The organism is Nocardia sp. NPDC004260 (assembly GCF_053603155.1).
Window position 1 is genome coordinate 1 of record NZ_JBSGEZ010000030.1, and the last position, 56,911, is coordinate 56,911.

The following is a 56,911-nucleotide window of genomic DNA, read 5'->3' on the forward strand; positions in this document are numbered from 1 at the left end:
CGGCGGCCACTCGGACGCGAGCCGGGCCGCCGCGTTCGCGACGAAGTCGCCAGCGGCGGTCGCTCGGACGCGAGCCACAAGGGGGCCGCGAACACGCCGCGACGAAGTCGCGGCCAGACCAACAGAGCGCTGAAATTAAACACTGTCGGGGGGAGGGACCATACTGCTTAGCGTGGATTCGGACATCGGTGAGCGGGATGGTCGCAAGCGCAACGGAACGGCCGTGGATCGGGCCACCGACGTGCCTGCCGCCTTCATCGATGCCAGGGCGCTGATCGGCTGCCGCCATCGCCTGCGTATGGACGCCGTGCACCCCGAGGCATTGGCGGGGATCGTCGAGGACGCGGGCGTACGCCAGCGCCGGGACGCCGCCGTCGCACACCGCGCCCGAGTGCGCGACGCGCTGGTCGGCGCGGACCCCGATGCCTGGGTGGTGATCGATCCCGGACTGCGCGCCGCCGAGCGCGCCGAAGCGACCATGCGCGCGTGTGAAATCGGGGCACGGCACATCTGGGGCGGACTGCTACCGCAGGAGCCGGACACCGGCAGGCGCGGAGGTTCGGAGATCCTGCTGCGCGACGCCGAACGCGGCGGCTACATCCCGATCATCGTGGTGAACCACAAGGTGACCGACCCGCGTCAACCCGAGCGCGCCGACTTCCATCCCACCACTTCGGACCTGTATCACTGGGACCCGCGACCGGATCCGCACCGCAAGCTACGCCAGCAGCCGCGCGACCAACAGCGGCTCGCCCACCTGCACCGGATGCTGCAACGGCACGGCCTGGCCAGCCCCGCGCTGGTCGGCGGCGTCATCGGCTTCGATTTCGATCGCATCCTGGTGCACGACCTGGCGCCGCTGCTGGCCGATTACGACCGCCGCTACGCCGATCGGATCGCGGTGGTGCGCGGCGAACTGCCCACCATCCCCTCGAAGGTGCCCGAGTGCAGGCAGTGCCCGTGGTGGACGCGAGGAGTCGATGGCCCGAGCTGCGAGGGCTGGCTGATCGAGCATCGTGACGTCAGCCTGGTGGCGCCCGGCTCCCGCGCCGAGGTGCTGCGCAGGCACAACGTCGAGACCATCGATGAACTCGCCGCGTGGGTGGGCGAGGAGCCCGAGGATTGGCAGCACGGCCCGTTCGACGAGGCCGTGGTCACCGCGCGGGCGTGGATCGTCGGCGCCCCGCTGGTGCGGAGGGTCGAGAACGTGCTCGTGCGGCGGGCGGATGTGGAGGTCGACGTCGATCTGGAGAGCTTCCAGGAGTACGGCGCGTACCTGTGGGGAACGCTGCTGAACGGCGTGTACCGCCCGTTCGTCACCTGGGACCCGTTGCCCACCGAGGACGAGGGCCGCTCTTTCGGCGAGTTCTGGACCTGGCTGATGACGGTGCGCGCCGAGGCGGCCGCGACGGGCAGAACGTTTGCCGCGTACTGCTATTCGCGTACGGCGGAAGACAAGTGGCTGTACGAATCGGCGCGCCGGTTCGCGGGCCGCCCCGGCGTGCCGACGGTGGAGCAGGTGCGCGCGTTCGTGGACGGACCGCAATGGGTGGACATGTTCCAAGCCGTCTCCGACCAGTTCATCTGCCCGAACGGCAAGGGGCTGAAGAAGATCGCGCCGGTCGCCGGGTTCTCATGGCGTGATCCCGAGGCGAGCGGCGAGGCGTCGATGAGCTGGTACCGGCTCGCGGTCGGCTACGACGGCGCCACGCCCGACGCGACCCAGCGCACCCGTTTGCTGGAGTACAACGAGGACGACGTCCGCGCCACCCAGGTGCTGCGTGAATGGATGACCACCCGCGCCGACGCGGAGGTTGCCGGTCTCGCCGATTTCCGGCAGGTTCCCGATGCGCGGTCGCCCGGGACCGTCGCGGGTTACGCGTCGGCCCCACCTTCGGCTCCGTAGTCCGCGCACGGCGGTACCATCGCGACGTGACAGAGCACGTCGAACAACTCGAGTTCCAGGCAGAGACCCATCAGCTGCTCGAGCTGATGATCCATTCCGTCTACTCCAACAAGGACACCTTCCTGCGGGAGCTGATCTCGAACTCCTCCGACGCGCTGGACAAGCTGCGGCTGGAGTCCTTCCGTGACAAGGATCTGCACGTCGACACCTCCGACTTGCACATCGAGCTGGAGGTCGACAAGGACGAGCGGATCCTGACCGTCCGGGACAACGGCATCGGCATGTCGCGCGCCGAGGTCGTCGATCTGATCGGCACCCTCGCCAAGTCCGGTACCGCCGAGCTGCGCAGGAAGCTGAACGAGGCCAAGTCCGAGGCCGCCGCCGAGGAGCTGATCGGCCAGTTCGGCATCGGTTTCTATTCGACCTTCATGGTGGCCGACAAGGTCACCCTGACCACCCGCCGCGCGGGCGAGGCCACCGCCACCCGGTGGGAGTCGAACGCGGGCAGCTCCACTTACACGATCTCCGAACTCGACGAGGCCCCGCAGGGCACGTCGGTCGCACTCCACCTCAAGCCGGTGGACGAGGAGGATCACCTCTTCGACTACACGCTGGAGTGGAAGCTGCGCGAGATCGTCAAGAAGTACTCCGACTTCATCTCCTGGCCGATCCGCATGCAGGTGGAGCGGACCGTCACCGAGGGCGAAGGCGAGAGCGCCGAGGAGAAGACGATCCTCGAGGACCAGACGCTCAACTCCATGAAGGCGCTGTGGACGCGCCCCAAGAGCGAGGTCTCCGACGAGGAGTACAAGGAGTTCTACAAGCACGTCAGCCACGGCTGGGACGATCCGCTGGAGATCATCCCGCTGAAGGCCGAGGGCACGTTCGAGTACCAGGCGCTGCTGTTCATCCCCTCGCACGCGCCGTTCGACCTGTTCACCCGCGAGCACAAGCGCGGCGTCCAGCTCTACGTCAAACGGGTGTTCATCATGGACAACTGCGAAGAGCTGATGCCGGAGTACCTGCGCTTCGTCAAGGGCGTGGTGGACGCGCAGGATCTGTCGCTCAACGTCTCCCGGGAGATCCTCCAGCAGGACCGGCAGATCCAGATGATCCGCAAGCGTCTGGTGAAGAAGGTGCTGTCCACGGTCAAGGATCTGCAGGGCGCCGAGGACCAGGCCGGCTACCAGACCTTCTGGAAGGAGTTCGGCCGCGTCCTGAAGGAGGGCCTGCTCTCGGACTTCGACAACCGCGACACCATCCTCCAGGTCTCCTCGTTCGCCTCGACGAACTCCGAGACCGAGCTGACCACGCTGGCCCAGTACGTGGAGCGGATGCCCGAGGGGCAGGACACCATCTACTACATGACCGGCGAGACCCGTCAGCAGGTCGAGAGCTCCCCGCATCTGGAGGCGTTCAAGGCCAAGGGCCGCGAGGTGCTGATCCTGACCGACCCGGTCGACGAGATGTGGGTCGGTTCCGTACCCGAATTCGACGGCAAGGCGTTCCAGTCCATCGCCAAGGGCGAGGTCGATCTGGAGACCGAGGAGGAGAAGAAGGCCTCCGAGGCGCTGCGCGAGCAGCAGGACAAGGACTTCGCCGATGTCCTCACGTGGCTGGGCAAGACGCTGGAGGAGAACGTCAAGGAGGTGCGCCTGACCAACCGACTCACCACCTCTCCGGCTTGCCTGGTCGGTGACGTGTTCGACTTCACGCCGATGCTGGAGCGGATGTATCGCGCCTCGGGCCAGGCGCTGCCGGAGAGCAAGCGGATTCTGGAACTCAACCCGACCCACCCGCTGGTCACCGGCCTGCGCGACGCGTACGCGGCCGAGCGGGAGAAGGCCGACGCCGGCACGGCGACCGAGCTGTCGGAAACCGCCGAACTGCTGTTCGGCACGGCGGTGCTCGCCGAGGGCGGTGAACTCAAGGATCCGGCGCACTTCGCCCACATCCTCACCGATCGGCTCACTCGCACTCTCTGAACCATCCGCGACCGGAGGACCAGCGATGTCCTCCGGTCGCGGCCGGTGCGGTCGGCGGTGTTTCGGCCATTTCTCGGTTACGGTGACGGGCGGAATGGCATATTCGCAGGACTGGGGAGTTCGCCCCCGGGTGGCGCGGTTAGATGTGGATGCCTGAAAGGATCGTCACGACATGTCCGCAAACCCGCTTGCCGTCGCCGAGCCGTGGGATCTCGTCGCCGACGGATATGACGAGTTCGCACCCGCGATAATGCAACCGTTCTCGGCGCGGGCGCTCGAGTTCGCCTCGCTCTCGGCGGAATCGCGCATCGTGGATGTCGCGGCGGGGCCGGGCACGCTCAGCCTGCTGGCCGCGGGTCACGTGGCGCAGGTCGATGCCATCGATTTCGCGGAGTCGATGATCGCGCGCTTGGCGAAGAACGCCGCTGCCGCCGGGCTGGTGAATATCCGGGCGCAAGTGGGTGACGGACAAGAACTGCCGTACGAATCCGACCATTTCGACGCCGGGTTCTCCATGTTCGGACTGATGTTCTTCCCGGACCGCGCTCGTGGGTTCGCCGAGCTGTTCCGGGTTTTGCGGCCGGGCGGGACGGCGGTGGTGTCGAGCTGGGCGCCGATCGCGGACTCGCCGCTGATGCGGATGATGTTCGGTGCCTTGACCGCGGCCGACCCGGACATCCAGGAGCCGCAACCGAACTTCCTGAGCCTGGAAAACCCGGAGGTCTTCGAATCGGAGATGCGCGGTGCGGGCTTCGAAGCCGTGTCCATCCAGCGGCATTCGATCGCGCTCACCTTCGGCAGCCCCGAGGAGATGTGGGAGACCATGGTGCGCAGCAGCGCCCCGTTGGAGCTCATGCGCCACAACGTGAGCGCCGAGGTCTGGGGTCGGCGCGCAGCCGTCATGAAAGCGTTTCTCGCCGAGAAGTACCGGCCGCACTGCCCCTTGTCCACCACCGCCTATCTCGGCATCGGCCACAAGTCGCGGGAATGAGAACAGCGCGCGACCCTTCGGCGAAGGGCCACGCGCTGCCGGGACTGCGGAGCGGGATTACCGCGGCGCCATGCGCAGCGCGCCGTCCATGCGGATGGTCTCGCCGTTCAGGTAGTCGTGCTCGATGATGTACTGCGTCAGCTGCGCGTACTCGTCCGGACGGCCGAGGCGGGACGGGAAGGGCACGCCCGCCTCGAGGCCCTTGCGGTACTCCTCGGTGACGCCGGCCAGCATCGGGGTGTCGATGATGCCGGGAGCGATGGTGTTCACCCGGATGCCGAACTGGGCCAGATCACGCGCGGCCGGAACTGTCATGCCGTGCACGCCGCCCTTGGACGCCGAGTAGGCGATCTGACCGATCTGCCCCTCGAACGCGGCGACCGAGGCGGTGTTGATGATGACGCCGCGCTGGCCGTACTCGTCCACGGCGTCGGTCTTGGCGATCGCGTCGGCGGCCAGCCGCATGACGTTGAAGGTGCCGAGCAGGTTGACCGTGATGACCGTGCGGAACAGCTCAAGGTCGTGCGGGCCGTTCTTGGACAGGATGCGGCCCGCCCAGCCGACACCGGCGCAGTTGACCACGATGCGCAGTGGGGCGCCGGACTCGACGACCTGCGCGACGGCCGCGCTGACCTCGTCGTTGCTGGTGACATCGGCGGGAATGAGGGTGACCCCGGCGGGCACGTTGTCGCCGGCGCGCTCGATCGACTGCGGTACATCGAGTCCGAAGACGGTGGCGCCGAGATCGGCGAGACGCTTGGCGGTGGCGGCGCCGAGGCCCGATGCGCCTCCGGTGACAATGGCGGCGGAACCCGAAATCTCCACGATGGTCCTCTCGTTTGTGACAGCCAGTTGGCCCTTCGTCAATGGCACCCTAACCGGTAAGCGGCGAGCGGCCCTGCACGGCTCCCGCGACTCGTTTCGGTCGCGGGCCCTTTCCGGCAAGTCGGCGGAACCGACCGAGCAGAATGGAACAGCCCAGTCAGCTCGACCGAACACCGGAGTCACCGAATGACCGAATCGGCCACCAGCGCACGCCTTCCCCGAGGTAGGCACGGCCTGCCACGGGAGCAGGTGATCGCTTCGCAACGCGAACGAATCCTCGTCGCGACCGCGGAGGCCATGGCCGAGAACGGTTACATCGGAACGTCGGTCGCGGCGATCCTCAAGCGGGCTTGCGTGTCACGGGAGACGTTCTACGAGCAGTTCCGCTCCAAAGAAGACTGTTTCGAAGCGGCGTATCAGCGCGCGGTGCAGTTGTTGCTCGACCGGATCGCCGACGCCACCGAGAGGGAAGACGCGGCGGCCGATACCGGCGCCGTGGCTCGGATGGACCGGATCCTGCGCGCCTATCTCCAGTATCTGGTGGACGACCCGGCCAGCGCGCGATTGTTCTTGGTCGAGGTCTTCGCGGTGGGGTCGGCCGCCATCGCGCGCCGGGCCCAGCTGCAAGAGCGATTCGTCGAGTTGATCGCCGCCGTGCTCGACGCGCGGACCGACCAGCAGCGTTTCGCCTGTCAGGCCCTGGCCGCGGCGGTCGGTTCGATGGTCACCGCTCGGATTGCGGCCGGAGACTCGAGCGGTCTGCACGCGCTGCGGGAACCATTGCTGGATCTGTTGCGCCAGGGTGGCGGACTGTACGGGGCTGCGCTGGACTCGAGCGGCGAGCCATCCGCGTGAGCAGCAGCGCCGCACCGGCCAGCGCGGGAGCCAGCGCCGCGAGCCCGGCGGCGGCGACACCGCCGAGGGCCGGTGCGGTCGCGCCGAGCAGGGTCGCCGCGCCGAAGTAGAGGAACAGCAGGCCCGAGCCGATGCCGATCGTGTGCTCTGGCAGATGCTTGCCGACCAGAATGCCCACCGCGATGGCGAGCGCGTCGGCGGCGACCATGCCGATGGTCGAGCCCAGCCAGACGCCTACCCAGTCGTAGTCCGTGGCCAGCGCGGCGGTCGCGAACATGGTGCGATCGCCCAGCTCGGCGAGCAGGAACGCGGACAGCACCACGAAGAACGGCGCACCGCCCACTTTCGGCGCCTTCGGCTCCGGGTCTTGCTCGCCGGTGCCGAAGTGCTCGCGCAACGTCCACAGGCCGACGGCCAGGAAGGTGACGGCGGCGATCAGCGCGATCGCCCTGGTGGGCAGTGCCGCACCGAGGAAATGGCCGATGCCGACCGAGATCAGGTGCACCGCCGCGGAGGCTGTCGCGATGCCGCCCAGCACCACCCACCAGCGGTAGCGCAGCGCGAACGTCAGCGCCATCAGCTGAGACTTGTCACCGAGCTCGGCGAGGAAGACGACGCCGATGGTGAGCAATACGGTGGCGATCATGTGTGGCGGCTCCAAGGTCTCCGGCCTGCCGACCGGAGATATGGGGACGCTCCGGCCGACAACGAAATGGTTGTCCAGGCCGAAGGTCTCGCCCACCGGCCGGAAGCCGGTTCACACAGCCGGACCCGGCCCGAGCGGGCTCGGCGGGTCAGTATGTCGACTGTGCGATTGGGGGCTACTCCCCTTCGCTGCCTGCGACTCTACCGCCACGGTCCGCTCGTGCCAACCCGCTGTAATCGAAATCGCAATGCGCACAATAAGTTTGGCGATCCACGTGCGGAATTTCGGTTACCCTCACGCGGCCAGCAGCATAGCCAGAACCGCGGTGTCGGGATCGCTGATCGGGTCCAGTCCGACCCGGCTGACCAGCGAGGTCACGGTTCCGTCCGACTCCGCCTCGACCCACGCGGCACGGTGTTCCAGCCCCAGGTGGGGCACGCCCGGCAGCAAGACGCAACCGGAGGCCGCACCTGCGCATTCGGGCAGTGTCGGGCGGGTTTCGGACGGCGGATGCAGCATCAGCAACGCCGGTGGCACATGGTCGGCGAAACGGCCGGGTTCCACGGCCTCGTCGCCGAGCACAGGCCCTTCGGCCAGCACCAAGCCGACCGTGCCCGGGGCGGGGTCGTCGGGCAGGTCCTCACGGACTCCGAACACCGTCGAGGTGGTCAGCAGCCCGGGTAACGTGGCTACACGCACCGCCAGGACCAGCACCTGTGCCCACTCCTTGGTGGTGTCCGGCCAGCGGCCGGAGATCAAGAAGCCACGCAGCGACCCGCGCGAATGGAACGGCGTGATGCCGATCGGTTCGTTCGTGCGCATTCCTGCCTCCCGTTGTCGAACCCGGGGGCGACCTTGCCCGTCTCTTCGGTGTGGATTTCCCGAATATGAACCACGAGTCACCTGGCACACAAGTACCAAAGAGTGCCAATCGGGCGGCCGGCGGCGTGGAGGAGGGCAATCCGGCTGCGCACTCGACGGATCCCGCCCCACCTCAGGGACTCCGGATACGCGCGGGGCGGGTGGCGTTGTCGGCAACATGTCCGCGTCACCGGAGAACAGAACGGGCCCGCGAACCCGGCCGCGCGTGGCGGACGGATTCGCGGACCCGGTTCCGGCGTGCCGAACAGGCTCAGCCGAAGATGAGGCCCTTGGCCTGCGAAGTCGCCTTGGCGAAGCGCTCCTGCACGTCGGCCCAGTTGACGACGTTCCAGAACGCGGTGACGTAGTCCGCCTTGACGTTCTTGTACTGCAGGTAGAAAGCGTGCTCCCACATGTCGACCTGCAGCAGCGGGATGATGCCCAACGGGACGTTGGCCTGCTGGTCGTAGAGCTGGAAGGTCAGCAGCTTCTGGCCGAGGGTGTCGAAGCCGAGCACCGCCCAGCCAGAACCCTGCAGGCCGTTGGCCGCGGCGGTGAACTGCGCGCGGAACTTGTCGAACGAACCGAACTGGTCGTCGATGGCCGCGGCCAGTTCGCCGACCGGCTTGTCGCCGCCGTTGGGGGAGAGGTTCTTCCACCAGATGGAGTGGTTGACGTGCCCACCCAGGTGGAACGCGAGGTTCTTCTCGTGCAGGAAGATGGCGCTGTGATCGCCCGACTCGCGAGCGGCTTCCAGCTTCTCCAGTGCGGTGTTCGCGCCCGCGACGTATGCGGCGTGGTGCTTGGAATGATGAAGCTCGTTGATCTGCCCGGAGATGTGGGGCTCCAGGGCGCTGTAGTCGTAATCCAGATCTGGCAGCGTGTACTCGGCCACGTTGTCCCTTCCTATGTCGGGCTGATTGTGCCCGTTGTCCGGACACAGCCAACCATCATTCGTACACCCGGTCGATTCCAACTCGGGCCCACGCTTGCGCATTCCGGTGACGCCGCTCACACCTAGCGGGTCGCGCACCGTCACATCACGCACATCGGCCCCACTGGAAACACACGCGTAGCATCGAACCATGTCGTGGTACGACGAACTAGTGGGGCGTCTGAGCCTCCCCGAACCCGTCATGGTCGCTCCCGAGCAAGCTCTGCCCGGCCGGGCGGAACCGCTCGACGTGCCGGATACCCACTACGTCAACGGTCACCCGATCCGTCCGCCGTTTCCCGAAGGGCTCCAGCTCGCGGTCGTCGCGATGGGCTGCTTCTGGGGCGCGGAGAAGGGCTTCTGGGAACTCGACGGCGTCTACTCCACGGCAGTCGGTTATGTCGGCGGGTACACGCCGAATCCCACCTACGAAGAGGTGTGCAGCGGACGGACGGGTCACGCGGAGGCGGTGCTCGTCGTGTTCGATCCCGCGGTGATCGACTACGGGGGCATCCTCGAACACTTCTGGGAGAACCACGACCCCACCCAGGGCATGCGGCAGGGTAACGACCGCGGCACCCAATATCGTTCGGCCGTCTTCACCTTCGGCACCGAGCAGGCCGATCTCGTCGGCTCGACTGCCGAGTCCTACGGTAAGCGGCTGGCCGCGGCGGGATACGGGCAGATCACCACGGAGGTCACGCCGCTGCCCGGGCTGGCGGCCTTCTACTATGCCGAGGGCTATCACCAGCAGTACCTGGCCAAGAATCCCGGGGGATACTGCCCCGTGCACGCCACCGGAGTGAGCTGCCCGGTGGGCACGGGCGCCTGAGCGCCGAGGTGCGGTGAACCGCACCCGAATGTGCGGTTCACCGCAACGGTCCGGCGATCAGAGCGGCGGCGCGATTCCCGGACGACTGGCTCGCGGGTCGCCCGCATCGTGCGCCCGCCACCACCGCGCGCCGCCCGCGACGAAGTCCGCCAGCGGGATCTGCTTGCCCCGCGCGTCGTACACGGTGATGCCGTCGAACCACACCCGGACGTCCAATTCGCGCGGATCGATGCCCTCCTCCTGGGAGAACTCCAGAACGTGTGCGGATTCGCGATCACCGATGCGGGTGTCGAAGCTGAGCAACTCGCTCCACAGCGCCCAGCTGCTGTCGTCGAGATCGATGAACTCCCAACCGTGCAGCCGCCCGCCGCCGAAACTCCGGATCGCCTCGTCCAGGCCTTCCAGTCGCAGCGGCAGCACCCTGGGTTCCAGGTCGTCCCAATGCTGCGTGCGCAGTGACGCGGCGACCCGGGTCACGCCGGTGAACGTCACCTGCACCCGATAGTCCTCCGCCGCCGTTCCGCGTTCGGGAAGAGTCAGTACTTCGAGGTCGAGCCGCAGTTCGGCGGCGGCCTCGTCGATCGCGAGGCCGAGGCACGTGGCCTCGGACAACGCGATGTTGAGCCCTGCGATGTCCATTCCGTGGCGTAGCCCCCTGCTCACGTTCATGCGCCCAGGCTACCGATCGTCTTCGCCGGATCGGGGGATTTCGGCGGCGTTCTGGATTCGATGGAACCGAATGCGCCTCGGCACCGTCCAAGTAGATATCGGACCCTCTTCGGCCGCGGGGTTCCGATGTCGGCGACGAATGGCCGCTCCGGGATTGGTATGGAGGGGAGTCCCGGATCGGCCATTCGCATCGCTCGACCGCTAGGGACTGATCCGTACTTCGATCAGGTACGGCACGCCGAGAACGGACCAATGGTTCGCAACGACACCGGGTTGATAGCTGCTCAGTTGCCAGAAAGCCGGTTCAATCCGGCGAAACGCCTTCGACACCTGCGCCTTGTGGATCGAGCTGTGGATTATGTGGATAACTTCGCCCGAGTTATGCACAACCAGCATCGGGCGGGTGCGCGGTCGAGTTCCGGAGGGGAGAACATACCCGAAGTCGTGGCTCGCTGTCGAGGTCGCTCCCCTGGCATGGAACTGCACGGCGGTCCGCCACGCATGGCAGGATCGAATCTGTGACGAGCCCCCACGTTCCGTCGGTCACGGTGGAGGACGTGCCTGCCGATTTCGACAGCAGCGCGCCCGCGTCGGCCGACACGCCGCGATCGATCCTGCTCGACGTCCGTGAGGACGACGAGTGGCGGCTCGGACACGCCCCGGGTGCGATCCACATCCCGATGGTCGACGTTCCCGCCCGGATCGACGAGCTGGAGTACGACGCGGATCTCTACGTCATCTGCAGGCAGGGTGGTCGGTCGCTTCAGGTGGTCGAATATCTCACGCACATCGGCTATGAGGCCATCCAGGTCAACGGGGGCATGGTGGCATGGCAGCACGCCGGCCGCCCGCTGGTCGCGGAGGGCGACCACGAGGCGAAGATCTACTGACGAAAGAACGAGGTGCGCGGGTGAGTACGGTGGTGCAACCTTGTGCGCGCTGCGGTGCGCGCTGGGCCGTGCAAGGGGCGCCGATGCACTGGTGCCCGCGCTGCCGCGGCGTACTCCTCTCGCCGGGGCCGATCGACGCGCCCGCCGACCGTCGCAACTACCGCTGGGTGGCGCGCAAGCCCGACCAGCGCGGTCGGCGAGCGCAGTCATCAGTCCGACCGTCCCCGCCGAGCCGCACGCCTCGGTACACGCAGATCCCACGCTGGGGCCTGATCGACTCGCCACCGCACCCGGGCGGCGCGGTGCGTCGCCCGTTCGGCAAGTTGACCGACTCGGTGATCAGACTGCTCGTCGCGACCGCCGTCGTCTTCGGACTCGCGGCCGTCGCGGAACTGGCGCGCTACGGGGTGTTGCTGCGCAACCGGACGCGCCTGATCCACCCCGCCGTCCTCTTCGCCTCCGACGCGTTCGTGATCGGCGCCGGAGTGCTCGCGGTCGTGCTCGCGCTGCTGGCGGCCGCGGCCACCGTCGGAAGACTGATCGAGATCAGGCGCTCGGCCTACGCCGCCACGGGCAGGCGCGATCCGCGTTCGCCGCGAGCGCTCGCGTTCGGCTGCCTGATTCCGGTGGTCAACCTCCTGTGGCCGGGGGTCTTCCTGAGCGAAGTGGCCGCGTTGCAGGGTGATCCCAGGACGGGACGGGCGGTCCGGATCTGGTGGGCCGCGTGGGTCTTCGGCGGCCTCGTCGCGGTGGCCGCGCTACTGTGGCGGACCGCGGATTCGTTGCAAGTCGAGGCGGACGGGGTGCTGTTCACCGCGTTCACCGACGCGGTCGCCGCCGCGGTCGCGTTGCTGACCCTTTGGGTGTTGCGCACGATCGAGGGGCATGACCTGCTCGGTCGCAGCCGGACCGCGCGCCGCTGGCTGATCGCGGTCGACCCCGCGGTGCCGGTGATCGAGCCGGTGCATCCCGGCGGACGCGCACAGGCGGGCGCCGACGCGCACGAGGACAACGGTGCTGAGGACCGTGAGCAGGAGGAGGTTATGGCCAAGTGAGCCAGGGCAGTCGCGCGCCGTTCGTCGTCGCGCATCGAGGCGCCTCGGCGGCGCGCCCCGAGCACACGCTCGCCGCCTACGAGTTGGCGCTCCAGGAGGGCGCCGACGGCGTAGAGTGCGATGTCCGGCTGACCAGGGACGGACATCTGGTGTGCGTGCACGACCGCACCGTCGACCGGACCTCCTCGGGCAGCGGTCTGGTCAGCGAGATGACGTTGGAGGAACTGCGCGCGCTGGATTTCGGCGCCGACGGCGCTCCGGCCTCGGTGCTGACCCTCAGCGAGCTGATCAGCCTGGTGCTGGATTGGCGTAGCAGGCCGACCAAGCTGTTCATCGAGACCAAGCACCCGGTCCGCTACGGCGCGCTGGTGGAGAACAAGCTGCTCGCCGAGCTCCAGCGCTTCGGCATCGCCACCCCCGCCTCGGCGGATCATTCCCGCGCGGTCGTCATGTCGTTCGCGGCCACCGCCGTGTGGCGCGTCCGCCGCGCCGCCCCGTTGCTCCCCACCGTCCTACTCGGTGAATCGTCGCGCTACCTGGGCGGATCCGCGGCCACCACCGTCGGCGCCACAGCCGTCGGCCCCTCGGTGAAAACATTGCGCGAGCACCCCGACCTGGTCGACAAGGCCGCCGCCGCCGGCCGCGCCACCTACTGCTGGACCGTCGACGACCCCGACGACGTCCAACTGTGCGCCGACCTCGGCGTCAGCTGGATCGCCACCAACCACCCCGGCCGCACCAAGTCGCTACTGCCCGCCGCCTGACCCGGCCCCGCTGGGCCGTGCTGGTTCGAGACACCCCGCCCATACAGCCACCTGAGGTCGTACCAGCCGTTTTCGGCAGTGGATCGATCGAGACAGACACGCGTCTGCGTCCCGTGTGACTTCCGCAAGAGGTCCCTAGGTGTCCCTCGCTTCGGCGCGGGCCGCGAGGAGGCCGGAACGGGGGTGTCGGCGGCATCTTCGCCACGCCCACCAAGGCGCATGTAATTCGCGCGCCAATTCCTGACGGAACCACACACCTCAACCACGTCTTTTCGAGCGAAGCGAGACCGAGCATGCGCCGTTCGCGGCCTGGCTCGCGTCCGAGCGGCCGCCGTGTCCGCGACGCAGTCGCCAGCGGCGGTCGCTCGGACGCGAGCCATAAAGGGGCCGCGAACACCCAGCGCCGCAGGCGCTGGAAAAACAAACACAGCCAAAAAACACGGTAGGTTGACCCCTCGTGGGTAAAAGCAAGCGCAACAGTCCTAAGCCCGGTGGGAACCGGGCGCAGCGTCTCGCCGAGCGGCGGGCGGCGCAGGAGCAGGCGGCACAAGTCGTCACCCGTCCGTTCGAGGGCCTGGCCGCGGAGTGCGATCTGGTCGCGCTGCGCGAATTCGTTCCCTCGGCCACCGCCCGGTTGACGCTGGCGGCCGAGGTCGCGGCGGAGCGACCGGTCGTGCTCGCAACGGTGCTGCCCGGCGCGGTGGCCGCGTTGGTGCGCGCCGGTGACGAGCCCAGCGGTTACGTCGGCGCGCAGGTGCAGTTCCAGGGCGCGGATCCGGCCGCCGATCTGGCCGCGGCGATCCTATGGACTCAGTCCGCCGAGCCCGGTGATTCGCTGACCTCGGTGGAAAGCGTCGCGGGCGGCCCGCGGCTGGCCGATGTCATCGATCCCGCCGCGAGCCTGGACTTGACCGTGCACCAGGACTTCGACTGGTGGGTGCCCGCGGGTGTCGAGCCCGACCCGCAGGTCGCTGCCACCATCGAGCAGGCCAAGCAGGCGATCATGCCCTCGGCGCGGCTCGGGCTCGCCGCCGACGCGATCGGTGCCGCCTGGTGGGTCGACGCGGGCGAGAAGGCGCACATCCGCTGGGTGCGGCCGGAGGACGAGGACGCGCTCATGCTGGCGCTGGCCCGGGTGCACGCCTCCGGCGGTCTGCACCTCGGCGAGGGTTCCCGATTCGCGGGGTCGTTCCGCACGCACGGAGTGCTGGTCCCGGTCTTCGACCTGGACCGCGAGCGGCACCCCGACGAATGGGTCGAGCCCGCAGCCGAATTCGGCGCTCGCCTGTCCGAGGCGCTGGCCGTCGACGCCCCGTTGAACTCCGACGAGCGGCGCTCCCGCGACGGCCTGCGGTCGCGTCAGGTCACTTTGCGCTGAGCCCGGATATCGCGAAAGTTCGGCAGAAACGGTCTTTGTCGGCGGCGGTGTTTTCCGGTTGCCGCCGGTGCGGCTCGAAATATAGGAAGACTCACCAAACCACTGCGAAATATGGTGGAACCGTCGTTTACGCCGATATTCCGACTCGCCGTCCGATAGAACGCCCAACAGCGACAGGCCCGGTTCCTGATACGGAACCGGGCCTGTTGCACCTATTCGGCGAACGCCGTCAGACGGAGCCGCCCGCCGCCGAAGGCGCGCCGGAGGCGTCGCTCGGGCCGCTCATTTCCCGGGCGACGAATTCCTCCAGGTCGAACAGGTTCGACCCGGCGCGATCGGCGATGGTGAGCAGGGTGGTCATGTTCGCGACTTCCTCGACCTGCTCCTTGAGGAACCACTGCATGAACTGTTCGCCCAGGTAGTCGCCCTCTTCGCGGGCGGTGCTCGCCAGCTGGATGATCTGCTCGGTGACCGTCTTCTCCTGGGTCAGTGCGAGCGCGATCGGCTCCCTGGCATTCTCGAACCGCGATTTCGCGGCATCGATGCCGGAAATGTCGACGCTGATATCCCGGTCCAGGAAGTACTGCACGATCATCATCGCGTGATTGCGCTCTTCGACGGCCTGCTTGTAGAACCGCTTGGCCAGCTGCGGGAGATCGGCATTGTCGAACCACACCGCAATCGCGATGTACTGATGCTCGGCATTGAATTCGTGCCGGATCTGATCGTGCAACAGGCTGTGAAATTTGCTGCGGGGTGATTCCGGATGGCTTGACATGGCATCGACATTAGCGCTGGTCAAGACCCGTGTCATCCAAGTGCAGCCTTATTGAGGCTAGTGTTGCCTAATTAAATCCGCGCAGCTCCAGCCATTTTCGGCGCCGGGATATCGGTGCGCGGCCGTGGCCGTGTCTCCCGGGCGACGAACTCCTCGACGTCGAACAACTGCCCGTCGGCACGGTCGATCACGGCCAGCAACGTGCTCATCCCGGCGACGTTCTTCACCTGTTCGGCGAGGAACCACCCGATGAAGCGTTCGCCGAGATAGTCGCCGGAGATGCGAGCAGTGCGGGCCAGATCGCTGATCCGGGCGCTGCGGACCCGCTCGATCTCCAGCAGCGAAGCGACTGCGCCGCGCGGGCTTTCGAAAGTGGACTCGATCTCGTCCAAGCCGCCGATCTGCACTGGGAGATCCCGGTCCAGCAGGTACTGCACCATGCGCAGCGAATTGCCGTAGTGCTCGCGCGACCGGTCGTAGGCGTGTCCGGCCAACTGTGGCAGTCTGCGTGAATCGAAGTACACGGCGGCCGCGAGATACTGCTGGGCAGTGCTGAATCCGTGACGGATCTGGGTGCGCAGCAAGTCGGGAAAGGACTCGTCGGCCTCGTCGATGTCCGGCATGGCATCGACGCTACCGCGTCAGCAGGTCCTCCGGGATCGGACGGTCGCCCGCGAGCGCGTCGAAGAACCGGCTCGCTTTGGCCTTGTCCCACAGCAGGACGTTGCCGCTGTCCGTGTCCTCGAATCCGCCGACCGGGACCGCCGTCGCGATGGTGTCGCCACGCAGCGCCCAGCCCAGGCCGCCGAGGTCCCAGATGTGGTCGCCGTTGTCGACCTTCAGCGACTTGGCGGTGTCGGTGGCCAGCGGCCAGAGCTTGAACGGATTGGCGAGCGTGGCTCCACTGGTCGCCTTTTTCAGCAGGGCGGCCATGAAGATCCGCTGGTTGTTCATCCGGTCCAGGTCGGCGAGCGCGGTCGCGCGACTGCGGACGAAACCCAACGCCTGTGGTCCGTTGAGTCGCTGGCAGCCCGCGGGCAGGTCGATGCCGGCGAGCGGGTCATCGATCGGTTTGGGCACGCACACGTCGATGCCGCCGAGCGTATCGACCACGCTGGCGAAGCCGCCGAAACCGATCTGCGCGTAGTGGTCGATCCGCAGGCCGGTGGCGATCTCCACGGTCTGGACCAGCAGCGCGGGGCCGCCGATGGCGAACGCGGCGTTCAGTTTGTCCTTGCCCTGGCCCGGGATGCCGACGTACGAGTCGCGCGGCAGGCTGACCAGCGTGGTCTTCCCCGATTGCGGCACGTGCACGAGCATGATCGTGTCGGTGCGCTCGGGGCCCACCTCACCGCCGGTGGCGAGTTCCCGCTCCTGCTCGGCAGTCAGTCCGCCACGGCCGTCGGACCCGATCAACAGCCAGTTCGTGCCGGGTGTGTCGCCGACGCGCTTGGCGTAGTTCGCCAGCGCGGGGATGCGGTTGAGCGAGTTGTCCAACTTGATGACGGCGCCGACGGCGGCGAGTACCAGGACCAGCAGGATCACCAGGAACCAGCGGAAAGGGTGGCGCTTGCGGCGCGGTCGTGGAGCCCGCAGCGGACGCTCGCCGCGTGGCGGCACCGGTGGGGGGCCTTCGCGGAACGACCTCGGTTTCCGGGGCGGCGTGTGCGGCGGACCTTCGTGATACGGAACAGGCCGCTGGGTTGGCGCGTGCGACGGAACTTCGTGATGCGGCACCGGGCGCTGCGTGGGGGCGTGCCTGCGGGCCGGGGGAGGCGGCGGCATTCGCCGTGCCTGTTCGGGCGGGACCTGCGAATACGCCAGCGGCTGTGCGTGGGGGTCGGCGGTTCCATCACGGCGCATGACCTGCGTGGGCTCGATCGGCGGCGGACCACCGGACCCCGGAGGCGGCATCCGACGGCGCATCGGAGGTTCACCGGGTCTGCCGGGCGGCGGCATCCGGCGCGTATGCGCGTTGCGCTGGGGGTCGTCGCCGTTCATCACTGAAACTCTACTTATCGGGTGGTTGTGACGTGCCACATGTGGACGCGGGCGCACGCGTATGCGGCGCTGCTCCGTAATTCGCAGGCGGCACCAGGTTGTTAGCGCTGCCGAGGGCACAGTTGCGTCACGGCAGCCACGAAACATGGCCGCGCAGAACGGTGTAGCCGATGTAGGCGACCGCATCGATGGTCGCATGGGCGAGGACCAGCGGCCACAGCCGGTTCGTGCGCTGCCAATAGCGGCCGAATATGACGCCCATCACAAAGTTTCCGAGCCCGCCGCCGATTCCTTGGTACAAGTGATAGCTGCCCCGCAGCACAGCCGAGGCCAGCAGAGCCGAGTTCGCCGACCATCCGAGCCTGCGCAGCCGGGTGAGCAGGAACGCGACCACGATGACCTCTTCGGCCAAGGCGTTCGCGCAGGCCGAGAGGACGAGCGCGGGCAGTCGCCACCAGTAGTCGCCGAGCGAGGCGGGGACGATCGTCACGCTGACGCCGAGTGCGTGCGCCGCGAGATACAGCCCGAGTCCCGGCAACCCGATGATCGCGGCCAGCGTCAAGCCGGGTAGCACGTCGGCGCGCCAACGGAGCCGGTTCGCCAGCCCGATCAGTCGCGGGCCGATGCCCCCGCGCCACAGCAGATATAGGCCGAGCGCGGCCCAGCCGAGCAGCCGCAGCACGCTGAGCAGCTGGAACAGCAGGTCGATGGTGGACTGCGTGGATCGCGACGGATTCAGCGCGACGGTCCGTCCGCCGATCCCGCCCGGGGCGAGCGCACTCTCCACCAGCGAGAGCGCGGCGCTGAGCCCGCTGAGCCCGAACGTGACCAGCAGCACCACGGCGATCTCGAGTTTGATCGCCAGCCGCTCCCGATCGGTCGGCTCGGCCTCGTCCCACTCGGCTCTGGACTCCGCACGCATGGGTCGAATCTATTGCGCTCGTCCGCCGCGGCGTGCGGCGCGTCGGTGTGCGAACTGCCCGGCGCGCTGTCCTTTCGTCTCCGCTATGACGCAACCCGGCGGGGACCGATCGCCGAACTCGGCTGGCTCTGGCATCGGTCCGTGCGCACTACCGAGGCCGGCCGTCATTCCGCCTCACCGAAGCGCAGCCCAGCGGCGCATCATCGGACAAGCGCACGCGGATGGCGCTCGATCAACCTGAGTACGGTGCCGCTCGGGGGCATCCTGGACCGCTCACCGTGCACCCGCCGCGGGTCGCGATCGGAACGAGTCGGCGCGGTTTACCTACGGCGCGGTGCTCGAGTGGGCCGCCCGAGCGGTCGACCGCCCGTGGAGCAGTTCGACAGCGGCGACGTCCGCGCGGATCAAAACTCGATGCGAGCGCGCCCGGCGGCGGTGTCCGGACTCGCCGTGCCGCTGGTCGTCAGGACCGGGACGCGGGCTGTCGTCATGACCGCACTCCCCAGTACGGCACGCCGCTCGCGCTCGACAGCTGATCCCGGCCCGGACTCGGCGGGTCAGATCCGGCGCAATCCATTGAGGAACGGGCAGCCCGCCAGCGTGCGTACGGCCCGACTGAGCCCCACGATGTCGTGCGCCGGTGCGCTGAACGGCAAGCGGAAGTCGTGGTCGCCGTCGTGTCCTTCCACCCGCAGCGTGAGCCCGTACCGGTCGATGGCCAGCGGGTGCACGATGCCGCGCCGCAGGTGTGGCGGCAGATGCCTGGCCAGCTGGGCGACGACATCGGCGTGATCGGCCTGCATGTGCTGCAGCCACGCGGATTCCATGGCGCAGAACGGATCCGGCTGCGCCAGGCGCAGTTCGTCGCTGCGCACCGATTCCGCGCCGGTCGAGTCGGCCACCACCGCGGAGTCGATCACCAGCCGCAGCAGGGTGGCGCCGAAGCCGATGTCGAGCAGGCCCGGATGCGGGTGGTCCTTGGCCACCTCGGTGGCCAGCGCGCGCTGTGCCTGGGTGGGCACCGCGCGTACCCAACCGCGCAGCCAGACCAACGCGCGCACCGGCTCGCGCAGCGGCAGCGGGGCGTGGTCGGTGAGCTCCAGCACCGCGGGCGCGCCGTGGTCTCCGGAGTTGCCCGCCAGGATCGCGGCGACCGAGGCTGTCGGCACCGCGATCACGGCATCGCCGCACTGCCGTACGTGATGCACGGACGCGGGCGTCGGATCGATGCCCGGCATGGCCAGCACCGCTTGCTCCGCGTGCGCGCATGCGCTGCGCACTCGCTCGGCGGTGGACGGTGCGACGGTCGAGGACGGACGCGGCATACAAACCTCCGTGGAGCGTGGCGCGCTGCAACTGTTGATTAGGTTACCCTAAGCTAAGTGACGATGCGGGGTTCCGCAAGCGTTCCGATCCGGCTGATCGCAGCGAACTGGATCGGTTCCGGTCGGACCGGGTTGTTACGGTGAGGGCGTGTCGGAAGGGACGGAATCCGCAGAACCGGTGCTGGTGACGTTGTCGACGCCGCCGCGGCGCAGTCTGGTCGACGGGCTGGTCCGCAACATCGGCGCAAGTCCTGCCGCGCCGACGCTGGAGCTGGACGCGCCCGACAGCGGGATCGCCGACTTCCTCGCACACGTGGCCCACTCCGATACCGGCTTCGTCGCGCGCACTTCCTCGGGGGAACGGGCGCTGGCCATCGTCGCCGCCACAGCCGCCGCCCTGTGCGGCGAGGACATCGGCGCGGCCCTGCGCGCCCCCGACATCGCCTTCCTGACCTCGCTGAAACCGCAGGCCGTGGAGGCGGTCCGTTCGGTCCTGCTCGCCATCGAAACCGAGGCCCCGGACCGGGTGAACGCCGCGTTGCGCGTGCTCAACGGAGGTTGAACACCGCCAGGGCGGTCGTGGAACAGATGGAACGGACCGGCGGGCCCTTCGCAGTTGGTGGGGAGCCGAGCGAGCGCGCAAGTAATCTCGTAACCGTGCCGCGAATCGCGTACTTCGGGCCATCCGGAACGTTCACCGAGATGGCCCTCGCCCAATTGGAATCCTCGGGAGCCTTCGCCGGGCCCGTCGAGCGGATTGCCGCGCCCAGCCAAGGCGCCGCGCTCGACCTGATCCGCTCCGGTGACGTGGATGGCGCGGTGGTGCCGATCGAGAGCTCCGTGGAGGGGTCGATCTCGGCGACGCTCGACTCCCTGGCAATCGGTCCGCGCCTGCAGATCGTCGCCGAGACCGAACTCGAAGTGAGTTTCACGATCCTCGGCAAGCCGGGCACGGCGTTACCCGACGTGCGCACTATCGCCGCATACCCCGTGGCCGCCGCGCAGGTCCGGTTGTGGGTGGCGCGGCATCTGCCGCAGGCGCAGCCCTACACCTCGGCGTCCAACGCCGCCGCCGCCGAGGACGTGGTGGCGGGCCACGCGGACGCCGCCGTGTCGACCGCCCTGGCCGGAGAGCGGCTGGGGTTGATCGCGCTGGCCTCCGGGGTCGCCGATCACGAGCAGGCGATCACGCGGTTCGTGCTGTGCACCCGGCCCACGGCGGCGCCGCCCGCCACCGGCGCCGACCGCACCTCGATCGTGCTCGAGCTGCCGAACGTACCGGGCTCGCTGATGCGCGCCTTCGCCGAGTTCGCCACGCGCGGTATCGATCTGACCAGGATCGAGTCCCGGCCCACCCGAACCGGCATGGGCACCTACCGTTTCTATCTGGACTGCGTCGGGCACATCGACGACACCGCGGTGGCCGAGGCGCTCAAGGCGCTGCACCGCACCGCGCGGATCCGCTTTCTCGGATCTTGGCCGGCGACTTCCGCGACCGGTACCCCACCACCGTCGGACGAAGCGTCCGCGGAGTGGTTGATCCAGCTGAGAAAGGGGATGGCGGACCTATGACCGGGAGACTGATTCTGGTCCGGCACGGCGAGACCGAGGGCAATGTCGCCAAGCTGCTGGACACCCGGATTCCCGGGTTGCCCCTGACCGAACGCGGTGCGGCACAAGCGAAGACGTTCGGTGAGGGCTTGCTGCGCCCGCCGCAGGTGCTGTTCTCCTCGGCGGCGCTGCGCGCGCGCCAGACCGCGAGCTACATCGAGGCGGCGACCGGTGTCGCCGCCATGGTGCTCGACGGACTGCACGAGGTACAGGCCGGCGACCTGGAGGGCGAACACAGCGAGGAGGCGCACCAGACCTTCCAGCGGATCTACCGTGCCTGGCACGAAGGCGATCTCACGCTGCGGGTGCCCGGCGGCGAATCCGCCCAGGATGTGCTGGATCGGTTCCTGCCCGCCATCGCGGAGCTGCGGAATACGTATCTGTCACCGGACGACGCCTCGCACGGTGACGTGATGGTGGTCAGTCACGGTGCGGCCATGCGGCTCGTCGGCCGCACGCTTTCGGATGTGCGTCCGCCGTTCACCACGAACAACCACTTGGACAACACCGAGACCATCGAGCTGGTACCGATGCCGGACGGCGGGTGGGAGTGCATTCGGTGGGGACGATTCACGCCGCCGTTCGGCTACGAGGTCGCACCGACTTCGGACGATCCCATGGGTTAGCGGCGCTCGTTCGGTGCTTCAGGACAGCTTCGGATTCCGCGGGAACTCTTCGCGTTCCGGTAGGAAGTTGATCAGATCCTGCACGGCCGTGCGCAGTCGCGCGGGAGTCCCGCTGCTGAGCGACGTCCACTTCACGCCGTCGTCGGACCTGCTCGCGGTCGCGATGAATCGGCCCGCGCGCGTGTTGAAGACGGCGATGTGGTTGTCAGCCGTGTGTCGGGTCCCATCGCCGTAGATCACACCGACGATCTCGGCATACGAGTGGATCTCGACCAGAGCCGCGGCCAAGGTCTTCGCGTCCTGGGCCGGGTTGCCCACCTTCGCCAGCCGTTCCGCGGTGGCCGCGGCGTCACCGGTGTCGCCGAAGATCGTGGCCAGCTCTTCGGTCGGGGCGTTCATGCCGTACAGCTCGAGCGGCTCGGCATAGCCGAGTGCCGCGAGAACCGTTCCGGGCAAGTCGGTTCCCGCCTCGTCGATGACGTAGGAGTCCTGTCCCCGAAGGGCGACGACCGGGAGGTCGACGCCCTTCGCCAGACAGAAGCGGCTCACCCAACCATCGACGACCAACCGCAGCGCGATGATCCAGTGAGGCCGGTGCAGCGCGCGCAGCCGACTCTCCAGATCACGATGCAGCACATCCTCGATCAGGAGCTCCCGCTGGGCGAGTGACTCGGCGGCCGCGTCCATCGCCGCTTTGTGGTCGGTCAGATTGTCGTACCGTGCCCTCGCGTTCAGGACGACGGGGACCTCGATCTGCAGTTTCTCTACGAGGAACTGCATTTCGTCGAGCGACAGGACGACCGCGTCGAGCGTCGACGGGCTGCGGCCCGCACCGAGTACGGTCACCTAACCGTCCCGCTGAGGTCACCGCCGATGACCCCATCGGCGGTGAAGCGGCCGTCGTTGAAGTGCTCGGTCGACCGCAGGTAGTCCCGGCCGTCGTGTTCGGTCTCGTCGTCCTCGTCGCTGCGCGCCTGATTACCGAGCAAGGGGTTGCCGTTGCCGGTGTTGGCAGGCCGGACCGGCGCCGCCTCGACGCCCTTGACCGCGACGCTCTCCTGCACCGGAGCCGTGCTGCCACCGATCGTGCCGCTGGAGCCCCAGCCTTCCGGAAGCTTGAGCGAGCCGCTGCTGATGCCCGCCGCCGATCCGAGACCGGAGAACGACACGGCGCGCGTCGCCGCACCGGTAGCGGTGGCTGCCGCACCGATACCCATGGCCATGGGAGCCATGCCGGAGAAGGAGGGCGCGGAGCTGGTGGTGGCCGCCGCGATCGCGCTGCCCGCGACATTTCCGACGGTGGAGACACCGGTGGTGGCGATCGAGCCGACGGCCTGAGCGGCCTGGGTGGCAGCGCTCGCCACCCCGGGGTTGCTCAGGAACGCCTGGGTGGCGGCCACGGCAGCCTGGATCGGATCGGCCGGGACCTCGGTGGTCGTGTCCGCCGCCTGCTTGGGACTGGCCGTCCCCGCGCCCTTGGCGATCGCAGGCGGCAAGAGGAACTCGGCGGGCGTGGCGACCATGGCGCTGGTCGCGGCCTCATAGGTCTCCATGACCAGTGCGGCACGGATGTCCATCGCGTTCCTGGCGACTTCGGCGGCTTCGAATGCACCGCTCAGCACGCCCGGCGGGTTCGCCGACGCGGCCAAAGCGGTATTGACGGCCGCGATCTCGGGCGGGCTCGGCATCGCCAGCGCGGCGACGGTGTAGGCGGTGGCGTTCGCTGCGGCCTTGGCGCCCATCGCGGCCGCCTGCACGCCCTGCTGTTCTGACCAGCCGAGGAAGCCGGTGAGCTTGCCCAGCGCGGCGATGCCGTTGATGCCCTGCATTCCGACGCCGAGTTCGGCCATCACCCTCGCGACCGTCGTCGTCGCGTCGATCCAGGCGGCGGTGAGCCCGCCCCATGCGGTGGCGGCGGCCGAGATCGGAATCGCGTGCGCGCCCGCGTGAAGTGTGGCCGAATTGATCTCCGACGGGCGCGCCGCCCAGATCACCCCGGTGACTCCTGCAACCATGTCTGACTTCTCCCCTGCTTAAGCGTTGCTGATGGATCTCGCTTGCGGAACTACACCTGGATGGCGCTGATGCCGGCGGCGCGGACCACGTCGCCCGCGACATGCTGGGCCAGCTGCATGCGCAGCGTCGCCGCGGCGTGGTGGCATTCCAGAATCGCCTGCGCGATCGCGCGATCGTGCGACATCGCCCCCTGATTGAAATGGCTCGCGCTGAGGAAGGAGACTTCCTCCGCTCCGGAGGGCAGCACGTGCGTCGCGGGCGCGGTGATCGCCGCGGCGGCGGCCAGACGTTCGGCGACGAGGTCGAGTTCGGCCGCGGCGGCGAGAATGGCTTCGGGTGCGATCAGTACATGTCCAACCATGACTCGACTCCTTCTAGTGGCTGTGGGGCGGAACCACGAGAATTCCCCCTTCGAGTGATAGGACGCGACAGCAACGCGATCGGTTCCATCGAATCCCCAATTTTTCGATCTCCGTGCCGATTACACACCCACACCTGGTGGTGCGCAATACAGCTCGGTTCAGGCTATCCCCATCCCAGCTGATGCAGGCGGTCTTCGTCAATGCCGAAATAGTGTGCGATCTCGTGGATCACGGTGATCGCCACCTCTTCCACCACCTCGGACTCGTCGGCGCAGTGTTCGAGGATCGCCTCGCGGTAGATGGTCACGGTGTCGGGAAGCGCTCCGCCGTAATGACTGTCACGCTCGGTGAGAGCGATACCGTGATACAGACCGAGCAGATGTGGATTCTCCGGATCGCGCGGCTCGATCAGCACGACCACGTTGTCGATCGCGCGGGTGAGCTCGGGCGGGATGAGATCCAGTGCGTCGCCGACCAATTCCTCGAACCGGTCGGCGGACATCGTCACGGGCATCGGCGCTCGGCTACCTCGGCTGGGGCTGCGGCGGCAGGGGCGCGGCGCCCGGCAGCGGTGCGGGCGTGGATCGTCCGTTGTTCGGCGGTGGCACCGGAGCCTGGCCGTTGATCAGGATCTCGCCCTTGGCCGACCCGGTGATCGGCGCGAAGCCCTCCCGATCGGCTCCCTTGCCGATCATGCAGTCCAGCTTGCGGCTGCCCGCCATCCAGCTGCGGGCATCGATGTAGTCGAAGAACAGCGTGAGCGTCTTGTTCCGGATGACGTCCGGCCCGCCCAGGTAGTCGGTCGACGTGCGGGTGCACTCCTCCTCGACGAACTTGTCCTGGTCGTCCTTCGCGGGCGGGCCCCCGTTGAAGTGGGCGGCCAGATCGACGGTGGAGACGATCTCCACGGCGTGCGGCTGGGCGCAGTCCACCGGATCGGTGGGCAGGTTCTGGTTGATGCCGAGGCACACGCCCGCCTCGTACACCTTGGACTGATCGTGCTCGGTGGCGCTGCCGACCGACGGCGGGGTGCCGACACTGGCCGCGACCTGCAGGCCGCAGCGCAGGGTGCGGTCACCGTGCTGCCAGCCGTCCGGGCTCGGATACATCAGCCCGACGATGTACTTGCCGCGCGGATCGAACCGGCCCGACATGTACTTCTGCACCGCGGGCACGCAGTGCTCCTCTTTCAACTCGGTCAGGCGCAGCGAGTCCGGGAACCGCGAGCCGGGACCGAACTCCTTGCCCGGATACCTGCTCATGTCGATGTCGGCCGCGACCTCGAACATGTGCTTGCTCGAGCAGTTCACCTTGGCCAGGTCCGATCGGTCCGGCTTGGTCCAACTCAGGCAGTCGCCCTTGGCCGCGGTGCCGAACTCCTTCTCCAGCACCGGCTGTGCCGGGGCGCCGGGATTGTGTGCCTCCAGGCCCTTCTCGTTGTCGAAGCCGGTGACGAACAGCGTCACCAGGGCCGCCACCACGGCGCCGACGGCCACCGCGAGCAGGCCCCAGCGCAGGGTGGGGGCCGACAGATGCAGATCGCGCAGCTCGCCGTCGGCGAGGGCGGCTCTGGCCGAGTCGAACGAGCGCCGTACCGCGTCGGCGCGCGACGACGCGCCGCGCTTGGGCGCCTGCGGGTACCGGGACATGCGTTCGGGGGACATCGCGGTCCATCATGGCAGTGTCGGTGCCGCGGTGCCACGACCTGCCCCGATCGGCGCGGCACGGGGCACGAGCGAATTCAGCCGCGCAGGGCCGACAGGAAGACGCCGGGCAATCGGGCGGGGTTGGCGTCGGCGTAGAACTCGGTGAGCCTGCGCCCGGTGGTCGCTGCGGTGGCGTTGCCGACGAACCAGGGCGGCTTCGGAGAGAGGGCGAGCTCGCCGCCCAGCAGCGAGCGCGGCACCGGCCGGAACGGGCCGTGCACCACGGTGCGCTCCACATCGTCGAGCAGCAGGGCGTTGTGCACCACGCCGATACCGCTCTGCACGTCGTCGAGGGTGTGCCCGGGGAAGGCTCCCCAGGCGGCCCGCGGAGCGAGGAAGGCCAGACCGGTCCAGCTGTTCACCGCGATCGCGCCGTAACGCAGCCGTTCGATCGCGCGGTCGAAGGCGACACCGAGCCTGCGGATGGTCGTCGGATCGGCGATCACATTCGCGCCGAGCGTGCCGGTCAGCTCGGCGTTGGCGAAGTCCACCGCGCGTTGCAAGAACTCGCCGCCCGTGTAGGGCAACTCCACCACGCCGAGCACGGGGGAGAAGTACTCCGTGCGCAGCAGCGGCGACCCGGTGCGCGGCAGTCCGCCGACCAGCACCCGTCCCGCGCCGAGACGCTCGGCCTCCGGGTACGAGGCCAGCGCGTCGGCGACCCGCGCGTCGCTGCCCGGGTAGTAGGCCGTGCGCTGCGGCGCCCGCTCCATGGCCAGGCGGAGTTCGGCGAGGAACTCGTCCTTGCGGTCCCACTCGGAGCCGATCACCACCGCCTGCGCGGCCACGCAGTTGTAGCCGCCGTTGTGCAGCCGTTGGGTGGCCACGTGCTCGGCCTGGTAACGCAGATCGGCGTCGGACCAGTCGCCGGGCACCACGATGGTCGGCGAGACGCCGCCCAGTTCGCTGCTGATCGGCTTGTCCAGCAGCGGCCGCTTGTGCCGCTTGCGTTCCGCGCCCTCCGCGCCGGGGCCCCACACGATGGCATCGTGGGTCTGCGCGCTGCCGGTCATGTGCACGTGCGCGACGTCCGGATGACGCACCAGGTAACCGCCCTGCTGCGCGCCGCCGGTGAGGATTCGCAGCGCGCCGATCTCCAGCAGCGGTTCGAACACCATCTCGAACACGGTGAACAGCGGGTCGGTGATCGGGTTGAGCTTCAGCGCGACCACCCGGTTGTGCGCGAACAGCTCGTACAGCGCGTCCAGCGGCGGAATCGAGGTGATGTTGCCCGCGCCGAGCACGGCGCCGATCCCGCCGGTCGCGGTGGGATCGAGCTGGGCGAGTCCGGCTCGCCGACGGGCGGTGTCGGCGTCGACGCCTGGACGCAGCCACACCTCGCCGCGGAAACCGTTGAGCAGCAAGCGATCGTAGACGCTGAACGGGAATACCGGCACCGCCAACCGCCCGCCTGGCGCCTCCCGCAGCGTGATGCCTGCCAGTGGGCTTCGCCCGGTCTCCAGCGCGGCCAGGGTCGCCGACAGCGCGGCCGTGGCTTGCAGCAGCGTGAGCGGCCCGGACATCCACTCCTCACCGACCAGCGCGGAGTGCTCGCCGAGATCCTTGACGACGCGCGCCGCGCGCACCCAGTCCTCCGCGAAGCGGCCGGTTCTGGCGTGGATCTCGTCGAGCAGCGCGCGGCGGCGGCGCAGCGACGTCGCGGCCCACACTTTCTCGCCCGCCGCGAGATCGGCCAGCGCGTTGTCGATGGCCGTCTCATCGAATGGGGTGCCCACAAACCCACTATGCGCGCGATCCGGGGTGGATGGTCCGCATCCTGGGATATCGGCGTGAAAGCGCAACACACCGACTACTAGGCTGGTGGCCCATGATCGACCTCCGATTCCTGCGGGACAACCCGGACGCGGTCCGCGCCTCGCAGCGCGCCCGCGGCGAAGACCCCGTTCTCGTCGACGCGCTGCTCGAGGCGGACGCGGCGCGGCGTGCCGCGGTGGCCACCGCGGACAACCTGCGCGCCGAGCACAAGGCGATGGGCAAGCTGATCGGTAAGGCGAGCAAGGACGAGCGGTCCGCGCTGCTGGCGCAGGCGTCGGAGATGTCGGTCAAGGTCAAAGAGGCCGAGGCCGCCCAGCACGCCGCAGACGTGGATCTGGACACCGCGCACCGCGCCATCTCCAACGTGGTGCAGGAAGGCGCGCCCGCGGGTGGCGAGGCCGATTTCGTCGTGCTGCAAACGGTCGGCACGCCGCGGGAGTTCGACTTCGAGCCGAAGGACCACCTGGAGCTCGGCGAGTCGCTCGGCTTGATCGACATGGAGCGCGGCGCGAAAGTCTCCGGCGCCCGGTTCTACTTCCTGACCGGCTACGGTGCGCTGCTCCAGCTGGGAATGCTGCAGCTGGCCGCGCAGAAGGCGGTGGCCAACGGCTTCACCATGATGATTCCGCCGGTGCTGGTGCGCCCGGAGGTCATGGCGGGCACGGGGTTCCTCGGCCAGCACGCGGCGGAGGTCTACCACCTCGCCGACGACGACCTCTACCTGGTCGGCACCTCGGAGGTGCCGCTGGCGGGCTACCACTCGGACGAGATCCTCGACTTGAGCGCGGGCCCCAAGCGCTATGCGGGCTGGTCGTCGTGCTTCCGCCGGGAGGCGGGCAGTTACGGCAAGGACACCCGCGGCATCATCCGGGTGCACCAGTTCGACAAGGTGGAGATGTTCGTCTTCACCACGCCCGACCAGGCCGACGCCGAACACCAGCGTCTGCTCGCCTGGGAACAGGAGATGCTCGCCGCGATCGAGGTACCCTACCGGGTGATCGACGTCGCGGCCGGTGATCTCGGCAGCTCCGCCGCGCGCAAGTTCGACTGCGAGGCGTGGGTGCCCACGCAGCAGACCTACCGGGAACTCACCTCGACCTCCAACTGCACCACGTACCAGGCGCGGCGGCTGGCCGTCCGCTATCGAGACGAGAACGGAAGGCCGCAGATCGCCGCGACCTTGAACGGCACGCTCGCCACCACCCGCTGGATCGTGGCCATTCTGGAGAACCACCAGCAAGCCGACGGGTCGGTCCGAGTGCCGTCCGCCCTGGTCCCGTTCGTCGGTACCGACGTGCTCCGACCGACGAATTGACAACGGACGAATGACGTTCAGGTAAATAGCTACTGGTTCGCCATGCCGTATTCCCGGGATGTGGCAACCAGTGGGATTCCTTATGTCTAGGCTATTCGTCGTGCGAGGAATCGGGTCTCGCGGCGATACCCGAACCCGGGTGCGGGCCGCGTCTGCGCTGGCGACGGCTATGGTCATGGCTCGGACCACCGGGGCGTTCTACGTCATGGGCGGGGTGCTCGGTCTGCTGATCACCGCCATCGCCCCTGGTGAAGAGGGTAATCGTCCGCTGGTAGGCGGGGCGGCAGCGGTGGCGCTGGTGCTCGGTCTCACGCTGCTCGCATGGGGTCCGCGACTGCCGCATTCGATCCATCACGTCTATGTCGCGATCGCGACGGTGTTGGTGACGATCGCGGTGCATTCGTTCCCGAACACCGTGGGCGCGATCAGCCTCGCGGCGTTCTACGTGTTCATCGCGTGCGACGCCGCCCTGTTCTTCGCCTGGTCACAGGCCGCCGCCCATATCGCGTTCGCCTTGGCGCTGTGCCTGTGGGTGCTGCCCGCGCGGCCGGTGACGCCCGGGCTGCCGTGGTGGTCGGGCCTGATCCCGGCCGGTGTGACCTTCGGTGTCGGCGTCGTCGTCGGGATCCTGACCAGAATGGCGTCCGAAGCCGACATCGACGTGCTCACCGGCCTGCTCAACCGGCGCGGCTTCGACCGGGCGCTGAACACCGCGATCCAGCAGGCCACCAGGTCCGGGCACGGACTCGCGCTGGTGCTGGTCGACCTGGACCGTTTCCAGAAGATCAACGACCATCTCGGGCACCGCGCCGGTGACGCCGTCCTGCAGCGGGTGGCCGACACCTGGTCGAAACTGCTGGCCCCCGATCAGCGCCTGGCGCGCTACGGCGGGGACGCGTTCGCCTTGCTGCTGCCGAATACCACCGAGCAGGCCGCGATCCTGCTCACCGAACAGCTGCGCGCCGCGGTGACCACCGGCTGCTCGGCCGGCGTGACCTCCTGGCAGCCGGGCGAATCGGGGTCGCTGCTGGTCAGCCGCGCTGACGTCGGCCTGTACCGGGCCAAGCAGGCCGGACGCAACCGGACGGTACTGGAGTCCTCACGGCAGCTGCCGCTGGCGGTGGAACTGCGCGAGGCGATCGACCGGGGCGCCCTCGACGTGCACTACCAGCCGATCGTCAGCCTGACCGAAGGCGGCGGCAAGGCGGTCGGTGTGGAGGCGCTGCTGCGCTGGTCGTCGAGCGCGCAACCGGACGTCACCACCGAGGGCCTGATCCGCGTCGCCGAGGAGTACGACCTCATCGCCGATCTTGACGAACTGGTGCTGCGCCGGGCCTGCGCGGACGCCGCACGGTTGCAGGAAACCTTCGCCCAGCTGGATCTCACACTGAACGTGAACGTCAGCGGGCTGGAGCTGGCCGAGGCCGGTTACGCCGATCGGGTGGCGGGCATTCTCGCCGCCACGGGGTGGCCCGCCGACCAGCTGGTGCTCGAAGTGACCGAGAGTGAGCTGGCCGCCGAATCCCAGACCGCGATCGAGAATCTGCACACTCTGCGCGACCGTGGCGTGCGCATCGCCATCGACGACTTCGGCACGGGATACTCCTCGCTCAGCCGACTGGCCACGCTGCCAAGCGACATTCTCAAGGTCGATCAGTCCTTCGTCGCCGCGATCCGCTCGGATTCGCCCGCGCCGCCCTTGCTCGGCGTGATCGCCGCGCTCTCCAACGCGCTGGACCTGCAGGTCATCGCCGAGGGCGTGGAGACCGAATATCAGGCCGCCGTGCTCACCGAACTGGGCTTCGCGCTCGCGCAGGGTTATCACTACAGCGATTCGCATCCGGTCTCGGAGCTGATCAGCGACCTCAACGAGAACAAGGGCCGGATCGGCCCAGGGGTCACCGACCGGGAGCTGGGCGACGGAGATTCGGTTCCGGCGAACGGCTGGGTGCCGTTGCCCTGATTCGCGCGGCGGCCGATTCCCTTCGACGCGCCCGAGCGGTAATTCCCTTGACGCCGCGAGGCAGGGATGGCCATGCTGATCGGCATGCGGTTGCTCGTCTATGCCTATTGATTCGCTGGATCGCCGCGCGCCCGTCGGACGGGTAGCGCGCGTACTTTCAGCCTGCGCTCGCTGACGGTTCGGGCGGTGCTCTTCAAGAGCACCGGTGAACTGATTCCGCTGTACGCGCTGTATGCCCTGCTGTTCGCCGACCACGGCATGAGCACAGGGCAGATCTCCTTGCTGTTCGCCATCTGGTCGATGACCTCGTTCCTGCTCGAGGTGCCCTCCGGTGCGTGGGCCGACACGGTTTCGCGGCGCGGACTGCTCGTGCTCAGCGGTGTCCTGCTGACGGCGGGCTTCGCGCTGTGGACGGCGGCGCCCTCCTTCACAGGCTTCGCCGCCGGATTCGTGCTGTGGGGTACCTCGGGCGCTCTGGCCTCCGGCACCTTCGAAGCGTTGCTGTACGACGATCTCGCCGCCCGCGGTGCGTCGTCGACATATCCGCGCATCCTCGGTTACACCAGGGCCGGTGCGGAAACCGCCGTCGTCATCGCGATCGTCGCCGCGACGCCGCTGTATCTCATCGGTGGCTATGCCCTGGTCGGCTGGGCCAGTGTCGCTCTTGCCGCCGTGCACACGCTGGTCGCGCTCTCGCTGCCCACCGCGCCGAAGGCGGTCTCCGCGGCGGACGTCGATGATCTCGAAGAGGAGGAGTCGGCACCTTCCGTGGTGGCCGGTGAGACGGGCGGGAATGATCAGGCCGACGTCACGAGGAGATACGCCGAGGGCGGTCGGACACCGGAGACGGCGCAAATTGCCGCTCGATCCGGCGTTGCTCGAACCGCGGCGCAGGAGGAAGGTGTCGGAGCGAGCGGCTCAAAGGAGCCGAGTGCCGGAGCGAGCTGCTTCACGGCGGAGCCGGCGGCATTCCATCCGGAGACCTCCGGGGCGCACTCCGGACCGTTCGCGCGCTACCTCACCATGCTGAAGGCCGGTGTGGGAGAGGTCCTTCGCATGCGGGTGGTGCGCTACGGCGTGCTGCTGGAGGCGCTGCTGTTCGGGATCACGGCGTTCGACGAGTATTTCGCCTTGCTGGCGGAGGAGGCGGGCGTATCGACGGCCGTCGTGCCACTGCTGGTCGGCCTCACCGTGCTCGGTTCGCTGACCGGGTCGGTGCTGGCGGGGCGCACCGAAGGAATGTCGGGCCGGACGATGTCGATCGCGGTGGCTGTCGCGGGCGTGCTCTTCCTCGGCGGCGCGCTGATCGCCGGTCTCGCGACCGGTCGTCCGAACGCGGTGTACTTGCTGACCACCCTCGGCTTCGCGTCGATCGGGATCTCCTACGGCATCGTCTACAACGCGGGCATCGTCGCGGCTGCCCGCCTCCAAGACGCCATCGAGGGTCCCGCCCGAGCGACCGTCACCTCGGTCTCCGGTCTCCTGGGCGAGGTGATCGCCCTAGCGGTCTTCGGCTTCGCCGCCCTCCTGACCCTCCACGCCGCCATGTCCACCCTCCTGGCCCTCCTCGGCGCCTCCATCCTCGCCATCGCCGCCCTCATTCCCCGTTGGCTCCCACCCCGCCACTGACCACGAGTGGCACACCATCGAGAGCGCTTCTCGAGAAATGCCGCAGTGATGTGCCACTCGACGATTGGGTAGCGTGCGGGAGTGCGGTTGGGGCTGGTTGCGGGGTTCGGGATCGGTGCCGGGGTGGCGGTGCAGGGGCGGATCAATGGCGCGTTGGGGGCGCGGTTGGAGGATGGGATTGCCGCGGCCACGATCAGTTTCGGGGTGGGACTGGTCGTGTTGGGGGTGGCGTTCGCGGTGAGCGGGCGGCTGCGGGACGGTGGGCGGCGGGTGCGGCTGGCTCTGGCCGAGGGGCGGCTGCGGCCGTGGCAGTTGCTCGGCGGGCTGTGCGGAGCGTTCTTCGTCGCGTGCCAGGGGCTGACGGTCGCCGCGATCGGCGTCACCGCGTTCACCGTGGCGACCGTCGCGGGGCAGTTGCTCAGCAGCCTGGCCGTCGACCGGCTCGGGCTCGGTCCGAGTGGGCGGACGCCCGTCACCGGGGTGCGTCTCGTGGGTGCGGCGCTCGGGGTGGCGGCGGTGCTGGTAGCCGGATTCGGGCACCACCGCGCCACCGGTGGTCTCTCCGTGCCCGACGCGCTGCGCGGCATGCCGACCGTGTTGTTGATCGCGCTGCCCGCGCTGGCGGGTATCGGCCTGGCCTGGCAGCAAGCGGTGAACGGCAAGGTGGGCGCGGTCGGCGGAGCCATGTCGGCGGCGATGGTCAATTTCTGCGTCGGCCTGGCCGCGCTGCTCGTCATCGAGGCCGTGGTCATCGCGACGTCGGGCGGTCCGGCCGCATTCCCGACCGAGCCTTGGCTCTACACCGGCGGTTTCATCGGTGTCGCCTTCATCGCTCTCGCCGCCCTGGCGGTGCGGTGGATCGGCGTGCTGCTGCTCGGGCTCACCTCGGTGGCGGGGCAGTTGCTGGCCTCCCTTGTCCTCGACGTGCTCACCCCGACCAGCGCGGGCTTGTCCGCCACCGCGATCGTCGGCTGTGTGCTGACGTTGGTCGCGGTCGCCATCGCGACTCGGTCGCAGTCCTGAGGACACTCGCCCGACATTCATGTTCGAAGTGCATGAATGTGGGAGGGTGCGCTCATGCTGATCGAATACGGGGTGTGGGTTTCGCGGCTGGGACTGACTGTCGTCTTCGCGCTGTCGGCCTGGGGCAAGCTGACGGATCGCGGCGCGGCACGGCAGGCGGTGAGCGATTTCGGGGTGCCGCTGCGCTGGGTGCCCGCGGTGGCCTGGGGGTTGCCGATCGCCGAGGCGATGATCGCGGTCGGTGTGCTGCTTCCGTGGGTTTGCGGCCCGGCGGCGCTGGCGGCGCTGCTGCTGCTCGCCGTGTTCACCGTGGCGATCACGCGGTTGCTGCGGCGGGGTGAGCATCCTTCCTGTTCCTGTTTCGGTGCTGCCAGCGCGACGCCGATCGGACCGAAGACGCTGGTGCGCAATGCTCTTCTCGCGGCGCTCGCCGTGGTTGCCTGCATCGGCGCGCAGACACACCCGCGCGTCCCGATGGGCCTGCCCGCCGACAACGCGGTCGGCTGCGCGGTTGTCGCCGCAGTGGTCGCGGTGCTGGTCTGGTTGACAGGCCAGCTGCGTGTCCTGCGCCGTCGAGTGGACGAGCAGGCGTTGTCCACGCTGGGTGCCGAGGGCTTGCCCGTCGGTGCGGTGGCGCCGGAGTTCGAACTGTTCGGCCCCGAGGGAACGAAGACCACGCTCGAGGATCTCTTGGCCTCGGCGAGGTCGGTGCTGCTGGTCTTCGTGCACCCCGGCTGCGAGCTGTGCGCGGCGCTGGCACGGGAACTGCCCCGCTGGCGTGCGCGAACCGGTGACGCCCTCGCGATCGTCGCGGTCGGCAACGGTGATGCCGCCGAGCAGGCCGCGTGGGGAACCGAGCACGGATTGGGCGACATTCCCTCGCTCGTGCAGCAGGGCAACGAGGCGGCCCTGCGTTACCGGGTGCGCGGTACGCCGTCCGCCGTGCTGATCGATCCCGAGGGACGTGTCGCAGCGCCGGTGGCCAGAGGGGGCATCGCGATCCGCGAGTTGATCAGCACGGTGCGGGTAGCGCCGCGCAGGCCGGCGCGCGACAAGATTCCGGCCGGGGCCGCGCGTTAGTTTCGGCGCGTACCTCTTTTCCGCCGCCGAGACCGACCCGAGCCCGGTTATCTACTGGTTAGCAAATTTCTAGCAAATCTACGGTGATGCGCCGATAGGATCGAACCGCACCGGTGCGGAATTCGCCATCCAACCAACACGACCCATCGACAAGAGGGGAAGACATGGCGCTCTTCGCATTCACCGACTACTCCGGCAAAGAGTTCATCATCCAGCTGACCAACGAGCAGCGGATCGCGGAAGCACGCCGCATCCTGTCGGGTGACGAGCAGATGTCCGTCCACGTCATGGGCCGGATCCGGAAGATGCCCGCCCCCTACAACCCGGGTTGGGACTTCCATCTGGACCCCGACACCATCACCTTCTTCACCATGGCGATCGAGGTCTGCGACGCCAGCATCATGTACGTGAACGACCACCTGGACGAGGCGTGCGGCGCGTTCCTGCCGGGCTGCTTCTGGTGTCCGTGGTCGTCCAAGCTGACCCGCGAGGTCGCCGACCGGTAATCGGTTGGCAAACGCTTCCGGCCGGCGTGTGAACGCCGGCCGGAAGTTCGCGGATTCAGTCCAACTTGCGCGAGCGCAATTCGTGGCCCTTGGACGTCTTGCACCGTCCCGACTCCAGGTCCCACTGCCAGCCGTGCAGGTTGCAGGTCAGCGTGTTGCCTTCGACCACACCGAACTTCGACAGGTCCGCCTTCAGGTGCGGGCACCGCCGCTGCACCTCCCAGCCGCTGAGTTCGGTGGAGGCGGAGTCGTCGTGCGCCTCGGAGAACCAGCCGTCGGCGTAGGCGATCCGCTCGTCGGTGAGGCACTTGAAGAAGGTGTAGAGGAACTCGTTGTATCCGCCGATGCGCCAGGCCTGGAAGCGGGTGGACAGGAAGATGGTGTTCACCCAGTCGGGCTCCCGGTCGCGCAGCACCGTGCGCACCAGCTCCGGCGCGATGCGGAAGCCGTAGCGGTAGCGCCCCTCGCCTTCGACCGGCTCGCGCACCGTGCGCTTGGGGAAGTCCAGCACGACGGTCTCCTCGCCGATCACCAAGCCGACCGGGTAGCCGATGCCGTCGCAGATCACGTCGCTCTGGGCCATGATCGGCTCGAACACTTTGCGCAGCGGCTCCAGCAGCGAGCCATCGCCGCGCTCCCAGGTCGCCTTCTCGGCCTCCAGTACCGGGGCGAGGCGCTGGGCCATCCGTTCGATGTACTCGGCCTTGTTGTCGTAGATCTCGGCGGGGTCGCTCGGGTGGGTCAAGGTCAGCTCGGCGCCGCGCACGTCGGCGACCGAGCCGGGGATCATCAGGATCCCGCCCGCGTTGCCGTGGATCTCCATCTGCTCCAGGAACACCTTCTGGTCGGGGAAGATGTTGCCTTCGTCACCGCGATCGTCGTTGAGGTAACGCAACTCGTCGTCCAGGAACACCGGCGGACCCGCCGACGGCACCACCCAGGTCGCGCCGACCTGCTCGATGTAGCTGCGGGCCCGGTCCATGCCGCGCTGACGCTTCTGCTTGCCGAAGTTCGACTTGGTGCGGGCCGGGATGTCGTAGACCATCGGGTACCAGATCGCGCCCGAGTACTGCAGCAGGTGGATGTCGACATGGCCGAAGGCGTCCTGCAGCACGTCCATGTCGACCGGGCGGGCGTCGTTCATGTTGAAGCAGGTGGTCTCACCGTCGGAGACCACGAGCCCGGAGTCGCCGATCGGGCCGTCGGCGGGCGCGCGCAGCGCGATGATCATGACGTCCAGGTCCCCGCCGGGGCCGGTCACCGTGTGCTTGACCGAGTCCTCGGTCTCGAAGAACTTGTGGAAGCCCAGCTGCTCGAGCTCCCGGCGCAGATCCGGCACGGGATAGTCCGGCAGCAGCACGGTCGCGTCCTTGTTCACGTGCTCGGCCAGCGTCTTCGCGTCGAAATGGTCGCGGTGCAGGTGCGAGACGTAGAGGAAGTCGCATGCGCCCAGCTCGTCCCAGTCCAGCTGGGTGTTGTCGGGGAACGGGAACCAGGAACCGAAGTACGCGGGGTTCACCCAGGGATCGCAAAGGATCGACCCGGCCGCGGTGCGGATGTGGAATCCGGCGTGTCCGACGCTGGTGATCTGCACTAGCTGCTCCTCCTGCTGTTTACCAGCCAACCAGGGTAGTGGTTACGGCGAGACATCGCCGATGCAGTAGCCGTCCGTCCCGGAGCGCAAGGTGAAGGTGCGGGTCTGCGTCACACCGGAGGAGTTGGTCACCGGCACGAGCACCGCGATGTAGTCGGTGTTCACCTGCTCCGACCGGATCTGCTGGTCGGCGAACTCGGTGGCCCCGGTGAGCACGCCCTGGTTGTTCGCCAGCGGCGCGGGGCTCGGACGCCCGGTGCCCTTGGGGTCCCAGGTCGCCGGGGACGCCTTACAGATCAGAGGGTAGTCGCCTTCTTTGTCGGCGGGGTCGAGCGGAGTGCCGACGAAGCGGGAGAGGTACCTGCGCACGGTGTGCCGGGCGTCGGCGTCGTTGTAGGCGATCTCCGCACCGGCCGTCGCGACGCGCGGGCAGGCGTAGCCGGTCTCGATCTCGGCGCGCTGGACGGCGACGGTCGTGGTCGGGCTCTTCCAGACGACGTCGTCCTCGCCCGCCGTGCCGGGCTGGGCCAACGCGGTGAGGACGGCCTGCTGGTCTCCGTACATCTCGGCCACGTTCCTGGGCGCGATGGTCCAGCACTTGTCCTGCATCTCGGCGATGGTGTGCGAGCGCAGGTCGGCCGCCCAGCGCCGCATCGCCGGGGCGGCGGCGGGCACCCCCGCGACCGCGCCGACCGGCGGAGCGTCGGCGGGAACCGGCGGAAGCGCGGAGGTGCTCGGCGGAGGCGTGGCCGGGACGGCGGCCGGTGGCGTCGTGCGAACGGCCGCCTGCGGCGGCGTCTCCTCCGGAATGCCGACGACGGAGTCGCATCCGGTCAGCGCGATCGCCGCGAGCAAGGCGGAGCCGCAGGCCAGCGCGGCGCAGGTCGCTCGCCCGGCCCGGTTCCGCTCGCGTGCTGCACTGCGGTCGTACTCGCGCGGTACCGATCGGGCGCGTTCCACTTCGACGATCCTCTTCTCTCCGGACGTGCGGTCGGGGCTGCTCATGCGTCCTCGCTCCGGCGCGGCGCGCGGCGGCGCGAACTGCCGATGGGGACGAGCAGCGACTACGCTAGCGGACTTGTGGAACCCGTCTACCGGACGATCATCGGCCTCGCCCGTACCGTCTTCTTCATCGAAGGTCTGAAGTTCACCGTCAAGGGCGATGAACACATTCCCGCCCGCGGTGGCGCCGTGCTGGCGGTGAACCACACCGGCTACATGGACTTCACCTACGCGGGCCTGCCGGTGCGCACCCCGAAGCGCTACGTCCGGTTCATGGCCAAGAAGGAGGTCTTCGACAACAAGATCTCCGGTCCGATCATGCGCGCGCTCAAGCACATCCCCGTCGACCGTTCGGCGGGCGCGGATTCCTATAAGGCCGCTGTGGACTATCTGCGCCGTGGCGAGCTGGTCGGCGTGTACCCCGAGGCGACGATCAGCCGTAGCTTCGAGATCAAGGAATTCAAGTCCGGCGCGGCGCGCATGGCCATCGAGGCGGAGGTGCCGATCATCCCGATCGTCATCTGGGGCGCGCAGCGAGTCTGGACCAAGGGGTTCCCGAAGCGCCTCGGCCGCACCAACACGCCCATCTCGATCGCGGTCGGCGAGCCGATCCAGCCGTTCGAGCCCGCCGCCGAATTGACCGCCGAGCTGCGCTCGACCATGCGGGAGATGCTGCTCGATCTGCAAAAGGACTACGTGCACGAGCCGGGCGCCTACTGGGTGCCCGCCCGTCTGGGCGGCAGCGCTCCTACCCTGGAAGAGGCGGACGCGATGGATGCCGCCGAAGCCGAGGCCAAGGCCGCGCGCAAGAACGTGGCGGGGCAGTAGCGGGAGTTGCGATGGCGCGCGAACCGGTTTACGACATTCTCACCGGCTTGGCCCGCGCCATCTTCTTCGCGCAGGGTCTGCGCCTCGATATCAAGGGCCAGGAGTACATTCCGCGTTCCGGCGGCGCGGTGCTGGCGGTGAATCACACGGCCTATCTGGATTTCATGGAAGTAGGACTGGTCGGGCGCGAGTCCGGCCGCAACGTCCGGTTCATGATGAAGGCCGAACTCGAACACGGCATCGTCGGCTTTCTCATGAGGCACTGCAAGGCGATCGGCGTCGATCGCACGGCCGGAGCGGAGTCCTACGCCCGCGCGGTGACCGCCTTGCGTGAGGGCGAGTTGGTCGTGGTCTACCCCGAGGCGACGATCAGCCGCAGCTTCGAGTTGAAGGAATTCAAATCCGGTGCGGCTCGGATGGCTGTGGAAGCCGATGTCCCGATCGTCCCCATGATCATCTGGGGCGCGCACCGGATCTGGACCAAGGACATCCCGAAACAGCTGGGCCGCCATAATTTCCCGATCAATATCCGCATCGGCGCACCGATCCCACCGACCGGACCGACCGAGGGATTGACCGCCACCCTGCGCACCCGGATGAGTGAACTCTTGAACCGCGCGCAATGCGACTACCCAATGGTCGAAGGCGCGCGGTGGGTCCCCGTGCGACTCGGCGGGACCGCCCCGACCCTCGCGGAGGCAGCTGTGCTGGAGCGCGAGGAAATGGAGCGGCGACGGCGCGCGAAGGCGCGGTGACGGCGCTGTACCCGCCACGCTGCCGCGGACGGTCAGCGGCTCGGCGAGCCGTGCTGGTCTCCGGCCGGTGCGGTCTGGCGGACGGCATCGGCGATGGCGCGGAAGTCCTTGCGCAGGATCGCGCCGTGGTTGCCGGCGACCTTCGCGCCGATCCGGATGTTCGGATTGCGGGCGCACACGCCGTCCAGGCTGGTGCGGATTCGCTCCTGCTCGTCGCCACGGCTTCCGAACGACGTCCCCGAAGCAACCACATACCGCACCGGAACAGTGATGCGGTCCAGCAGCGGGCCCAATTCGCGCTCACACGAGAGCTTGCCGAGCTCGATGTTGCTCTCGGCCATCTGTTCGGCGCTCATCCGCGGGGTCAGACCGGTCGGGCGCAGCAGCGGCGTGAACCAGCTCAGCCGCTTGAACAGCTTGCGGATCCGCTGCTCCATGGCCTCGTCGAGCCAGTCGTACGGGAACGCGCCGTCGACCAGTACCGCGCCCGTGGCACGGTCCGGATTCCGGTCGGCCCAGTGCGCCGCGACGACTGCCCCGTAGGACCAGCCCACCAACACCGCCCGGTGCACGCCTCTGGCCGCCGAGACCGCATCGACGTCCCGGACGGCGGCCTCGAAGGAATAGTCCGCCGAACGCCGCGATTTGCCGCGGGCTCGCTCGTCGAAGGTGATGTGCCGGTAGCCGGGGCCGAGCTCGGCGATGACCCGCCGCCAATAGCCCTGAGTGGCGAACTGGCCATTGCAGTAGATCACGGGGATACCGGGACCGCCGGTGTCGGTGACCGCCAGGGCGGTATCGTCCACCGGCACCGTGCCGGTCCACTTCGAAGCGGGGGCCGGGTTGCTGTTCTTCGTCATGGCAACAACTCTCGGCGTCCAGCCTGACACCACCCTGACACCCGCCTGATACGGCGACTGACACCGTGTTCTGCCGCGGATGCGGTTGTGCTCAGCCCGGATCGCGCGCGTTCTCGACGGCTCTACGCGAGCGGCCGTCGGAACATCCGACTACCGCCGGCCCGCAGGGGCTTCAATACGCTCCGTCACCCCGGGCCACCACACCGAGCGTGCGCGCGATCAGCCGCAGGTCCATCCGCATGGACACGTTCTCCACGTAGGACAGATCGAGCCGCACGGCGTCTTCGAGCGGAAGGTCCGACCGGCCACTGACCTGCCACAAGCCGGTCAGCCCTGGCTTCACGAGCAGGCGTCGGCGCATCATGTGGTCGTAGGTGTCGACTTCCCGCCGGACCTGCGGTCGCGGCCCGACCACGCTCATGTCGCCACGCAGCACGTTGAGGAACTGCGGCAGCTCGTCGAGACTGTACTTGCGCAGGAATCGTCCGACCGGCGTGACCCGGGGATCGCCCTTCAGCTTGAAGAAGACCGGATTTCCACCCTGCTGTGCGATCAAAGCTTCGGCATATCGATCGGCATCGTCGTGCATACTGCGAAACTTGATCATGCGGAAGGGCAGGCCGTATCGGCCGATGCGTTCGGACAGGTAGAAGACCGGGCCGCGGCTGGTGGTCTTCACCGCGATCGCGATCACGAGGAACACCGGCAGCAGCAGTAGCAGGCACATCGTCGCGAAGACGATGTCGAAGGCCGTTTTGCTGACCGACCGAGCCCGCTCGTACTGCGGTTCGGCGATGTGCATCATCGGCATTCCCGCGACCTGCCGATTGGTGAGGCGGGATATGGCGATGTCGACCGCCCCCGGCGCCAGCATGAACTCGACTCCCAGGGCATCCAGTTCCCAGGCGAGCCTGCGCAACTCGGTCGGGCCGAGATGCCGGGTGGGACCGATGGCGACGGTGTCGGCGTGCGTGTGCAGGACCGCCCGCAGCACGGCGCTGTCGTCACCGACGACCGCGACCGTGCCGCCGGCGAACGCCAGCGGCGCATCCCCTGATTGCCCACCCGGTACGCAGGCGCCGACAACGTTGTACCCGGCACCCGGGTCTGTGGCGAACGCCGCGGATATCGCCGCGGCCGCTTCGGCCGTACCGACCACTAGTACGGCCGAACGATAGCGTCCCCGGCGGCGTGCCCTGGCAAGCTGGTGGCGCCACCACAGTCGTCCACCGACCACCGCGAGTACGCCCGCCGGAAATGCGATCGCGAGATACCCTCGGGCGAACTTGATTTCGAGTGCCAGTGACGTGAATGCCAGTACGCCGAACAGGTGCATCGTCGCCGACATCAGCCGCCGGAATTCCTCGACACCGCTGCCGACCAGCTGCGGCGCACGGCTGCCCGCACTACCGAGGATCGCGAACCAGCCGATGACCAGCGCGCCCGACACCATCGTGTAACCGACCCGATACGGCCCTTCCCAGGCCAGCGGCGGAGCGCCGCCCTCATTGAAACGGATCAGCTGCGCACTCCCCACAGCGATGGATACGGCGGCGAAATCGGTGATGGCGAGGCGGCGTACGTACTCCGATCGCCAGGCCTTACGGGTCGAGACGGTAACCGGGGTAACCGTGAGGGATCGTGGGATTTCGGCGGTCCCATGCCATTCCGGGACAGCCTTGGATTTCATCAAGAGACACCCCTCCTGGGGCAACGGTGGAATTGCTACCCGATCCGAGGATCGGCTGTCCCGGCAGCGTCCCGACCGCCTCTACCGAGCGCTTCCTCGGCACTTGATCGGCAAGTGTCACAACATTTCTCGCCGGTCAGAAAGTGTGCGCGAGGCAGCGTGATCGGGATGTTAACTGATGCGAATCCACCCAGCGACTCACTGTGATACGCGTTTGGAATAACGCCACGAATCTGAATATGGAATGTGCTCTATATCACAGTTAGTAACGCGGATATGTAATCCAGCCGATATTGCCGTCGGTACGCTGAAGATCGCAACAGGTGCGGTCGGTACCACGAATGACGTTCTCGTCGCGCGCATCTCGTGATACGCCGGGCAGCTTCTGCTTCGGGTGCCGCGACAGGCGTTCCGGCGGGCCGGGGCGTTTCGAGCAAAGGATCGGATCTGTGCGCTGTCGACTCTGTGACTCCGACAGGCTGTCCAGCATTCTGGACCTCGGCGCCACACCGCCGTGCGAATCGTTCCTCACCGCCGATCAGCTCGACCTGCCCGAGCCGACCTATCCCTTGCACCTCAGGGTGTGCGCCGACTGCCTGCTACTGCAGATTCCGGCGCTGATCACGCCGGAGGACACCTTCACCGAATACGCCTACTTCTCCTCCTACTCCGACAGCTGGGTCCGGCACGCGGGCGAGTTCGTCGACACCGCGACCGCACGGCTGGGGCTGGGCAGGAACTCCTTCGTGGTAGAGGTCGCCAGCAACGACGGCTACCTATTGCGCCACGTCGTCGACCGCGACATCCGATGCCTGGGCATCGAGCCATCGGCCAACGTCGGAGCAGCGGCTCGCGAGTCGGGCGTGCCCACCGAAACCGCCTTCCTCGACGAGAATTCCGCACGTCTCATCCGTGCCGAACACGGACCCGCGGATCTGGTGATCGCCAACAACGTCTACGCCCACATCCCGGATCTGCGCGGGTTCACTCGTGCGCTGCGCATCCTGCTGGCGGATGACGGCATGCTGACCATCGAAGTCCACCATGCGCTGAACTTGGTCGAGTTCGGTCAGTTCGACACCATCTACCATGAGCATTTCCAGTACTACACCGTGCTGTCGGCGCAGCGTGCGCTCGCTGTCGCCGGATTGACCGTGGTGGATGTCGATCGGCTGCCGACGCACGGCGGATCGATCCGGCTGTGGGTGCGCCCCGATGCCGCCGCGGAGGCGGTGAGCGACCGGGTGCGGCTGGTGCTCGACCTCGAGCGTGCCGCCGGACTGCACTCGGTGGCCGGCTACACATCGCTGCGGGAGCGCGCCGAGTCGGTGCGGCACGAGTTGCTTCGGTTCCTGCTCGACTGCAGGCACCAGCGGAAGCGCGTCGCCGGATACGGTGCACCGGGCAAGGGCAACACACTGCTCAACTACTGCGGGATCCGACCTGACCTGCTCGAGTACACCGTCGACCGCAACCCCTACAAACACGGCAGATTCACACCGGGAACGCGAATCCCGATCCACCCGCCCGCCCGGCTCGACGCTGATCGCCCGGACGTGATCGTGGTGCTGCCTTGGAATCTCGAGTCCGAGATCACCGCACAGCTGCGGCATGTCGCCGAGTGGGGCGGTCGGCTCGCCTATCCCTTGCCGGAGCTGCACGTGATCGACCCGGCGTTCCCGGCCAGCACCGTGCAGGCCGGAGCCGAGTCGAAAGGAAACCGGCGCTGATGAAAGTCGTCTTGTTCTGCGGTGGCTACGGCATGCGCATGCGCGGAGGCAGCGATGACATGGTGCCCAAGCCGCTGCAACTCGTCGGCCCCCGCCCCTTGCTCTGGCACGTGATGCGGTACTACGCGCACTACGGCCACACCGAGTTCATCTTGTGCCTCGGATACGGCGCCGAGCACATCAAGAATTTCTTCCTCACCTACCGGGAGTCGGCGTCCAACGACTTCGTGATCCGCAACGGCCGGGTCGAATTGCTCGGCAGCGATATCGATGACTGGACGATCACGTTGGTCGATACCGGCGTTGAGTCGGCCATCGGGGAGCGCCTGCGCCGGGTGCGCGAGCATCTCGGCGACGACGAGCACTTCCTGGCCAACTACGCCGACGTCCTCACCGACGCTCCCCTGGACGAGATGATCACCCAGTTCCACGCTTCGGGGGCGGCGGCATCTCTCATGGTGGTGCCGCCGCAATCGTCGTTCCACTGCGTGGACCTCAGTCCTACCGGCGAGGTCAAGGACATCGTTCCCGTGGCGAATATGCCATTGTGGGAGAACGGCGGCTACTTCGTGCTCGGCCGGGAGATCTTCGACCTGCTGCCACCCGGTGGAGATCTGGTGGAGGACGCCTGCGGAGCGCTCGCCGGCCAGGGCCGGTTGTTCGGCTACCGTCACGACGGATTCTGGAAGCCGGCGGATACATTCAAGGAACGCGCCGAGCTCGACGCGGCCTACCACAGCGGACACCGGCCATGGATGGTGTGGGAGCCGTGATCGCGCTGCTTCCCCCGCGGCCCGCCGAGATCGCCCTGCTCGGCGCGCACTGCGATGACATCCCGATCGGGATGGGCGCCACGCTGTTGTCGCTGACTCGCGCCCATCCGGGTATGCGGGTGCGCGCGCTGGTCCTCTCCGGTGCGGGCACCGAGCGCGAAGAGGAGGAACGGGCGGCGCTCACCGCCTTCTGCGCGGGACGGACACCGGAGTTGACGGTGCTCGACGTCCCGGACGGACGAGCACCGGCGCACTGGGATCGGATCAAGACGGCCGTAGCGGAGTTTCGCCGGGCGGGTGAACCGGACCTGGTGTTCGCCCCGCAACCGGGCGACGCGCACCAGGATCACCGCACGCTCGCGGAGCTGGTGCCGACCGAGTTCCGCGACCACCTGATCCTCGGCTACGAGATCCTCAAGGCGGAGGTCGACACACCGGCGCCGACCGTGTTCCACCCGGTCGACGCGGAGCTGGTCCAGCGGAAATCGCAACTGCTGCACCGGCATTACCCGTCCCAGACCGGTCGCGACTGGTTCGACGAAACCGCGTTCCTGGCCCTCGCGCGGATCCGCGGCGTGCAGTGCCGCACCGAGTACGCCGAAGCCTTCGTGGTGGACAAAGCCGTCATTCGATGGGAGAAGCAGTGACAACGATGCGAGTCCTGGTCACCGGGCATCAGGGATACCTCGGCACCGTCATGGTCCCGATACTGCGGGCCGCCGGGCACGAGGTCATCGGGCTCGACACCGGCTGGTTCGCCGACTGCCTGCTCGGCGAGTTCTCCGGTGACCCGGTGGGTCTGCGCCTCGATCTGCGATCGGTGGGGATCGAAGACCTTCGCGGCATCGATGCGGTCGTCCATCTCGCCGCGCTGTCCAATGATCCTTTGGGCGCGCTCGCGCCGGAAGTCACCCACGAGATCAACCATCGCGCCTCGGTGCGGCTGGCTCGGCTCGCGAAAGAAGCCGGTGTGTCCCGGTTCCTGTACGCCTCCACCTGCTCGGTGTACGGGGCCGCCGGAGACGAGCTGGTGACCGAGTCGGCGCCGCTGCGGCCGATCACCCCGTACGCCGAGTCGAAGGTGCGGGTCGAAGACGACGTCGCGGCGCTGGCCGACGACCACTTCGTTCCGGTGTTCCTGCGCAACGCCACCGCGTTCGGATTCTCGCCTCGCCCCCGCGCTGACATCGTGCTCAACAATCTCGTCGGTCACGCCGTCCTCACCGGTGTGGTCAAGGTGCTCTCCGACGGCACGCCCTGGCGGCCGCTGGTCCACGCCCGCGACATCGCGGCAGCCTTCGAACGCTGCCTCACCGCACCGGCATCGGCCGTCGCCGGCCGGGCGTTCAACATCGGGACCGAGCGAAACAACCTCACCGTTGCCGAGATCGCCGAGTCGGTGGTGGCCACCGTGCCGGGGTCGCGGCTGCTGGTCACCGGTGAGACCGGGGCCGACCCACGCTCCTACCGGGTCGACTTCTCCGCCGCTCGCGCGGTGCTCGGGTTCGAGGCGCAGTGGTCGGTGCCCGACGGCGCCGCCGAACTCTACCGGGAGTACACCGAACGCGGCCTCACCCAGGACGCCTTCTTCCAGCGATTCACGCGACTCACGTGGCTCCAGCGGCTGCGCGCGTCCGGCGCGCTGGACCCGCGGCTGTGTGCGGTCACCGCGCCGGCGACAGGGTAGCCCGCAGATGCTCCCATCGTCCCGCGTTCGCGTCGCGATCCGACACCACCGTCACCGGCAGGGGCCAGGCGATCGCCAAGTCCGGATCATCGAAGGCGACGCCGAGATCCTCGGCGGGATCGTGCGGCCGATCGATGCGGTAGCACACGTCGGCGGTGTCGGTGAGCGCTTGGAATCCGTGCAGGAATCCCGGCGGCACGTACAGGTGCCGGAACTCCTCGTCGTCGAGCCGGAACGCCTGCGTCCGGCCGAACGTCGGCGACGACGGCCGAATATCGACCAGCACGTCGTGCACCGCGCCGTGTGCGCAGCGGACCAGCTTGGCCTCGCCGCGCCCGGATCGGCCGTGCATGCCGCGCACCACCCCCCGGCGCGACCGGGACTGCGAGTCCTGCACAAAACTGGCGGAAATTCCCGGAATCCCCAGGTGGGAGTCGAATTCGGCGGCATCGAAGGTCCGGGTGAAAAGGCCCCGGTCGTCCCGGACGGGCGCTGGGATCAGCACCACCACGTCGGCCAGGTCGGTCTGCTCGATACGCACACCGGCATCGTGTCATGACCGGCCGCTGCCGCGCCTGCTCCGGCGCCGTTCTGCACACCGTCCTGGATCTCGGGACGGTGCCCGCAGCCGATGATTTCCCGCCCGCGGCGCGGCCGGTGACGCAGGCGGAGACCACGCATCCCCTGCGGATGGTGTGGTGTGCGCGATGCGAGCTGGCACAACTCGCCGAAGACGACACCGTGGCGTCCGAACCCCGTGGAGTGGAGCCGCAGGCCCTCCGTGATCAGGCCGCTGACGCGATTGCGCGGGTCGACGCGGCCGGCCTGCTGCGCGGCAACACGGTCATCGAATTCGGCAGTCCGCACGGTGGTTCGTGGCTGCCGCTGCTGGCCGAGCGTGGTTGCGCGGAAGCCGACGCGGCGCGGGCGGACCTGGTTCTGGACTGTTTCGGCATCATGCACGAACCCGACCAGCGGGCCGCCTTCGCCGCCCGCGCCGCGGCCGTCGCCCCGGACGGGTTGTTGCTGTTGCAGTACCACTCGCTCGCCGCCATCGTGGCACAGCGGCAGTGGAACGCGTTGCGCCACGGGCATTTCGCGTACTACTCCCTGCATGCACTGAGCCTGGCGCTCACGGCCGCGGGCATGGGCGTGACCACCGCGTGGGAGTTCGACCTCTACGGCGGGACGGTGCTGGTGGCAGCTCGGCGCGGCCCCGCCACGCCCGACCACACCGTGCGCGAGATCCTGTCCCGCGAACGAGAGCTCATCACCTCGGAATCGCTGCGCCTGCTACAGCGGTCCGTGGACGATCACGTGCGCGCGCTGCGGAACTGGCTGGTCGATGCGGCCGCAGCCGGGCAGCGTGTCTACGCCTACGGGGCCGCGTCCCGGGCGGTTGCCCTGCTGTCGCTGGCTGGTGCGCACCAGGGGCTCGTCGCCGGCGTCGCCGACGTCGCGCCCGCCAAGCAAGGATGCCGAATGCCCGGCACCGACATCCCGATCATCAGCCCACGGGAGCTGATCGCGGCAGCACCCGACCGGGTGCTGTTGACGCTGCCCGACCTGCTGGGTGAAGTGTCGTCCGGACTTCCGGAACTCGACGGTCGCTGGTTCCTCGACGATCCCCGCGGACCCAGAAAAGGAGGTGTGGATGACGGAACCCCCATCCTGTGACCCCATCCCGACAGACACACCCCCCGGCCAGCAGTTCACGAGCGAAGGACAGCCGTACCGATGAACACCACCCCTCGGATGCGCCGACACCGGCTGCACTGGCCGGCTTACTCGGTCGCACCGGCCACGGCGCTGATGATCGTGGCTGTCTTGCCGGTGTGCGGCGGCACCGCCGCTGTCTACGGCGCGAACTCGACGGTGTGATCGACGGTGGACGCTACCCGACAGAAGCAACCGCGATCGTGCTCAGCGGCCGACCGTGGCCCGCGCGCGCACCCGCAGCCGCGTCCCCAACGCCCGGACCAGGCGCAGATCACCGGCCAGCACGTCGGCCGGACGCACGAGATCCGGGTGATCGGTGCCCAGGCGATGATGGAATCGCAGCTGCTCGGTGAGCTTGCTACGGGTCGAGGTGCGACTGCACAGGTTGAACGAGGAGTTCCGCCACGCGGCGACGATGTCGCCGAGCCCGACGAAAGCGCCGCGGCTGCCGACCCGGGCGAACAGGTCCACATCCATCGGGAACACCAGGTCGCCGCGCAGTCCGCCGACGGCGTCGTAGTCGGTACGCCGGAACATGGCGGCCGCCGTGGGGCCGAAGTCGGCCGGTCCGCGACGCACGATCATCCGGGCCAGATGGCGGCTGCCGTGCCTGCCGACCAGCTGCGGCAGCCCCAGCCCCGTCTCGAGGATGTCGCCCGCCTCGTCGATCACGTCGAACCTGCCCGCGCACAACGCGATCGCGTCGTCGTCGAACTCCGCCGCCTGCGCGGTGAGGGCGCCGGGACGCAGGATGTCGTCGGCGCAGACCACCTTCACGAGGTCCCCGGTGGACTCCCGGATCGCCCGGTCCCAATTGGCGCCGATCGGCAGTACCCGATCGTTGCGCAGCACACGCACGCGCGGATCGCGCCGCGCTCGCGCGATGTCACCGGTGCGGTCGGTGCTCGCGTTGTCGAGGATCACGACTTCGAAATCGAGATCTTGGGCCAGCACCGAGTCCAGGGTCGCGGAAAGAGTTCGTTCCGCGTTGTAGGCCGGCACGCACACCGACAGTTTCCGCATCCCAAGCCGCCCCTTTGTCAGAATCGCGATCGGACATTGCCTCGTAATTGCCGAAACTATGCCACATTTCACCGCGAGTTGGCATCTGCATTCGGAATTCCCAGTGCTGGATATCGGTTACCGCACCTCTGCGCGACCAGGATGAATCCGGTGTGCAGCCTTATACTTTCCGGCCGTGAACGAGTTCGGCGGACGACTTCACGGTGCGGCGAACGGGACGAAGGGATCGGGTCATGACGAGTGCGTCCGGCGCGGTGAAGGTGCACATGACCGGATCGGAATGGTTCGGCGCCGCGCCCGGCGGCCTGGGCCGATATTTCACGGACTTGCACGGCGCTTTATCGGACATCCCAGGGATTTCGATGTCGGCCGCGGCATTCGGCCTGCCCGACCGGACGCATGCCGGAGCCCGATCCTGGGGGCCGGTCGGCGGGTCCACCCTGCGCCGCGCCCGCACCGCGTTCTGCGCTCGCGACGCATTGGACCCCGGCACGGTCGTGGATCGCCACTTCTGCCTCTACGGCCCGTGCGCCCGGGACCGGCGTGGTCGCCGGCTACCACTCGTCGTGCATTTCCACGGCCCGTGGGCAGCGGAAAGTCGAATGCACGGACAGCATCCCGTCGCAGCCTTCGCCAAATACCTCATCGAACGTATGCGATACGTTTGCGCGGATCGTTTCGTTGTGCTCTCGGAACACTTCCGCAACGTGCTGTGCGACGATTACCGCATCGCGCCCGATCGTATCGAGGTGATCGCGCCCGGGGTCGATCTCACACGGTTCCGCCCCGCCCCGGTCCCCGCGTCTGCGCCGGTCGTGCTCTGTGTGCGTCGGCTGGAGCGCCGGATGGGGATCGATGTGTTGCTGCGCGCCTGGCCCGCGGTGCTCGCCGAACACCCGGAGGCTCGTCTGGTCATCGTCGGAACCGGCAGCGCCGAGGCGGATCTCCGGCGCGGAGCCACCGAGGGTGGGCTCGACGGCAGTGTCGAGTTCACCGGCCGGATTCCCGACCATGAGCTGGCCGCCCGCTACACCTCCGCCGCACTCACGGTGGTGCCGACCATAGCCCTGGAGGGATTCGGCCTGATCGCCCTCGAGTCGCTCGCCGCGGGCCGGGCGCCGGTGGTCACCCGGTGCGGTGGTTTGCCCGACGCCGTGCAGGGCCTGGATCCGTCGCTGATCGTGCCGCCCGGCGACCCCACCGCGCTCGCGGCTCGGATCAGCGCGGCGATCGCGGGCTGTCGGCCCACACCGGCGCAATGCCGCGCCCACGCGGAGACTTTCAGCTGGCATGTCGCCGCCCGGCGGCACGCGGCGCTGTACCGGGAGCTCGCATGAGCGGACCCGCCGTCTTCCTCGGCCACACCGCCGCGCCCTCCGGGGCCGAATTGGCCACCCTGCGGCTGCTGCGCGCGCTGCGGACGCAGGGCACCGAAGTGGCGCTGGTGTGCACCGAGGACGGCCCGGTGCTGGCCCGCGCCCGCGACGCGGGGATCGAGACTCGTGTCGTGACAGGCCGATTCGACAGCCGGGCGATGACCACAGGATCCGGCCCGTTGCGGCTGATCACCGGGTTTCTCGCGCTGCTGCGGCTGGGCTGGACGGTCGGCGGAGCGGTCCGCGAGCTGCGCGCTCGGGTATTGGTCGCGGAGAGCAGCAAAGCGCTCGTGCTGGGGGCGGTCGCGGCCCGCCGCGCGCGGGTGCCGCTCGTCTGGCAGGTCCACGACCGGGTGTCCCGGGACTACTTCGGCTTGCTCCCGGCCACCATGATCCGGCTGCTGGCCGCCCTGGTCTGCCGGGGAGTGCTCGCCAACAGTCACGGCACCCGTGCCACGCTGCCCGCGCGTGTCCCGGCGGCCGTCGCCTATCCGGGCGTCGCCCTGCCTGCCGCACCGCCGTCGCCGCGCGGCCGCGTGGCCGCCGAGGCGGTCGTGGTCGTCGTGGGACGGCTGAGCCCTTGGAAGGGTCAGGACGTCTTCCTGCGAGCCCTGGCGGCGGTGCCGACCCCGCCATCCGCGGTGTACCTCGTCGGCGGGACGTTCTTCGATGAACAGCCGTTCCAGCAGTACCTGGAACGACTCGCCGACGAACTCGGTCTGGCCGTGACCTTCACCGGTCACGTCGACGACCCGGACCGGTACCTCGCCGAGGCCGACGTGCTCGTGCACTGCTCGGTACTGCCCGAGCCGTTCGGGCAGGTGGTCGTGGAGGGTATGGCCGCGGGCTGCGCGGTGATCGCGACGGTGCCCGGCGGCCCGGCCGAGATCATCGACGACGGGCGTACCGGCCGATTGGTGCCTGCCGGTGACGAAGCCGCCCTCACCACGGCTCTCACCGAACTGCTCGGCGATCCAGCCGCACGCGCCCGGATCGCCGCCGCGGGCGCCGACCGCGCGCGCGACTTCGACATCCGCGCCACGGCACATGTGGTCACCCGTTTTCTCGACGAGGTGGCGCCGCCGTGACCGAACCCGATTACCTGGCCACGCTCACCACCGACGTCTTCCCCCGGGTCGAACTGCCCCCGCGCCCCGGCGGGGTGCACCGGCGCGCCGACGGGGCGCGCGGGCCAGGAGGTGGTGGCGCGCACAGCAAGCCGAGCCGGTTCGAGGTGCTCGGCGACATCGCCCTGGTGAGTTTCGGCAGATACGGTCAGTACATCGTCACGGTCGTGACGGTGCCGTTGATCGCCCGGGTGCTCGGCGCCAACGGCCTCGGCCTGCTCGCCATCGGCATGTCGGCCTACTTCATCGGCTCGCTCGTCGTGGATCTGGGAGTCACGCAGTTCCTGTCCGCCCGCGTGCCGGAGATCAACGCGCGCAAGGACACTCGCTTGCGGGAGATCAACCAGCTGCGCGGCGACTATCTGGCCATCCGGCTCACCACGGCGACGCTGTTCGGTGTCGCGCTCGCCGTAGCCTCGGCCGTGCGCGTGCCGGAAGCAGCGCAGATGGTGCTGCTCGGGCTGTTCGTCGGTGGCTTCTGGTCCCTGTCGGAGGACTGGCTGCTGATCGGTGAGGGACGATTCGGCACCTCCACCGCGTATCAGACCATCGGCCGGCTGTGCTATCTCGGGCTGCTGGTCGGTTTGCTTCCCCAGCTACCGAACTCGCACATCGCCCTGCTGTGCTTACTGCTGTCCTCCGTGCCGACGGTGGCGTTGACCTGGTGGGACGCCTGGCGCCGGTACGGGTCGCCGACCCGTCCTCGCTACTACGGGGTCGTGCTGCGCCGCAGCGTGCCGGTGTTCGTCTCCCGATTGCTGGTCACCGGCTACGGTCAGGGCGCGGCGACGCTGTACTCGACCGTGCTCGACGCCGTCTCGCTGGGGCTGTACTCGGCGGGCGACCGCCTCGTGCGCGCGGTCCAATCACTGCTCGACGCCATCGGCTTCGCGCTGCTGCCACGGATGGCCCGGCGCGGCGACGATCGCGGGTTCTGGCGGCACAGTCTCCAGGCGCTGGCCGTGACGGTCGCCGTCGCCGCGCTCGCTTCGGTCGGCATCTGGCTGGCCGCGCCACTGCTCATCCGGCTGGTCTTCGGTACCGAGTTCGCCGCGTCCACCGGCCTGTTGCGGATCGAGGTGCTGATTCTGCCCGCCACGACGGTCACCTCCTTCATCACCACGGCCATCCTGCCGGTGCGCCAGGACACCACCGGCGTCCTGATCGGCGCGCTGCTGGGGACTCTGGTCGCCGCAGGCGCACTCGTGCTGACCGTGCGGACCCGCTCGGTACACACCCTGGTCTACGGCCTGCTGGTGGCCGAAATCACCGTCGCCAGCTGGCATCTGCTGCGGGTGCGCTTCCTGACGCGCCGCGACCGGGCCGAAGCCGACACCGTGCCCCTGCCGATCGTGCCCCGGAAGGAAATCCGAACATGAGAATCCTGTTCGTCGGCGACGACTGGCTCGGCAGCAACGCGCGTTCGCTGGCCGACGGCTTTCGTCAGGCCGGCCACGACGTGCTCGTGGTCGACTCCACACCGGTGACCCTTCCGGCCAGGCTGTCGCCGCCGTGGGTGTACGCGAAGGCGACCGGTCGGCGCGACCGGCGCACGGTCGAACGGGTACACGCCAGGATCGAACGAAACGCTGCCACATTCCGGCCCGAGATGCTGTTCGTGTTCAAGGGGATCCATCTGGACCAGCAGCGACTGCTCGACATCCCCGCCGCATTGCATGTGCACTACAGCCCCGACGACGTGTCCAATCCCGAGAACCTGACCGATGCCTACCTGGCCGCCGAACCCGGCTGGGACCTCATCGTCACCACCAAACAGCACAACGTGCCGGAGTTGCTGGCGCGTGGCGCCCGTGCCGCGCGCTTCGTGCTCAGCGCTTACGACCCGGCCTGGCATCATCCGGCGGCGCGCCGAGGCGCGGGTGATCATCTGGTCGGTTTCATCGGAGTGTGCCGACCCGACCGACGCGCCGAACTGGTGTCGCTGGCTCGCCGTTACGGACCGCGCCTGCTGGTCCGCGGCCCCGGCTGGCGCCGCGTTCCTGAGTTGCGCGCCACCCGCGCCGTCGTCGGCGGCGCGGTGTACGGTCCGGATTACTCCGCGGCGGTCGCCGAGGTGACAGCCAATCTGGTGCTGCTCAACTCCGCCAACCGCGACACCCACACCTGCCGTACCTTCGAGGTGCCCGCGGCCGGTGGATTGTTCGTCGGTGAACGCACCGGCGAACACGCCGAGCTGTTGCGCGACACCGTCGAGTGCTTCCTGTTCGACGGCACCGACGAACTGGTATCGATTCTCGATTGGGTGGCCGCCCACCCGGAGCGGGCGGCCGAGGTCGCGGCGGCCGGGCACCGGCGGATCACCGCCGCGGGGCATCGTTACGTGGATCGTGCCAGGCAGATCGTCGGCCTCGCCGCGGAGGTCGGGAACTGAACGCCTACACCGATATAGCCGCCGTCGCGGCCGCGCTGGTCACGGTCGCGACGGCCGCGCTGTGGGTTCCCGGCATCGCCCGCGTGTTCTTCATCGCGCAGGCCCTGTTCTGGTCGCTGTCCTACGTGGCGCGGCCGCTGGTGCTGCTCGCGGTGCGGCCCGACCCGCACTACGGCGACAACATCTCCGACCCCCGGCTGGCCGGACTGGGATACGACCGCGGGATCGGTCTGGTGCTCGACCACGTGGTGTTCGGCTTGTGGTGTTACGCGCTACTGGTCATCGGTTACGCGCTCTGGCGGCGGCGGCACCCCCCGAGCACCGTCCCGGCCGCGGTCGAAAACCCTGACGTGATCCCGACGCTGATCGTGCTCTATGCGCTCGGACTGTTGGGTCGGGCGGCATCGGTGGCCACCGGATCGCTGGGTGCGGCCGGTGAGGTCAGCAGCGGCAACCCCCTGCTCAGCTTCGTCGCCACATTCGCCGGGATCGCGGCGCTCGGGATGATCGTCTTCCTCCGGCCCGCACGGCCACAGACCACGGCCCTGGTGCTCGGCGCGCTGTTCGCGGGCGAGCTGTACTGGTCGTCGGCCGTGCAATCCAAGACACCGATCCTCGCCGCCGCACTCGCGCTGGCCGTGCGGTTTTCGATGCTCGGCTGGAACCGGCGCACCACGATCGGCGTGGCGCTGATCGGCGTGCTCGGCGTCGCCGGATTCGGCTGGCTGCAGTCGTTCAAGAACTCCGGCACGGCCGCGCTCGACGCCACCGTCGTCGACTCCCGCTACCCGGAGAACGTCCGGCCGTTCCTGAGTATCCTGCGTCGCTTCGACCTGCTCGAAGCCGCCACCGACGCCTACTTCGTCGGTCCAGGGGGCTGGCTGTCGCCCGGCGAGGTTCTCCACCACGCGAGCCTGAGCCTGATCCCGGCGCAGGTACTCGGTATCGAGAAGCTCCAATCCGGTACGGCCTGGGCGAACGACGTGCGTGGCGCGTCGGTGGACATGAGCACCGTGTCGGTGTCCCTCGCGGAGGGCAACGTGAACGAAGGCTATTTGCTCGGCGGCGAGGCAGGCGTGTTCGTCGCCGTCGTGTTCACCTTCGCGCTGCTGCTCGCGTGGGAGCGCTCACTGTATTCGCGGTTCTTCCCGGTCCTCGTGCTGGGGCTCGCGATCACCGGCGCCTCCACCCTGTTCGAACGCGGGATTCTCGGCAGTTTCGAGAATCTCGGCAAGTTCGCCCAGTCGGCCGTGCTCGCCTGGTTCGTCCATCTGATCGTCACGGAATTTCGCCGCCGCCCGACGCCGCTCCCGTCACCGGCGCACGCTTCAGCAGTTACGAAGACATGAGGTCGCAGTTCATGGGTTTGATCGATATCTGGCATATCGTCCGGCGGCGGTGGGTGCTGATCGCCGCCATCGCGCTGACCGTCACGGTGGCCGGCGCCTGGTACGCCTCGTCCCGCGCCGTGACGTACGTGGCCAGCAGCACGATGTACGTCTCGATGGCCACCGGCACCTCGGTCAACGACTCCTACCAGGGCGGCCTGGCGGCCCAGCAGCGCGTGCGGTCCTATCTCGAACTGGCCACCAGCGCCGCGGTAGCTGAGCGAGTCGTCCACGACCAAGGGCTGACGGAATCGCCGGACGAGTTCCGCGGCCGGATCACCGCCTCGTCGCCGCCCGCAAGCACGATCCTGGAGATCGCGGTCTCCGCGCCCACCGCGCAGCGGGCGCGTGATCTCACCGACGCCACGGTCGCTCAGTTCCGGGCTCTGGTCGACAGTCTCGAATCGATCGAAACAGGCGCTGCTCCCGCCGCCCGCGTCTCGGTCGTCGACCGTGCCCGGCTACCGGCCGCTCCGGCAGGCCCCGGCACGAGCCGGTTCGTCGCCATGGGCTTGTTCGGTGGACTGCTGCTCGGCTTCGCGGCCGCATTTCTGCGCGAACGCACCGACCGGCGTATTCGCACCAGTAGCAACCTCGCCGAGGTCGCGCCGGTCCCGGTGGTCGCCGCCTTCGACCACGGAGAATCCACCTCCGAGGCGGCCCGGCGACTGCGTAATCACCTGCGGGGCGCCCAGATCATCGAATGCACCAGCCTCACCGACCGATCACAATCAAAGGTGGCGAACACCCTGGCGCTGGCCTTCGCCGATGCCGGTCATCCGGTGATCCTCGTCGACGCCGACACCTCCGGCGACGGAAGCTCCGGCACGGTGCCCGGTCCAGGCCTCACGACGCTGCTGCGCGGCGGTGTACCGCTGGACCGGGCGATCACCGAGGACTGGGGCGGGACCGGGGTCGCGGTGCTGCCGATCGGGCACATCGAGCCGGATACGTCCGACCTGATCGCCTCGGAACACTTCGCCCATCTCATCGCCGATCTGCGCGAGCGCTATTACCGCGTGATCATCGAGACCGCACCGGTCAGTCGTGCCGCCGACGCGGTCGCCGTCGCGCCGTTGTCCGATGCCGTCCTCGGCGTCGCCGATCTCGGCAGCCTCACCGAACCGCAGCTGCGTACCGCCCTGACCGCGTTCGGCACGGCCGGGCCGACCGGCGTGGTCGGCTACCACGCGCCCGGATCGGCGGCGGACCGACTGGTGGGATGGTTGAGGGTATGAGCGACGACATTCTCCGGCGGCGCCGCTTGCTCGCCGCGACTTTGGGTGCGGCGGCAGTACTTCCGATCACCGCCGCTTGCACCACAGCCGAGCCGGACGACCCGCAGTTCCGGTCGCCCACCACCGATGCGCCCGCGGCACGTAACGTCCGGGACTTCGGAGCCGTCGGAGACGGTATCGCCGACGACACCAAGGCTTTGGCCGCAGCCGTGGCCAAGAACCCGGACGGGCCGCTGGTGCTCTACCTGCCCGCCGGGCACTACCGGGTCGAGTCGATGCCCGATCTGCCGGACTACGCCACGATTCTCGGTGACGGCGCCGACGTCACCACGATCGTCTACGCGGGCGAGGGCACGCTGGTGCGGCTGCGCAAGCGCAGCCGGGTCCGTTTCGCCAGGCTGGGCATCTACACCACAGGTCCCGGCTCGACGGCGGTCGACCTGTCGGAATGCTTTCGCTGCTCCTTCGACGCGGTGGTACTGCGCGGCAATCACCTCAG

At 68.4% G+C, this 56,911-nt stretch carries 54 protein-coding genes and 1 pseudogene (1 of these 55 cut by a window edge); 33 read left to right on the forward strand and 22 right to left on the reverse strand.

Annotated elements, in window-relative coordinates; all coding sequences use genetic code 11:
- Nucleotides 1-298 precede the first annotated feature (298 nt).
- The 3 genes from ACWEO7_RS18895 (at nt 299) to ACWEO7_RS18905 (ending at nt 4,882) form a co-directional block, all read left to right on the forward strand.
- Nucleotides 299-1,906, forward strand: a complete 1,608-nt coding sequence (locus ACWEO7_RS18895) for a TM0106 family RecB-like putative nuclease (protein WP_452424934.1) — start codon at nt 299-301, stop codon at nt 1,904-1,906.
- 26 nt (nt 1,907-1,932) lie between these two features.
- Nucleotides 1,933-3,891, forward strand: a complete 1,959-nt coding sequence (htpG, locus tag ACWEO7_RS18900) for a molecular chaperone HtpG (RefSeq protein WP_452424822.1) — start codon at nt 1,933-1,935, stop codon at nt 3,889-3,891.
- Between the two features lie 172 nt (nt 3,892-4,063).
- Nucleotides 4,064-4,882, forward strand: a complete 819-nt coding sequence (locus ACWEO7_RS18905; RefSeq protein ID WP_452424824.1) for a class I SAM-dependent methyltransferase — start codon at nt 4,064-4,066, stop codon at nt 4,880-4,882.
- A 57-nt stretch (nt 4,883-4,939) separates the two neighbouring features.
- Here the strand turns inward: ACWEO7_RS18905 and ACWEO7_RS18910 are convergent, their stop codons facing one another.
- Nucleotides 4,940-5,707, reverse strand: coding sequence for an SDR family NAD(P)-dependent oxidoreductase (locus tag ACWEO7_RS18910; RefSeq protein ID WP_379249750.1), 768 nt, complete (start codon nt 5,705-5,707; stop codon nt 4,940-4,942).
- Nucleotides 5,708-5,893: 186 nt separating this feature from the next.
- Between ACWEO7_RS18910 and ACWEO7_RS18915 the strand changes: the two are divergent.
- Nucleotides 5,894-6,109: pseudogene (locus ACWEO7_RS18915) on the forward strand (TetR/AcrR family transcriptional regulator); the annotation flags it as partial.
- A 322-nt stretch (nt 6,110-6,431) separates the two neighbouring features.
- Here ACWEO7_RS18915 and ACWEO7_RS18920 read toward each other — a convergent pair.
- From ACWEO7_RS18920 to ACWEO7_RS18930, 3 genes are all read right to left on the reverse strand, one after another.
- A complete protein-coding gene (locus ACWEO7_RS18920) occupies nt 6,432-7,208 on the reverse strand; it encodes a TMEM165/GDT1 family protein (RefSeq protein ID WP_452424935.1) in 777 nt (258 codons plus the stop codon).
- Between the two features lie 294 nt (nt 7,209-7,502).
- On the reverse strand, nt 7,503-8,030 hold the full coding sequence (locus ACWEO7_RS18925) for a peptidase (RefSeq protein ID WP_355073302.1): 528 nt from the start codon (nt 8,028-8,030) through the stop codon (nt 7,503-7,505).
- A 310-nt stretch (nt 8,031-8,340) separates the two neighbouring features.
- Nucleotides 8,341-8,964: a superoxide dismutase gene (locus ACWEO7_RS18930; protein ID WP_039794275.1), complete on the reverse strand. Its 624-nt coding sequence runs from the start codon at nt 8,962-8,964 to the stop codon at nt 8,341-8,343.
- 190 nt (nt 8,965-9,154) lie between these two features.
- Here ACWEO7_RS18930 and msrA point away from each other — a divergent pair, with 190 nt between their 5' ends.
- The gene (gene msrA / locus ACWEO7_RS18935; protein ID WP_452424826.1) at nt 9,155-9,835 is read left to right on the forward strand and encodes a peptide-methionine (S)-S-oxide reductase MsrA; all 681 of its coding nucleotides are present in this window, start codon (nt 9,155-9,157) and stop codon (nt 9,833-9,835) included.
- Nucleotides 9,836-9,892: 57 nt separating this feature from the next.
- Here the strand turns inward: msrA and ACWEO7_RS18940 are convergent, their stop codons facing one another.
- On the reverse strand, nt 9,893-10,504 hold the full coding sequence (locus ACWEO7_RS18940; protein WP_452424828.1) for a hypothetical protein: 612 nt from the start codon (nt 10,502-10,504) through the stop codon (nt 9,893-9,895).
- 518 nt (nt 10,505-11,022) lie between these two features.
- On the opposite strand from ACWEO7_RS18940, the gene ACWEO7_RS18945 reads away from it, so the two are divergent.
- The 4 genes from ACWEO7_RS18945 (at nt 11,023) to ACWEO7_RS18960 (ending at nt 14,591) form a co-directional block, all read left to right on the forward strand.
- On the forward strand, nt 11,023-11,394 hold the full coding sequence (locus ACWEO7_RS18945; protein WP_452424830.1) for a rhodanese-like domain-containing protein: 372 nt from the start codon (nt 11,023-11,025) through the stop codon (nt 11,392-11,394).
- A gap of 20 nt (nt 11,395-11,414) precedes the next feature.
- Nucleotides 11,415-12,449 (forward strand): DUF4328 domain-containing protein, encoded by a 1,035-nt coding sequence (locus tag ACWEO7_RS18950; RefSeq protein ID WP_452424832.1) that lies wholly within the window; start codon nt 11,415-11,417, stop codon nt 12,447-12,449.
- Nucleotides 12,446-13,213 (forward strand): glycerophosphodiester phosphodiesterase, encoded by a 768-nt coding sequence (locus tag ACWEO7_RS18955; RefSeq protein ID WP_450016762.1) that lies wholly within the window; start codon nt 12,446-12,448, stop codon nt 13,211-13,213. Before ACWEO7_RS18950 ends, ACWEO7_RS18955 begins: the two co-directional genes overlap by 4 nt.
- Nucleotides 13,214-13,670: 457 nt before the next feature.
- Nucleotides 13,671-14,591 (forward strand): DUF5926 family protein, encoded by a 921-nt coding sequence (locus ACWEO7_RS18960; RefSeq protein ID WP_452424833.1) that lies wholly within the window; start codon nt 13,671-13,673, stop codon nt 14,589-14,591.
- A 229-nt stretch (nt 14,592-14,820) separates the two neighbouring features.
- Here ACWEO7_RS18960 and ACWEO7_RS18965 read toward each other — a convergent pair whose 3' ends face one another.
- The 5 genes from ACWEO7_RS18965 to ACWEO7_RS18985 form a co-directional block, all read right to left on the reverse strand.
- On the reverse strand, nt 14,821-15,369 hold the full coding sequence (locus ACWEO7_RS18965) for a ferritin (protein ID WP_355073293.1): 549 nt from the start codon (nt 15,367-15,369) through the stop codon (nt 14,821-14,823).
- Nucleotides 15,370-15,440: 71 nt separating this feature from the next.
- Complete coding sequence (locus tag ACWEO7_RS18970; protein WP_452424835.1) at nt 15,441-15,992, reverse strand: ferritin; 552 nt, start codon at nt 15,990-15,992, stop codon at nt 15,441-15,443.
- 10 nt (nt 15,993-16,002) lie between these two features.
- On the reverse strand, nt 16,003-17,283 hold the full coding sequence (locus tag ACWEO7_RS18975; RefSeq protein WP_452424937.1) for an LCP family protein: 1,281 nt from the start codon (nt 17,281-17,283) through the stop codon (nt 16,003-16,005).
- 214 nt (nt 17,284-17,497) lie between these two features.
- A complete protein-coding gene (locus ACWEO7_RS18980) occupies nt 17,498-18,292 on the reverse strand; it encodes a CPBP family intramembrane glutamic endopeptidase (RefSeq protein WP_452424837.1) in 795 nt (264 codons plus the stop codon).
- 557 nt (nt 18,293-18,849) lie between these two features.
- Nucleotides 18,850-19,617: a DUF2470 domain-containing protein gene (locus ACWEO7_RS18985; RefSeq protein WP_452424839.1), complete on the reverse strand. Its 768-nt coding sequence runs from the start codon at nt 19,615-19,617 to the stop codon at nt 18,850-18,852.
- A gap of 148 nt (nt 19,618-19,765) precedes the next feature.
- Between ACWEO7_RS18985 and ACWEO7_RS18990 the strand changes: the two genes are divergently transcribed.
- The 3 genes from ACWEO7_RS18990 to ACWEO7_RS19000 all read left to right on the forward strand — a co-directional run bounded on the left by ACWEO7_RS18990 (nt 19,766) and on the right by ACWEO7_RS19000 (nt 21,854).
- Complete coding sequence (locus ACWEO7_RS18990) at nt 19,766-20,179, forward strand: hypothetical protein (RefSeq protein ID WP_452424840.1); 414 nt, start codon at nt 19,766-19,768, stop codon at nt 20,177-20,179.
- A gap of 95 nt (nt 20,180-20,274) precedes the next feature.
- Complete coding sequence (gene pheA, locus ACWEO7_RS18995) at nt 20,275-21,189, forward strand: prephenate dehydratase (protein WP_452424842.1); 915 nt, start codon at nt 20,275-20,277, stop codon at nt 21,187-21,189.
- On the forward strand, nt 21,186-21,854 hold the full coding sequence (locus ACWEO7_RS19000) for a histidine phosphatase family protein (RefSeq protein ID WP_452424843.1): 669 nt from the start codon (nt 21,186-21,188) through the stop codon (nt 21,852-21,854). Before pheA ends, ACWEO7_RS19000 begins: the two co-directional genes overlap by 4 nt.
- An 18-nt stretch (nt 21,855-21,872) precedes the next feature.
- Here ACWEO7_RS19000 and ACWEO7_RS19005 read toward each other — a convergent pair whose 3' ends face one another.
- The 6 genes from ACWEO7_RS19005 to ACWEO7_RS19030 form a co-directional block, all read right to left on the reverse strand.
- Nucleotides 21,873-22,700, reverse strand: coding sequence for an ESX secretion-associated protein EspG (locus ACWEO7_RS19005; protein WP_452424844.1), 828 nt, complete (start codon nt 22,698-22,700; stop codon nt 21,873-21,875).
- Entirely contained in the window at nt 22,697-23,869 is a 1,173-nt protein-coding gene (locus ACWEO7_RS19010) for a PPE family protein (protein WP_452424846.1), read from the reverse strand. Before ACWEO7_RS19010 ends, ACWEO7_RS19005 begins: the two co-directional genes overlap by 4 nt.
- 50 nt (nt 23,870-23,919) lie before the next feature.
- Nucleotides 23,920-24,231: a PE domain-containing protein gene (locus ACWEO7_RS19015; protein ID WP_159849106.1), complete on the reverse strand. Its 312-nt coding sequence runs from the start codon at nt 24,229-24,231 to the stop codon at nt 23,920-23,922.
- A gap of 164 nt (nt 24,232-24,395) precedes the next feature.
- Nucleotides 24,396-24,746 carry a metallopeptidase family protein gene (locus tag ACWEO7_RS19020; protein WP_355073276.1) on the reverse strand — a complete coding sequence of 117 codons (351 nt, stop codon included), beginning with the start codon at nt 24,744-24,746 and terminating at the stop codon, nt 24,396-24,398.
- Nucleotides 24,747-24,756: 10 nt separating this feature from the next.
- Nucleotides 24,757-25,896 carry a septum formation family protein gene (locus ACWEO7_RS19025; RefSeq protein ID WP_452424848.1) on the reverse strand — a complete coding sequence of 380 codons (1,140 nt, stop codon included), beginning with the start codon at nt 25,894-25,896 and terminating at the stop codon, nt 24,757-24,759.
- Between the two features lie 77 nt (nt 25,897-25,973).
- A complete protein-coding gene (locus tag ACWEO7_RS19030) occupies nt 25,974-27,674 on the reverse strand; it encodes an aldehyde dehydrogenase family protein (RefSeq protein ID WP_452424850.1) in 1,701 nt (566 codons plus the stop codon).
- Nucleotides 27,675-27,766: 92 nt separating this feature from the next.
- Between ACWEO7_RS19030 and serS the strand changes: the two genes are divergently transcribed.
- The 6 genes from serS to ACWEO7_RS19060 all read left to right on the forward strand — a co-directional run bounded on the left by serS (nt 27,767) and on the right by ACWEO7_RS19060 (nt 35,230).
- Nucleotides 27,767-29,029 carry a serine--tRNA ligase gene (gene serS / locus ACWEO7_RS19035; RefSeq protein WP_452424852.1) on the forward strand — a complete coding sequence of 421 codons (1,263 nt, stop codon included), beginning with the start codon at nt 27,767-27,769 and terminating at the stop codon, nt 29,027-29,029.
- 175 nt (nt 29,030-29,204) lie between these two features.
- Nucleotides 29,205-30,992: a putative bifunctional diguanylate cyclase/phosphodiesterase gene (locus tag ACWEO7_RS19040; RefSeq protein WP_452424854.1), complete on the forward strand. Its 1,788-nt coding sequence runs from the start codon at nt 29,205-29,207 to the stop codon at nt 30,990-30,992.
- A 186-nt stretch (nt 30,993-31,178) separates the two neighbouring features.
- Entirely contained in the window at nt 31,179-32,621 is a 1,443-nt protein-coding gene (locus tag ACWEO7_RS19045; protein WP_452424855.1) for an MFS transporter, read from the forward strand.
- Between the two features lie 81 nt (nt 32,622-32,702).
- A complete protein-coding gene (locus ACWEO7_RS19050) occupies nt 32,703-33,644 on the forward strand; it encodes a DMT family transporter (protein WP_452424857.1) in 942 nt (313 codons plus the stop codon).
- Between the two features lie 54 nt (nt 33,645-33,698).
- On the forward strand, nt 33,699-34,724 hold the full coding sequence (locus tag ACWEO7_RS19055; RefSeq protein WP_452424859.1) for a peroxiredoxin family protein: 1,026 nt from the start codon (nt 33,699-33,701) through the stop codon (nt 34,722-34,724).
- A 164-nt stretch (nt 34,725-34,888) separates the two neighbouring features.
- The gene (locus ACWEO7_RS19060; protein ID WP_039794242.1) at nt 34,889-35,230 is read left to right on the forward strand and encodes a BP74-related protein; all 342 of its coding nucleotides are present in this window, start codon (nt 34,889-34,891) and stop codon (nt 35,228-35,230) included.
- 55 nt (nt 35,231-35,285) lie between these two features.
- Here ACWEO7_RS19060 and ACWEO7_RS19065 read toward each other — a convergent pair whose 3' ends face one another.
- Together ACWEO7_RS19065 and ACWEO7_RS19070 are read right to left on the reverse strand one after the other, a co-directional pair.
- Nucleotides 35,286-36,824 carry a Rieske 2Fe-2S domain-containing protein gene (locus ACWEO7_RS19065; RefSeq protein WP_452424861.1) on the reverse strand — a complete coding sequence of 513 codons (1,539 nt, stop codon included), beginning with the start codon at nt 36,822-36,824 and terminating at the stop codon, nt 35,286-35,288.
- A 42-nt stretch (nt 36,825-36,866) separates the two neighbouring features.
- Entirely contained in the window at nt 36,867-37,829 is a 963-nt protein-coding gene (locus ACWEO7_RS19070; RefSeq protein WP_452424863.1) for a hypothetical protein, read from the reverse strand.
- 75 nt (nt 37,830-37,904) lie between these two features.
- On the opposite strand from ACWEO7_RS19070, the gene ACWEO7_RS19075 reads away from it, so the two are divergent.
- Together ACWEO7_RS19075 and ACWEO7_RS19080 are read left to right on the forward strand one after the other, a co-directional pair.
- Complete coding sequence (locus ACWEO7_RS19075) at nt 37,905-38,654, forward strand: lysophospholipid acyltransferase family protein (protein ID WP_452424864.1); 750 nt, start codon at nt 37,905-37,907, stop codon at nt 38,652-38,654.
- Between the two features lie 11 nt (nt 38,655-38,665).
- A complete protein-coding gene (locus ACWEO7_RS19080; protein ID WP_452424866.1) occupies nt 38,666-39,409 on the forward strand; it encodes a lysophospholipid acyltransferase family protein in 744 nt (247 codons plus the stop codon).
- Between the two features lie 32 nt (nt 39,410-39,441).
- On the opposite strand, the gene ACWEO7_RS19085 is transcribed toward ACWEO7_RS19080, so the two are convergent.
- Nucleotides 39,442-40,269: an alpha/beta fold hydrolase gene (locus ACWEO7_RS19085; protein WP_452424868.1), complete on the reverse strand. Its 828-nt coding sequence runs from the start codon at nt 40,267-40,269 to the stop codon at nt 39,442-39,444.
- 172 nt (nt 40,270-40,441) lie between these two features.
- Nucleotides 40,442-41,959 (reverse strand): sugar transferase, encoded by a 1,518-nt coding sequence (locus tag ACWEO7_RS19090; RefSeq protein ID WP_452424870.1) that lies wholly within the window; start codon nt 41,957-41,959, stop codon nt 40,442-40,444.
- 449 nt (nt 41,960-42,408) lie between these two features.
- Between ACWEO7_RS19090 and ACWEO7_RS19095 the strand changes: the two genes are divergently transcribed.
- The 4 genes from ACWEO7_RS19095 to ACWEO7_RS19110 are packed head-to-tail and all read left to right on the forward strand — an operon-like array spanning nt 42,409 to nt 46,149.
- Nucleotides 42,409-43,689 carry a methyltransferase domain-containing protein gene (locus ACWEO7_RS19095; RefSeq protein WP_452424871.1) on the forward strand — a complete coding sequence of 427 codons (1,281 nt, stop codon included), beginning with the start codon at nt 42,409-42,411 and terminating at the stop codon, nt 43,687-43,689.
- On the forward strand, nt 43,689-44,462 hold the full coding sequence (locus tag ACWEO7_RS19100; protein WP_356963304.1) for a glycosyltransferase family protein: 774 nt from the start codon (nt 43,689-43,691) through the stop codon (nt 44,460-44,462). The genes ACWEO7_RS19095 and ACWEO7_RS19100 overlap by 1 nt, the downstream gene beginning before the upstream one ends.
- On the forward strand, nt 44,441-45,109 hold the full coding sequence (locus ACWEO7_RS19105) for a PIG-L deacetylase family protein (RefSeq protein ID WP_452424873.1): 669 nt from the start codon (nt 44,441-44,443) through the stop codon (nt 45,107-45,109). Before ACWEO7_RS19100 ends, ACWEO7_RS19105 begins: the two co-directional genes overlap by 22 nt.
- A gap of 5 nt (nt 45,110-45,114) precedes the next feature.
- Complete coding sequence (locus ACWEO7_RS19110) at nt 45,115-46,149, forward strand: NAD-dependent epimerase/dehydratase family protein (RefSeq protein WP_452424939.1); 1,035 nt, start codon at nt 45,115-45,117, stop codon at nt 46,147-46,149.
- Here ACWEO7_RS19110 and rfbC read toward each other — a convergent pair.
- Nucleotides 46,127-46,690, reverse strand: coding sequence for a dTDP-4-dehydrorhamnose 3,5-epimerase (rfbC, locus tag ACWEO7_RS19115; RefSeq protein WP_379249802.1), 564 nt, complete (start codon nt 46,688-46,690; stop codon nt 46,127-46,129). The genes ACWEO7_RS19110 and rfbC overlap by 23 nt on opposite strands.
- Nucleotides 46,691-46,704: 14 nt before the next feature.
- On the opposite strand from rfbC, the gene ACWEO7_RS19120 reads away from it, so the two are divergent.
- Nucleotides 46,705-47,826 (forward strand): class I SAM-dependent methyltransferase, encoded by a 1,122-nt coding sequence (locus ACWEO7_RS19120; RefSeq protein WP_452424874.1) that lies wholly within the window; start codon nt 46,705-46,707, stop codon nt 47,824-47,826.
- Between the two features lie 60 nt (nt 47,827-47,886).
- Complete coding sequence (locus ACWEO7_RS19125; RefSeq protein WP_450016819.1) at nt 47,887-48,030, forward strand: hypothetical protein; 144 nt, start codon at nt 47,887-47,889, stop codon at nt 48,028-48,030.
- A gap of 42 nt (nt 48,031-48,072) precedes the next feature.
- Here ACWEO7_RS19125 and ACWEO7_RS19130 read toward each other — a convergent pair whose 3' ends face one another.
- Nucleotides 48,073-48,891, reverse strand: coding sequence for a glycosyltransferase family 2 protein (locus ACWEO7_RS19130; protein ID WP_452424876.1), 819 nt, complete (start codon nt 48,889-48,891; stop codon nt 48,073-48,075).
- A 260-nt stretch (nt 48,892-49,151) separates the two neighbouring features.
- On the opposite strand from ACWEO7_RS19130, the gene ACWEO7_RS19135 reads away from it, so the two are divergent.
- From ACWEO7_RS19135 to ACWEO7_RS19165, 7 genes are all read left to right on the forward strand, one after another.
- Complete coding sequence (locus ACWEO7_RS19135) at nt 49,152-50,228, forward strand: glycosyltransferase family 4 protein (protein ID WP_452424941.1); 1,077 nt, start codon at nt 49,152-49,154, stop codon at nt 50,226-50,228.
- Nucleotides 50,225-51,355: a glycosyltransferase family 4 protein gene (locus ACWEO7_RS19140; RefSeq protein ID WP_452424878.1), complete on the forward strand. Its 1,131-nt coding sequence runs from the start codon at nt 50,225-50,227 to the stop codon at nt 51,353-51,355. The genes ACWEO7_RS19135 and ACWEO7_RS19140 overlap by 4 nt, the downstream gene beginning before the upstream one ends.
- A gap of 146 nt (nt 51,356-51,501) precedes the next feature.
- The gene (locus ACWEO7_RS19145) at nt 51,502-52,773 is read left to right on the forward strand and encodes a lipopolysaccharide biosynthesis protein (protein ID WP_452424943.1); all 1,272 of its coding nucleotides are present in this window, start codon (nt 51,502-51,504) and stop codon (nt 52,771-52,773) included.
- A complete protein-coding gene (locus ACWEO7_RS19150; protein ID WP_452424880.1) occupies nt 52,770-53,786 on the forward strand; it encodes a CgeB family protein in 1,017 nt (338 codons plus the stop codon). Before ACWEO7_RS19145 ends, ACWEO7_RS19150 begins: the two co-directional genes overlap by 4 nt.
- An 83-nt stretch (nt 53,787-53,869) precedes the next feature.
- Nucleotides 53,870-55,135: a hypothetical protein gene (locus ACWEO7_RS19155; RefSeq protein ID WP_452424882.1), complete on the forward strand. Its 1,266-nt coding sequence runs from the start codon at nt 53,870-53,872 to the stop codon at nt 55,133-55,135.
- Between the two features lie 11 nt (nt 55,136-55,146).
- Nucleotides 55,147-56,412 (forward strand): Wzz/FepE/Etk N-terminal domain-containing protein, encoded by a 1,266-nt coding sequence (locus ACWEO7_RS19160; protein WP_452424883.1) that lies wholly within the window; start codon nt 55,147-55,149, stop codon nt 56,410-56,412.
- Nucleotides 56,409-56,911 carry the start of a glycosyl hydrolase family 28-related protein gene (locus tag ACWEO7_RS19165; RefSeq protein ID WP_452424885.1) on the forward strand. It continues 856 nt past the right edge of the window, so 503 of the gene's 1,359 nt are visible here — the first part of the coding sequence; its start codon is at nt 56,409-56,411; its stop codon lies beyond the right edge, outside the window. Before ACWEO7_RS19160 ends, ACWEO7_RS19165 begins: the two co-directional genes overlap by 4 nt.

Coding starts and splice junctions, on each gene's coding strand:
- ACWEO7_RS18980 (WP_452424837.1), bottom strand. CDS start 18,292: ATGCGTGCGGAGTCCAGAGCCGAGTGGGACGAGGCCGAGCCGACCGAT.
- ACWEO7_RS18905 (WP_452424824.1), top strand. CDS start 4,064: ATGTCCGCAAACCCGCTTGCCGTCGCCGAGCCGTGGGATCTCGTCGCC.
- ACWEO7_RS19070 (WP_452424863.1), bottom strand. CDS start 37,829: ATGAGCAGCCCCGACCGCACGTCCGGAGAGAAGAGGATCGTCGAAGTG.
- ACWEO7_RS19080 (WP_452424866.1), top strand. CDS start 38,666: ATGGCGCGCGAACCGGTTTACGACATTCTCACCGGCTTGGCCCGCGCC.
- ACWEO7_RS19000 (WP_452424843.1), top strand. CDS start 21,186: ATGACCGGGAGACTGATTCTGGTCCGGCACGGCGAGACCGAGGGCAAT.
- ACWEO7_RS18925 (WP_355073302.1), bottom strand. CDS start 8,030: ATGCGCACGAACGAACCGATCGGCATCACGCCGTTCCATTCGCGCGGG.
- ACWEO7_RS18895 (WP_452424934.1), top strand. CDS start 299: ATGGACGCCGTGCACCCCGAGGCATTGGCGGGGATCGTCGAGGACGCG.
- ACWEO7_RS19055 (WP_452424859.1), top strand. CDS start 33,699: ATGCTGATCGAATACGGGGTGTGGGTTTCGCGGCTGGGACTGACTGTC.
- ACWEO7_RS18920 (WP_452424935.1), bottom strand. CDS start 7,208: ATGATCGCCACCGTATTGCTCACCATCGGCGTCGTCTTCCTCGCCGAG.
- ACWEO7_RS19040 (WP_452424854.1), top strand. CDS start 29,205: ATGGCTCGGACCACCGGGGCGTTCTACGTCATGGGCGGGGTGCTCGGT.
- ACWEO7_RS18965 (WP_355073293.1), bottom strand. CDS start 15,369: ATGTCAAGCCATCCGGAATCACCCCGCAGCAAATTTCACAGCCTGTTG.
- ACWEO7_RS19140 (WP_452424878.1), top strand. CDS start 50,225: ATGAGCGGACCCGCCGTCTTCCTCGGCCACACCGCCGCGCCCTCCGGG.
- ACWEO7_RS19020 (WP_355073276.1), bottom strand. CDS start 24,746: ATGCCCGTGACGATGTCCGCCGACCGGTTCGAGGAATTGGTCGGCGAC.
- ACWEO7_RS19125 (WP_450016819.1), top strand. CDS start 47,887: ATGAACACCACCCCTCGGATGCGCCGACACCGGCTGCACTGGCCGGCT.
- ACWEO7_RS19105 (WP_452424873.1), top strand. CDS start 44,441: ATGGATGGTGTGGGAGCCGTGATCGCGCTGCTTCCCCCGCGGCCCGCC.
- serS (WP_452424852.1), top strand. CDS start 27,767: ATGATCGACCTCCGATTCCTGCGGGACAACCCGGACGCGGTCCGCGCC.
- ACWEO7_RS19100 (WP_356963304.1), top strand. CDS start 43,689: ATGAAAGTCGTCTTGTTCTGCGGTGGCTACGGCATGCGCATGCGCGGA.
- ACWEO7_RS19090 (WP_452424870.1), bottom strand. CDS start 41,959: ATGAAATCCAAGGCTGTCCCGGAATGGCATGGGACCGCCGAAATCCCA.
- ACWEO7_RS19085 (WP_452424868.1), bottom strand. CDS start 40,269: ATGACGAAGAACAGCAACCCGGCCCCCGCTTCGAAGTGGACCGGCACG.
- ACWEO7_RS19160 (WP_452424883.1), top strand. CDS start 55,147: ATGGGTTTGATCGATATCTGGCATATCGTCCGGCGGCGGTGGGTGCTG.
- ACWEO7_RS19015 (WP_159849106.1), bottom strand. CDS start 24,231: ATGGTTGGACATGTACTGATCGCACCCGAAGCCATTCTCGCCGCCGCG.
- ACWEO7_RS19025 (WP_452424848.1), bottom strand. CDS start 25,896: ATGTCCCCCGAACGCATGTCCCGGTACCCGCAGGCGCCCAAGCGCGGC.
- ACWEO7_RS19130 (WP_452424876.1), bottom strand. CDS start 48,891: ATGCGGAAACTGTCGGTGTGCGTGCCGGCCTACAACGCGGAACGAACT.
- ACWEO7_RS19010 (WP_452424846.1), bottom strand. CDS start 23,869: ATGGTTGCAGGAGTCACCGGGGTGATCTGGGCGGCGCGCCCGTCGGAG.
- ACWEO7_RS18940 (WP_452424828.1), bottom strand. CDS start 10,504: ATGAACGTGAGCAGGGGGCTACGCCACGGAATGGACATCGCAGGGCTC.
- ACWEO7_RS19060 (WP_039794242.1), top strand. CDS start 34,889: ATGGCGCTCTTCGCATTCACCGACTACTCCGGCAAAGAGTTCATCATC.
- msrA (WP_452424826.1), top strand. CDS start 9,155: ATGTCGTGGTACGACGAACTAGTGGGGCGTCTGAGCCTCCCCGAACCC.
- ACWEO7_RS19120 (WP_452424874.1), top strand. CDS start 46,705: ATGACCGGCCGCTGCCGCGCCTGCTCCGGCGCCGTTCTGCACACCGTC.
- ACWEO7_RS19110 (WP_452424939.1), top strand. CDS start 45,115: ATGCGAGTCCTGGTCACCGGGCATCAGGGATACCTCGGCACCGTCATG.
- ACWEO7_RS18975 (WP_452424937.1), bottom strand. CDS start 17,283: ATGCCGCCTCCGGGGTCCGGTGGTCCGCCGCCGATCGAGCCCACGCAG.
- ACWEO7_RS18970 (WP_452424835.1), bottom strand. CDS start 15,992: ATGCCGGACATCGACGAGGCCGACGAGTCCTTTCCCGACTTGCTGCGC.
- ACWEO7_RS19150 (WP_452424880.1), top strand. CDS start 52,770: ATGAGAATCCTGTTCGTCGGCGACGACTGGCTCGGCAGCAACGCGCGT.
- ACWEO7_RS18985 (WP_452424839.1), bottom strand. CDS start 19,617: ATGCCGCGTCCGTCCTCGACCGTCGCACCGTCCACCGCCGAGCGAGTG.